General features: G+C 69.3%; 49 protein-coding genes (2 of these 49 only partly in view). 20 read left to right on the top strand and 29 right to left on the bottom strand.

Annotation, left to right across the window (positions count from 1 at the left end; translation table 11 throughout):
* On the bottom strand, nucleotides 1-517 hold the start of the coding sequence (locus WA670_RS24995) for an acyl-CoA dehydrogenase family protein (RefSeq protein WP_336159040.1). The gene continues 638 nt to the left of window position 1, outside the view; the window shows 517 of its 1155 coding nt (coding positions 1-517); it begins with the start codon at nucleotides 515-517; its stop codon lies off the left edge, out of view.
* A 20-nt stretch (nucleotides 518-537) separates the two neighbouring features.
* Nucleotides 538-1389 (bottom strand): 3-hydroxybutyryl-CoA dehydrogenase, encoded by an 852-nt coding sequence (locus tag WA670_RS25000; RefSeq protein ID WP_205669953.1) that lies wholly within the window; start codon nucleotides 1387-1389, stop codon nucleotides 538-540.
* Between the two features lie 140 nt (nucleotides 1390-1529).
* Here WA670_RS25000 and WA670_RS25005 point away from each other — a divergent pair, with 140 nt between their 5' ends.
* A complete protein-coding gene (locus WA670_RS25005) occupies nucleotides 1530-2198 on the top strand; it encodes a TetR/AcrR family transcriptional regulator (RefSeq protein ID WP_037818612.1) in 669 nt (222 codons plus the stop codon).
* Nucleotides 2199-2302: 104 nt separating this feature from the next.
* Here the strand turns inward: WA670_RS25005 and WA670_RS25010 are convergent, their stop codons facing one another.
* From WA670_RS25010 to WA670_RS25025, 4 genes are all read right to left on the bottom strand, one after another.
* Nucleotides 2303-2857: a YbaB/EbfC family nucleoid-associated protein gene (locus tag WA670_RS25010; protein ID WP_336159041.1), complete on the bottom strand. Its 555-nt coding sequence runs from the start codon at nucleotides 2855-2857 to the stop codon at nucleotides 2303-2305.
* 1 nt (nucleotide 2858) lies between these two features.
* Entirely contained in the window at nucleotides 2859-3905 is a 1047-nt protein-coding gene (locus WA670_RS25015) for a hypothetical protein (protein WP_134663455.1), read from the bottom strand.
* 1 nt (nucleotide 3906) lies between these two features.
* Nucleotides 3907-4284, bottom strand: a complete 378-nt coding sequence (locus tag WA670_RS25020) for a hypothetical protein (RefSeq protein ID WP_037818608.1) — start codon at nucleotides 4282-4284, stop codon at nucleotides 3907-3909.
* A gap of 120 nt (nucleotides 4285-4404) precedes the next feature.
* Nucleotides 4405-5241 (bottom strand): DUF1295 domain-containing protein, encoded by an 837-nt coding sequence (locus WA670_RS25025; RefSeq protein WP_336159042.1) that lies wholly within the window; start codon nucleotides 5239-5241, stop codon nucleotides 4405-4407.
* A 51-nt stretch (nucleotides 5242-5292) separates the two neighbouring features.
* On the opposite strand from WA670_RS25025, the gene WA670_RS25030 reads away from it, so the two are divergent.
* Entirely contained in the window at nucleotides 5293-5799 is a 507-nt protein-coding gene (locus WA670_RS25030) for an EXPERA domain-containing protein (protein ID WP_134663457.1), read from the top strand.
* On the opposite strand, the gene WA670_RS25035 is transcribed toward WA670_RS25030, so the two are convergent.
* The 3 genes from WA670_RS25035 to WA670_RS25045 are packed head-to-tail and all read right to left on the bottom strand — an operon-like array spanning nucleotide 5783 to nucleotide 8295.
* Complete coding sequence (locus WA670_RS25035; RefSeq protein WP_336159043.1) at nucleotides 5783-7309, bottom strand: MFS transporter; 1527 nt, start codon at nucleotides 7307-7309, stop codon at nucleotides 5783-5785. The genes WA670_RS25030 and WA670_RS25035 overlap by 17 nt on opposite strands.
* Nucleotides 7310-7367: 58 nt before the next feature.
* Nucleotides 7368-7736, bottom strand: coding sequence for a VOC family protein (locus WA670_RS25040; RefSeq protein WP_037818603.1), 369 nt, complete (start codon nucleotides 7734-7736; stop codon nucleotides 7368-7370).
* A gap of 19 nt (nucleotides 7737-7755) precedes the next feature.
* Complete coding sequence (locus WA670_RS25045) at nucleotides 7756-8295, bottom strand: dihydrofolate reductase family protein (RefSeq protein WP_336159044.1); 540 nt, start codon at nucleotides 8293-8295, stop codon at nucleotides 7756-7758.
* A 99-nt stretch (nucleotides 8296-8394) separates the two neighbouring features.
* Here WA670_RS25045 and WA670_RS25050 point away from each other — a divergent pair, with 99 nt between their 5' ends.
* Both WA670_RS25050 and WA670_RS25055 read left to right on the top strand, forming a co-directional pair.
* Nucleotides 8395-8766: a YciI family protein gene (locus WA670_RS25050; protein WP_037818702.1), complete on the top strand. Its 372-nt coding sequence runs from the start codon at nucleotides 8395-8397 to the stop codon at nucleotides 8764-8766.
* Nucleotides 8763-9971, top strand: coding sequence for an RNA polymerase sigma factor (locus WA670_RS25055; RefSeq protein ID WP_336159084.1), 1209 nt, complete (start codon nucleotides 8763-8765; stop codon nucleotides 9969-9971). The genes WA670_RS25050 and WA670_RS25055 overlap by 4 nt, the downstream gene beginning before the upstream one ends.
* On the opposite strand, the gene WA670_RS25060 is transcribed toward WA670_RS25055, so the two are convergent.
* Nucleotides 9968-10519 carry a D-alanyl-D-alanine carboxypeptidase gene (locus tag WA670_RS25060; protein WP_336159045.1) on the bottom strand — a complete coding sequence of 184 codons (552 nt, stop codon included), beginning with the start codon at nucleotides 10517-10519 and terminating at the stop codon, nucleotides 9968-9970. The two genes, WA670_RS25055 and WA670_RS25060, sit on opposite strands and share 4 nt — an antisense overlap.
* Nucleotides 10520-10718: 199 nt before the next feature.
* Here WA670_RS25060 and WA670_RS25065 point away from each other — a divergent pair, with 199 nt between their 5' ends.
* The 3 genes from WA670_RS25065 to WA670_RS25075 are packed head-to-tail and all read left to right on the top strand — an operon-like array spanning nucleotide 10719 to nucleotide 13275.
* On the top strand, nucleotides 10719-11411 hold the full coding sequence (locus tag WA670_RS25065) for a response regulator transcription factor (protein ID WP_051172386.1): 693 nt from the start codon (nucleotides 10719-10721) through the stop codon (nucleotides 11409-11411).
* Nucleotides 11408-12817, top strand: a complete 1410-nt coding sequence (locus tag WA670_RS25070; protein ID WP_134663463.1) for a sensor histidine kinase — start codon at nucleotides 11408-11410, stop codon at nucleotides 12815-12817. Before WA670_RS25065 ends, WA670_RS25070 begins: the two co-directional genes overlap by 4 nt.
* Nucleotides 12814-13275, top strand: a complete 462-nt coding sequence (locus tag WA670_RS25075; RefSeq protein WP_037818598.1) for a hypothetical protein — start codon at nucleotides 12814-12816, stop codon at nucleotides 13273-13275. Before WA670_RS25070 ends, WA670_RS25075 begins: the two co-directional genes overlap by 4 nt.
* 9 nt (nucleotides 13276-13284) lie before the next feature.
* Here the strand turns inward: WA670_RS25075 and WA670_RS25080 are convergent, their stop codons facing one another.
* From WA670_RS25080 to WA670_RS25100, 5 genes are read right to left on the bottom strand one after another with little or no spacing between them, the layout of a single operon-like run.
* Nucleotides 13285-14700 carry a purine-cytosine permease family protein gene (locus WA670_RS25080; RefSeq protein WP_037818596.1) on the bottom strand — a complete coding sequence of 472 codons (1416 nt, stop codon included), beginning with the start codon at nucleotides 14698-14700 and terminating at the stop codon, nucleotides 13285-13287.
* 32 nt (nucleotides 14701-14732) lie between these two features.
* Nucleotides 14733-16388, bottom strand: a complete 1656-nt coding sequence (locus WA670_RS25085) for a thiamine pyrophosphate-binding protein (RefSeq protein WP_037818594.1) — start codon at nucleotides 16386-16388, stop codon at nucleotides 14733-14735.
* Nucleotides 16385-17425 (bottom strand): inosamine-phosphate amidinotransferase, encoded by a 1041-nt coding sequence (locus tag WA670_RS25090; RefSeq protein WP_037818593.1) that lies wholly within the window; start codon nucleotides 17423-17425, stop codon nucleotides 16385-16387. The genes WA670_RS25085 and WA670_RS25090 overlap by 4 nt, the downstream gene beginning before the upstream one ends.
* Nucleotides 17426-17479: 54 nt before the next feature.
* Nucleotides 17480-18307 carry a hypothetical protein gene (locus tag WA670_RS25095; RefSeq protein WP_037818592.1) on the bottom strand — a complete coding sequence of 276 codons (828 nt, stop codon included), beginning with the start codon at nucleotides 18305-18307 and terminating at the stop codon, nucleotides 17480-17482.
* Nucleotides 18308-18351: 44 nt separating this feature from the next.
* Nucleotides 18352-19503, bottom strand: coding sequence for an aminotransferase class I/II-fold pyridoxal phosphate-dependent enzyme (locus tag WA670_RS25100; RefSeq protein WP_167754364.1), 1152 nt, complete (start codon nucleotides 19501-19503; stop codon nucleotides 18352-18354).
* A gap of 333 nt (nucleotides 19504-19836) precedes the next feature.
* Between WA670_RS25100 and WA670_RS25105 the strand changes: the two genes are divergently transcribed.
* Nucleotides 19837-21546, top strand: coding sequence for a carbamoyltransferase family protein (locus WA670_RS25105; protein WP_134733361.1), 1710 nt, complete (start codon nucleotides 19837-19839; stop codon nucleotides 21544-21546).
* Nucleotides 21547-21586: 40 nt separating this feature from the next.
* On the opposite strand, the gene WA670_RS25110 is transcribed toward WA670_RS25105, so the two are convergent.
* The 7 genes from WA670_RS25110 to WA670_RS25140 all read right to left on the bottom strand — a co-directional run bounded on the left by WA670_RS25110 (nucleotide 21587) and on the right by WA670_RS25140 (nucleotide 28586).
* The gene (locus WA670_RS25110) at nucleotides 21587-22942 is read right to left on the bottom strand and encodes a phosphotransferase (protein WP_336159046.1); all 1356 of its coding nucleotides are present in this window, start codon (nucleotides 22940-22942) and stop codon (nucleotides 21587-21589) included.
* The gene (locus WA670_RS25115; protein ID WP_336159047.1) at nucleotides 22939-23970 is read right to left on the bottom strand and encodes an alcohol dehydrogenase catalytic domain-containing protein; all 1032 of its coding nucleotides are present in this window, start codon (nucleotides 23968-23970) and stop codon (nucleotides 22939-22941) included. Before WA670_RS25115 ends, WA670_RS25110 begins: the two co-directional genes overlap by 4 nt.
* Before the next feature lie 11 nt (nucleotides 23971-23981).
* Nucleotides 23982-24431: an NUDIX domain-containing protein gene (locus tag WA670_RS25120; protein WP_051729588.1), complete on the bottom strand. Its 450-nt coding sequence runs from the start codon at nucleotides 24429-24431 to the stop codon at nucleotides 23982-23984.
* Entirely contained in the window at nucleotides 24428-25963 is a 1536-nt protein-coding gene (locus WA670_RS25125; protein WP_336159048.1) for an AMP-binding protein, read from the bottom strand. Before WA670_RS25125 ends, WA670_RS25120 begins: the two co-directional genes overlap by 4 nt.
* Entirely contained in the window at nucleotides 25960-26229 is a 270-nt protein-coding gene (locus WA670_RS25130; protein ID WP_037818694.1) for an acyl carrier protein, read from the bottom strand. The genes WA670_RS25125 and WA670_RS25130 overlap by 4 nt, the downstream gene beginning before the upstream one ends.
* The gene (locus WA670_RS25135) at nucleotides 26219-27394 is read right to left on the bottom strand and encodes a nucleotidyltransferase family protein (protein WP_158714565.1); all 1176 of its coding nucleotides are present in this window, start codon (nucleotides 27392-27394) and stop codon (nucleotides 26219-26221) included. The genes WA670_RS25130 and WA670_RS25135 overlap by 11 nt, the downstream gene beginning before the upstream one ends.
* Before the next feature lie 61 nt (nucleotides 27395-27455).
* Nucleotides 27456-28586: an acyl-CoA dehydrogenase family protein gene (locus WA670_RS25140; RefSeq protein ID WP_336159049.1), complete on the bottom strand. Its 1131-nt coding sequence runs from the start codon at nucleotides 28584-28586 to the stop codon at nucleotides 27456-27458.
* A gap of 573 nt (nucleotides 28587-29159) precedes the next feature.
* On the opposite strand from WA670_RS25140, the gene WA670_RS25145 reads away from it, so the two are divergent.
* Genes WA670_RS25145 through WA670_RS25160 form a run of 4 tightly spaced genes read left to right on the top strand, consistent with a single transcriptional unit; the run spans nucleotide 29160 to nucleotide 40304 of the window.
* Nucleotides 29160-37766: an amino acid adenylation domain-containing protein gene (locus WA670_RS25145; protein ID WP_336159050.1), complete on the top strand. Its 8607-nt coding sequence runs from the start codon at nucleotides 29160-29162 to the stop codon at nucleotides 37764-37766.
* A gap of 8 nt (nucleotides 37767-37774) precedes the next feature.
* On the top strand, nucleotides 37775-38734 hold the full coding sequence (locus WA670_RS25150) for an ABC transporter ATP-binding protein (RefSeq protein ID WP_336159051.1): 960 nt from the start codon (nucleotides 37775-37777) through the stop codon (nucleotides 38732-38734).
* Nucleotides 38731-39501: an ABC transporter permease gene (locus WA670_RS25155; protein ID WP_037818579.1), complete on the top strand. Its 771-nt coding sequence runs from the start codon at nucleotides 38731-38733 to the stop codon at nucleotides 39499-39501. The genes WA670_RS25150 and WA670_RS25155 overlap by 4 nt, the downstream gene beginning before the upstream one ends.
* Nucleotides 39498-40304 carry an ABC transporter permease gene (locus tag WA670_RS25160; RefSeq protein ID WP_158714564.1) on the top strand — a complete coding sequence of 269 codons (807 nt, stop codon included), beginning with the start codon at nucleotides 39498-39500 and terminating at the stop codon, nucleotides 40302-40304. The genes WA670_RS25155 and WA670_RS25160 overlap by 4 nt, the downstream gene beginning before the upstream one ends.
* 5 nt (nucleotides 40305-40309) lie before the next feature.
* On the opposite strand, the gene WA670_RS25165 is transcribed toward WA670_RS25160, so the two are convergent.
* Entirely contained in the window at nucleotides 40310-41479 is a 1170-nt protein-coding gene (locus WA670_RS25165; RefSeq protein ID WP_037818577.1) for an MFS transporter, read from the bottom strand.
* Nucleotides 41480-41580: 101 nt separating this feature from the next.
* On the opposite strand from WA670_RS25165, the gene WA670_RS25170 reads away from it, so the two are divergent.
* On the top strand, nucleotides 41581-42177 hold the full coding sequence (locus tag WA670_RS25170) for a TetR/AcrR family transcriptional regulator (protein ID WP_037818576.1): 597 nt from the start codon (nucleotides 41581-41583) through the stop codon (nucleotides 42175-42177).
* A 486-nt stretch (nucleotides 42178-42663) separates the two neighbouring features.
* Here the strand turns inward: WA670_RS25170 and WA670_RS25175 are convergent, their stop codons facing one another.
* The 4 genes from WA670_RS25175 to WA670_RS25190 form a co-directional block, all read right to left on the bottom strand.
* On the bottom strand, nucleotides 42664-43746 hold the full coding sequence (locus WA670_RS25175) for a Gfo/Idh/MocA family protein (RefSeq protein WP_238607232.1): 1083 nt from the start codon (nucleotides 43744-43746) through the stop codon (nucleotides 42664-42666).
* The gene (locus WA670_RS25180) at nucleotides 43743-44498 is read right to left on the bottom strand and encodes a sugar phosphate isomerase/epimerase family protein (protein WP_336159052.1); all 756 of its coding nucleotides are present in this window, start codon (nucleotides 44496-44498) and stop codon (nucleotides 43743-43745) included. Before WA670_RS25180 ends, WA670_RS25175 begins: the two co-directional genes overlap by 4 nt.
* A 93-nt stretch (nucleotides 44499-44591) precedes the next feature.
* Nucleotides 44592-45131 carry a GNAT family N-acetyltransferase gene (locus WA670_RS25185; RefSeq protein ID WP_134732935.1) on the bottom strand — a complete coding sequence of 180 codons (540 nt, stop codon included), beginning with the start codon at nucleotides 45129-45131 and terminating at the stop codon, nucleotides 44592-44594.
* A gap of 19 nt (nucleotides 45132-45150) precedes the next feature.
* Nucleotides 45151-45882 (bottom strand): FadR/GntR family transcriptional regulator, encoded by a 732-nt coding sequence (locus WA670_RS25190; protein WP_037818796.1) that lies wholly within the window; start codon nucleotides 45880-45882, stop codon nucleotides 45151-45153.
* A gap of 214 nt (nucleotides 45883-46096) precedes the next feature.
* Between WA670_RS25190 and WA670_RS25195 the strand changes: the two genes are divergently transcribed.
* Genes WA670_RS25195 through WA670_RS25225 form a run of 7 tightly spaced genes read left to right on the top strand, consistent with a single transcriptional unit; the run spans nucleotide 46097 to nucleotide 56361 of the window.
* On the top strand, nucleotides 46097-47704 hold the full coding sequence (locus tag WA670_RS25195; protein WP_037818795.1) for an ABC transporter substrate-binding protein: 1608 nt from the start codon (nucleotides 46097-46099) through the stop codon (nucleotides 47702-47704).
* A 16-nt stretch (nucleotides 47705-47720) separates the two neighbouring features.
* Nucleotides 47721-48680 carry an ABC transporter permease gene (locus tag WA670_RS25200; protein ID WP_037713542.1) on the top strand — a complete coding sequence of 320 codons (960 nt, stop codon included), beginning with the start codon at nucleotides 47721-47723 and terminating at the stop codon, nucleotides 48678-48680.
* On the top strand, nucleotides 48680-50641 hold the full coding sequence (locus tag WA670_RS25205) for a dipeptide/oligopeptide/nickel ABC transporter permease/ATP-binding protein (protein ID WP_336159085.1): 1962 nt from the start codon (nucleotides 48680-48682) through the stop codon (nucleotides 50639-50641). The genes WA670_RS25200 and WA670_RS25205 overlap by 1 nt, the downstream gene beginning before the upstream one ends.
* On the top strand, nucleotides 50638-51603 hold the full coding sequence (locus tag WA670_RS25210) for an ABC transporter ATP-binding protein (protein ID WP_336159053.1): 966 nt from the start codon (nucleotides 50638-50640) through the stop codon (nucleotides 51601-51603). Before WA670_RS25205 ends, WA670_RS25210 begins: the two co-directional genes overlap by 4 nt.
* Nucleotides 51600-52529 (top strand): dihydrodipicolinate synthase family protein, encoded by a 930-nt coding sequence (locus WA670_RS25215; RefSeq protein WP_043833635.1) that lies wholly within the window; start codon nucleotides 51600-51602, stop codon nucleotides 52527-52529. Before WA670_RS25210 ends, WA670_RS25215 begins: the two co-directional genes overlap by 4 nt.
* Entirely contained in the window at nucleotides 52529-54535 is a 2007-nt protein-coding gene (locus WA670_RS25220; RefSeq protein ID WP_336159054.1) for a beta-galactosidase, read from the top strand. The genes WA670_RS25215 and WA670_RS25220 overlap by 1 nt, the downstream gene beginning before the upstream one ends.
* Nucleotides 54532-56361 (top strand): sialidase family protein, encoded by a 1830-nt coding sequence (locus tag WA670_RS25225; RefSeq protein WP_336159056.1) that lies wholly within the window; start codon nucleotides 54532-54534, stop codon nucleotides 56359-56361. Before WA670_RS25220 ends, WA670_RS25225 begins: the two co-directional genes overlap by 4 nt.
* A gap of 35 nt (nucleotides 56362-56396) precedes the next feature.
* Here the strand turns inward: WA670_RS25225 and WA670_RS25230 are convergent, their stop codons facing one another.
* Both WA670_RS25230 and WA670_RS25235 read right to left on the bottom strand, forming a co-directional pair.
* Nucleotides 56397-57131: a sulfite exporter TauE/SafE family protein gene (locus tag WA670_RS25230; protein ID WP_037818787.1), complete on the bottom strand. Its 735-nt coding sequence runs from the start codon at nucleotides 57129-57131 to the stop codon at nucleotides 56397-56399.
* 415 nt (nucleotides 57132-57546) lie between these two features.
* Nucleotides 57547-57671, bottom strand: partial view of a GntR family transcriptional regulator gene (locus WA670_RS25235; RefSeq protein ID WP_336159057.1) — the end only. 601 nt of this gene lie beyond the right edge of the window; the window shows 125 of its 726 coding nt (coding positions 602-726); its start codon lies off the right edge, out of view; the stop codon is at nucleotides 57547-57549.

The following is a 57671-nucleotide window of genomic DNA, read 5'->3' on the forward strand; positions in this document are numbered from 1 at the left end:
CCGCCAGGACCGTGTAGTACTCGGAGAAGCCCGCGTTGGTGATCCACGACTTCTGTCCATTGAGGATCCAGTCGTCGCCGGAAGGGGTGGCGCGGCAACGCATCGAGGCGGTGTCCGAGCCCGCGTCGCGTTCGGACAGTCCATACGAGAATCCCGCTTCGCCCGAAGCCAGCGGGGGCAGGTACTTCGCCTTGACGTCCTCGTTCGCGGCCAGAATCAGCGGAAGGCTGCCGAGTTTGTTCACCGCGGGGATGAGCGAGGACGAAGCGCACACGCGCGCCACTTCCTCGATCACGATGCAGGTGGCCAGCGCGTCGGCACCGGCGCCGCCGTACTGCTCCGGCACGTGCGGGGCGTGGAAGTCCGACGCGACCAGTGCGTCGTAGGACGCCTTGGGGAATTCTTCGCGCTCGTCGGCCTCCGCGGCGTGCGGGGCGATCTGCTCTTCGGCGACCGCGCGCACGGCTTCGCGGATCGCTTCGTGGTCTTCGTTGATTTTGAACAGGTCGAAGCTCATCGGGTTCTCCTCGCCGGAACTCAGTAGGTGTAGAAGCCGCGGCCGGTCTTGCGGCCAAGCAGGCCGGCGTCGACCATGCGGGCCAGCAGCGGCGGCGGCGCGTACAGCGGCTCCTTGAACTCCTCGTACAGCGATTCCGCGACCGCCTTCGTGGTGTCCAGTCCGATCAGGTCGGCCAGCGCGAGCGGGCCCTGCGGGTGCGCGGCGCCGCGCACGAGGCCCTCGTCGATGGCTTCCTTCGTCGCGAAGCCGGACTCCAGCATGCGCACCGCGGCGAGGATGAACGGGATCAGCAGCGCGTTCACCACGAATCCGGCGCGGTCCTGGCACAGGATGGCGTGCTTGCCGAGGGTCTCCTCGGCGAACTTCCGCGCGCGGTCGGTGGTCTCGTCGCCGGTGAGCAGGCTCGGCACCAGTTCGACCAGCGGCAGCACCGGGACCGGGTTGAAGAAGTGGATGCCGAGCACCTGCGCCGGGCGCTCCGTCGCGGTGCCGAGCTTCATGATCGGGATCGACGACGTGTTGGAGGCCAGCACCGCGTCCGGCGCGGCGACGATCTTGTCCAGCTTCGCGAACAGCTCCGCCTTGACCGCCTCGTTCTCGACGATCGCCTCGACGACGAGCGTGCGGTCGGCCAGGTCGTCGAGGTCCTCGGTGATCCGGATCCGGTCCAGCACCTCGGCCGCGGACGCGATCTTCCCCTTGCGCTCGGCCCGCCCCAGCGACGCCTCCAGCCGCGCCCGGCCCGCGTCGGCGGCCGCCCGGCTCGATTCGACCGCCACGACGTCCAGCCCGGCCCGGGCGCACACCTCGGCGATCCCCGCCCCCATCTGGCCGCAGCCGACCACGCCGACGAGCTCCACGTGCCTCACCCATCCCTCCGGTACTTGGTTTCATGATAACGGTACTCAGTACCGGCGAGTAGGCGAGAGCGGGGTGGCCCACCTCACCCTGCTCCCGCGCGGCCGCGTCCGATTAGGCTGGCCGCAGCGTGCGTGCGAAAGGTGGCCCGATGCCCGAGAAACCGGCCAAGCAACGGCTGACCGAGGCCGCGTTCGCGCTGTTCGAGGAACGCGGCTACGACCAGACGACGGTGGACGACATCACCGACCGCGCGGGCGTGGGGCGCAGCACGTTCTTCCGTGCGTTCCGGTCCAAAGAGGACGTGATCTTCCCCGACCACGAGGTGCTGCTGAGCGCGATCGAGGCCCGGCTGGCCGGATCCGACCCGCGCACGGCGATCGTCGCGGTCACCGAAGCCGCGCGACTGGTGCTGCGGCATTACGTCGCGGAAGGCGACCTCGCCCTGGCGCGCTACCGGCTCACCCGCAGCGTGCCCGCACTACGCGCGCGGGAAATCGCGGGCACGCGGCAGTATCAACGGCTGTTCCAGGAATTCGTCCACCGCTGGATGGGCGGCGGCGAGGAAACCGCGCTGCGCGCCGAACTCATGGCGGCCGCGGTGGTGACGGCGCACAACCACGTCCTCCGGCGATGGCTCCGCGGACAGGCTGCGGATCCGGAAGCGGCCTTCGACGCCGCGATGGCGGACACGGTCGCGCTGTTCGGCAACACTGGTGAGACGGAGACGACGGTGGTCGCTTTCCGGACGGGCAAAGACCTTTCCGCGGTGCTGCCGGGGTTGCGCAAGCTGCTCGGTGACGAGGGCACGCTCGGCTGAACGGCTACCGCGTCTGGTCGCTCACAAGCAGCCACAGACGCCGAGACGGAGACGACGGCAGTCGCTTTCCGGACCGGCGAAGAACTTTCCGCCGGACTGCGCGACTACCAGGCCTCGTCGAACCGCACGCCAGCTTCGTACCAATCCTCGTCGCTCACCGGGCGCTCCGGTTCCGCGGAACGTTCGGGGTCGGAGGTGCGGTTGCGGAGGTAGTCGCCCTCGCCCTGCACAGCCGAAGCGGCCGCCGGGTTCCGGGAGACCGCGGGCTTCTCCGGCGCGGCAACGGGTTTCGGCTCGCCAGGCGCGGGAGACGGCCTCGGCTCCGCTGGCGGAGCGGGTCGCCGGGGAGCCGGAGTCGCGGGCGCGGCTTCGGCCGTGAACCCGGCCCGCCACTTCAGGCGGTCCATCACGTATCCGCGAGTGCCGAGCGGAGCCAGCAGCGCCGCCGTGCGGTTCGCCGATTCCCGTTGCGCTTCGGCGTACGTGCGCAGCACCAGCGCGGCCAGCTCGTCCGGCGGCAGATTCCGTACTGTGCCGGACAGTTTCAGTCCCGTGAGGACACCGTCGGTGTTGACCGTGGCGGTGACCGCGTTGCCGGGCGAGGACGCCTCGACCGACAACGCGGACAGAGCCTGGATCAGTTCTTCCGGACTGGGCACGTCAGTCCATCGTGGACGGCGACAGCGGCTGCGACACCGAACCGTCCGGCGCGATGTCGACGTTCCGGTCCCGGACCCGCTTTTCGGTGCCCTTCGGGGTGTTCGAGGTCTCGAAGTTGGCCGGGTCGAACGAATCGCCGGGGCTGACGTCGGGCGGGTTCGGCACCGGCGGCAGGTTGACCGACTTCTCGTGGATCTTGTCGGCCAGCCTTCCCGCCGATTCCTGCATGTGCGAACGGATCTTGTCCACGCCGCTGAGGAAGCTCTGGAAGATGTCGTCCGCGTTGTCGCCCTCGACCTTCGCCGAGGCCTGCGCCGTCACCTCGGTGAGCCCGGCGCCCGCACCCGCGACCGCGGCCTGTGCGCCGACCGCGCTCATCGACAGCCCGCCCGCCGCGGCCACGGCTCCGCCCGGGGTGGCGACCACGGCGAGCATCCCGACCAGAGCACCGGTGAACGCCACCGCCGCCACCTTGGACCAGGAGATTTCGCCTTCCTTGGCCTTCTCCTTCTGGTACTTCTCGGCGGTTTCCCGGAACGTCAGCGCGAGCGAACTGAGGTCGTCTCGCGCGGCCCACACGCCGTCGCGGGCGGCGACGATGTCGCTCTCCACGACCGTGATCTCCGCGGCGAGCGCTTCGTAGGCCTCCGACAGCCGGTCGAGGTACGTCTTGACGTCCTCGGCCGCGTTGCCGCGCCACGAGCCCAGCAGTTCCTTCGCCCGGCGCAGTTCGGTGATCGACCCGCGGCTGAGGTTCTTCCACACCGGCTCGTACGAGTTGATCATCGACTGCAGGCCGCCGCCGGTGTCCTTGAGGTCGGCCTCGGAGAACTCCCGGAAGACCTCGGTGACCTTGTCCTGGTACGACTCGTACAGCTCTTTGATCGCGGAGAACTTGAAGAACTCCGCGTAGCGCAGGAATTCCAGCCCGTCGAGCGCGTCGTTGGCGCCCTTGTGCAGATCCTCGCTGATGCCTTCGAGCAGTTCCGCGCGCGGACGCCCGTCCGAGCCGCCGCTGAGCCCGAAGTAGTCTTCCTGCTCGCTCACGTCAGCGCACCTCTCCGCCCGCGCGCCGCACCGCGGACTGCGCCTCGGCGTCCGACGCCTCGTACAGCTCCGCCACGCGCTTGAGCGCTTCGCTCGCCTGATGCGTCGTGTAGGCCAGCTTCGCGAGCGCTTCCTCGACCTTCGCGCGGTGGTTCTCGTACGCCGCCGCGATCTTGGGCATGCCGAGCGATCCGCCGAACGCGGTGGTCGGGCCGCCGCCGAACAGGTCGATCGAGCCAATGATGGCGGCCGGGCCGACCGCGTCGGGCAGGTCCAGCCTGCGCACTCCGCCGCGCGCGGTCTCCGCCGCGTCCCCGGCGTTCGCGACGAACCCGCTCGCCTTGCGCAGGTCGTCGAGGTCGGTTTCGAAACCGATCATGAAACTACCCCCAGTCGTGTGAACCGTGACCCTACCGGGCGAACGGTATCCCTTCCGACTCATCGGACACCGAGGAGGTTCACGGCATTCCCGTGAGGGCGGTCACACCGCGGGCCGGACTCAGTCCGAAGTGGACCCGACGGCGCTTCCGCGGCGGTCGGCCCGGCGCGGGAACCACGGCACGATCGGCGAGACTCGCCGCTGGTAGTCCGCGTACTCGGGGTAGCGGCCGAGGGTGATGCTCTCGGTGAAGATCGTCGAACCGATGAACAACGCCGTGAGCAGGACCGCGCCGGCGATCGTCCAGGTGACCGCGCCGGCCGCGGAGACGCCGATCAGGAACACCAGCCACCACTGCGCTTGCTCGAAGAAGAAGTTGGGGTGGCGGGAAAACCGGAAGAGCCCGGTCTGCGCGAACCGCGGTTCGGGAGTGCGCCCGGCGGCGGTCTCGCGCTTCTTCCACTGGTGGAAGTTCCATTGCTGCTGGTCCGCGATCGTCTCGCCGGCCAGGCACGCGAGGAACGCGACGGCCAGCACGATGTCGGCGGCGCCCAGCGGAGTCTGATGGTCGAGCGCGATCCACGCGGGAAGAGTGATGAGCAGCAGGATCACGTTCTGGTAGAGCGTGATGAAGAAGAGGTTGAACAGCTGGAACTGCCACCGAGCCATCCGGCCGCGCAGCACCGCCCAGCGGTAGTCCTCGCCGCCGGGCGCGTAGCCGCCCTTGCGGCCGTAGTTGAACGTGAGCCGCGCGCCCCAGAGGAACACGAGCGCGAACAGCAGGTTCAGGCGCGCGTCCGCGAACCCCGCGTGCCCGGCGAAGATGCCGACGTAGGCCACCGGGACGACCGACCAGATCCGGTCCACCCAGGAGTACTCCCTGGTGAGCACCGACAGCAGCCAGCAGCCGGCGCACACTCCCGCGAACACCCAGAGGCACACCTGGAACGCGTTCATGACCGCGACTGTACTGCCGAAATCGCCGCTGCGACGCCCTACAATCCGCCGATGGGCACCACGACGGCGAACCTGCCCCTGCGCGAGCGCAAGATCGACATTTTCTTCGCCGTGATCTTCTCGGCGTTCACGGTGACGTCGCTGATCAGCGACCTGCTGCCGACGGTCGGCGTCGACTTCTCGCGGCCGACCGGCAACTTCTTCGTCGACTCCAACTACTGGTACGCCCACGACGCCGACCCGCTCTTCATGCACCCGCCGGACTGGATGCGGATCGTCACCGGCCTGTCGGCGTTCGTCTACCTCCCGTTCTACGTCGTGCTCGTCTGGTGCCTCGTCGCGGGCCGCAACGGGATCCAGCTGTTCGCGGTGGTCTACGCGACGATGATCGTCACACTCACCGGGATCGTCGTGTTCGGCGTCGAGTTCTTCGGCGACCCGGCGACGCGCACCGGCAACCCGGCCAAGTTCCTCGCGTTCAACCTCCCCTACGTGCTGGTTCCGTTGCTGCTGCTGGTGCGGATGCGCCGTCCGCTGCCGTTCACGCGGCGGTTCTGACCGCTGCGGCCTTCCGCAGCACCCGTTGTCGACGGCTCGTATAGGCCGCGACCGAACCGCACAGCAACGCCAGGAGCGCGACTGAAACCAGTACCTCCGACACCGACCTCACCAGCAGCGAAAGCACCAACGGGCCAGCCAACCCGCCGAGCCGGTTGAAGAACGACACCGACCCTGCGACCCGCCCGCGCAAGCCGTCATCGGCCACATCGGCGGCGACTGGCAGGAACACCGCCGCCATCGTGTTGACGCCTAGCAAGGCAACGGTCAGCACCGCTGCCGACAGCCACGGCGCAGCTACCGCCCATCCCGACACCGCGAGCGCCAACAGCAATATCGCGACGCAGACGGCCAGCCGCACCGTGACGCCGGTGGGGCCGAAGCGTCGGTAGCCGAGGAGCAGCAGTCCCGCGCACAGCACCATCGCCACCGCGGACCCGGTCAGCAGGGCGTTCGCCGTGGTCAGCGAGAGGCCGCCGACGCGGGACAGGGTCGGCACCCAGGTGGTCAGGCCGAATGTGGTCAAGCCGATCGAGAAGGCGAACACCCATTGCAGCCGGGTCGTGAGCGTGTTCCGCGCCAGCCAGTTGTCCTCCGCCGCGGCGGGCGCGCGGGTGCTCCGCTGATCCGGGATGACGGCTGCCGCGGCGGCCAGCAGCAGCCCGGTCGGCGCGCCGATGAGCCACAGCACCCGCCAGCCGAAGACGGGCTCCAGCCACAACGCGGAACCGGACGCGACCAGGTAGCCGATCGCGGTCGCGAGGATCGACAGGCCGGTGACCGCCGCTCCCCTGCCCGGCCCCGGGAAGAGGTCGCTGAGCACCGTGATCAGCATCGGAGCCAGTCCGCCGACGGCGATGCCCATCAGGAAGCACATCACCACGTTGCCGCCGAAATCCGGCATGGTGCCGCACATGCTCGTGGCGGTGAACCCGAGCGTGGCGAGCAGATAACAGGCCCGGCGGCCGATGCGCTCGGCCAGCCTGCTGCACAGCAACGCGCCCAGCGCGGTGCCGGACAGCCCGCTCACCGCCAGCAGCGACGCGGTCGAGGCGTCGATGCCGTATTCCGTGCGCAGGCCGGGGATGACGAACCCCAGCGTCGACGTCTTGCTGATGTCGATCGTGAGCGCTGCGGTGGCGACCACCGCGATCGTCCGCCTTCCCCGGACCGTGTGCGGAGGCAGGACAGCCGGGACCGCTGGGACCGCTGGGACCGCTGGGACCGCTGGGACCGCACCCTGCCGCGTCCGGCCGAGGACGAGCGCGGCTCCCAGCGCGAGGAGCAAGGCCGCGCCGGCGACGAACATTTCCGGCATGTCGGCCAGCGCCATGCCGTGCAGCCGCCGGCCGGCTGTCGAACCCGGTGAACCCATCGAGTCCATCGACTCCATTCCGGGCATCGTGAAAGCCCGGAAAAAGCCCGTTGCCGAAGCGACCACGACCACCGCCGCCGCCAGCGCGAGCACTCCCCGCCAGCTCGTGCGAGCCGGCCCCGAAACTGTCGTCATGCCTCCAACTTCTCATCCGGGCGCGCGTTCCGGCATCTTCAGTTTTGCGGTCCTGTCCTCAGTTTTCCTGAAGCACCGAAAGAATATTCCGCGCCGGATCGCGGAACCACGCGATCAGTGGCCCGCCGAGCCGGAAAATGCCTTTTTCGTCGACGCCGTCGAACGGTTCGAAGGAAACCCCGGCCGCACCGAGGTCCGCGACCGCCTGGTCGATGTCGTCCACCGGGAAGTTGAGAATCGTGTACTCGGCCGGAACGTGCTTGTCGCCCTTCGGGTAGACGAGGACTTCGCGCCCTTCGGCGAGACGCAGCCGCAGCATCCCCCAGTTTTCGGTGACCTCGATGCCGAGCGTCTCGGCGTAGAACTTCCGCGCGGCCGGGATGTCGTCGACGGAGAAACCGCTGAATGCCTTGCTGGTGTCGAACATTTTTCCTCCTGGATAATTGTCAGTGCCGAGGGCGGTAAGTCACGCAGAGGACGCCATTGCCGAACGTCCGGGAAGCGACGAGTTCGAGGTCAGCCCGGGAAGAAGCCGTCGAGAACAGCCGCTCGCCCGAACCGAGCACGATCGGGTGGATCAGCAGATTCAGCTCGTCGAGCAAGCCCGTCAGCAGCAGCGACCGCACCAGCCGCGGGCTGCCGGGAATGTGGATGTTCTTGCCCGGCTTGCTCTTCAGCGCGGTCAGCTCGGCTGTCACATCAGGGCCGAGCAACGTCGAACCGCTCCACGCCACTTCCGTGAGCGTGCTCGATACGACGTACTTCGGGGTGTTGTTCAGGAACGCGGCCATCGGCGACGAGTCGCCCAGCGCGGGCCACATCCGGGCGAAGTCCGCGTAGGTGTTCCGGCCGAGCAGCACGGCGTCCGATTCGGCGATGCCGGCGCGGATCACCTCGTCCGCCTCGTGGTTCAGCATCATCCACTCCGGCGGCGACTCGGTCACCCCGTCCAGCGACACCGACAGTCCGGCCACGATCTTCCGCACGGCTATGCTCCTTCTTCAGCTGACCTGGACACGGGGGACGTCGGAGCCGGAATCCGCGAGGCGACAACCGGCGGCGAAAAGTTTTCGGAGGGGGCCGTTGTGCGGTACCTGATCATGATCCACAGCAACCCGCGGTTCCGGGCGCTTTGGGAGGAGTTCTCGGACGAGCAGAAGGCCGCGTTCGGCCGGAGCCACCTCGCGCTCGACCGGGCGCTCGAGGAGTCCGGCGAGCTGGTGCTCAGCGACGGGCTGGCCGATCCCGCCGAAGCCAAGTGCGTCACCGTGCAGGACGGCAAGGCGGTGGCGAGCGACGGGCCGTTCGCCGAGGTCAAGGAGCATCTGGTCGGCTTCTACCTGGTCGAATGCGAGAGCATGGAGCGGGCGCTGGAGCACGCCGCGCGGGTGCCGGACGCGCTGTACGGCAAGGTCGAGGTACGGCCGATCCGCAACGTGAAAGAGCTGGATCTCTGACTCCCCCGGCCGGTTTCGAACAGCTCCTGCGCGACCTCGCGCCGCAGGTGCTCACCGCCGTCTGCCGCCGGTTCGGCGATTTCACGCTTTGCGAGGACGCGGTGCAGGAGGCGCTGCTGTCCGCCGCGGTGAAATGGCCGGAGCAGGGCCTGCCGGACAACCCCAAGAGCTGGCTGATCACCGCGGCCGCGCGCCGGCGCATCGACATCGAGCGCAGCGAGTCCGCCCGACGGCAGCGCGAGCAGACGGTCGCCGCGCTGGCGGTGCCGCAACCGGAACTGGCCCCGGCCGACGACGACACGCTGACCCTGCTGATGCTGTGCTGTCACCCCGAACTCGCCAAGCCGTCGCAGCTCGCGTTGACGCTGCGCGCGGTCGGCGGCCTCACCACCGCGGAGATCGGCCGGGCGCTGCTGGTTCCGGAGAAAACCGTGAGCCAGCGGATCAACCGGGCGAAGAAACGGCTCAGCGGGGCCCGGTTCCGGATGCCGCCGCCGGGCGAACGGGCCGAGCGGATGGCCGCGGTGCTGCAGGTGCTGTACCTGATCTTCACCGAAGGGCACACCGCCAGTTCCGGGACCGCTGTCAACCGGGTCGAGCTGACCGCGGAGGCGATCCGGCTGACCCGGCAGCTGCACGCGCAGGTGCCCGACGACGGCGAGGTCGCCGGGCTGCTCGCGCTCATGCTGCTCACCGACGCCCGGCGCCCCGCGCGGACCCGGCCGGACGGCGCCGCCGTGCCGCTGGCCGAGCAGGACCGCACCCGCTGGGACGCCGCCGCGATCGCCGAAGGGCTCGACCTGATCGGGAAAACCCTGGTCACCGCCCAGCTCGGGCCGTATCAGCTCGAGGCCGCGATCGCCGCCGTACACGCCGAGGCGGCCCGCGCCGAGGACACCGACTGGCCGCAGATCCTCGCCCTCTACGACCTGCTGCTCGCCCTCGCGCCGAGTCCGGTCGCGGCGCTGAACCGGATCGTCCCGGTCGCGATGGTCCACGGCGCCCGCGAAGGGTTGCGGCAGCTGGACGAGATCGCCGGACTGGACGAACACCACCGCGTCGACGTCGTGCGCGCGCACCTGCTCGACCTGGCGGGCGAACCCGAGCAAGCTCGGGGATATTACCGTTCAGCGGCACGGAAAACGCTCAGCGTTCCCGAGCGGAGGTACCTCGAATCCCGTGCCGCGCCCGGGAAATCGCCCTAGCTGGCCGCCCGAGCCATCGACGGCGGACGCAGCGCGCCCGGGTCCGGCAGCCGCATCGGCACGGTGTCCGCGTGGTACTCGAAGTGCCACCATTCGTTGTCGTAGCGGCGATACAGCCGGTACTCCGCCCCATGCCGCTCCAGCCACGCCGCTCCTTCGGTCGGGCGTACGTCGAGCGCTGTGCCGCGGACGTGTGCCGACTCGTGCGGTGGCAGCACTCGACGCCGGGCCGCGGTGACGGAGCCGGTGCGGTGTACCTCTTCGGCGAACAGCCGGTGCTGGTGGGCGGCGTCGCGGTGGCCCGAGGTGAGGCCGATGAGCTGGTGGTCCCGCCAGAACGCCTCGGCGCGCGCCGCGGTGAACGCCGCGCGGGCCGGTTCGCTCAAGCCTGCCAGGTCCTCGGCCGGGTAGCGCATCGCGAGCGCCCACTGGCAGGCCAGGTAGCGGCCGCGGCCGGGCGAACGCAGGAACGCGGCCGGGAGCAGCGTCAGCGCCAGGAGGCGGGTGACGGCCGCGAAGACCCGGGGCCGGCGAAGCGACTCGATCATGAGGTCCACTTTCGGGCCCCAGTGTGCGCGCACTGCGCTCGGAGTTTGACAGCTCTGTAACAGTTCGCCGCGGCGGCGCTGTTACCGAACGATGACACGGCACGCACCACGCGGGGATCCGGGCCGGGCAGGCTGGGCTCCGGCCGTCCGCTGTGGACTGTCCGGGCGGCCGGACGGGCGGACTGCGATAGTGGGAGACATGCCGAGGGTGCTGCTGATCGAAGACGACCAGGCCGTGCGCGACGGCCTGCGGCTGGCCCTGACCTACCAGGGCCACACGGTCGACGCGGTGGAGACCGGCGAGGAAGGCCTCGCCCGGCTCGCCGGGGACCCGGCCGACGTCGTGGTCCTCGACCTCATGCTGCCCGGGATGGACGGCTTCGAGGTCTGCCGCCGCATCCGCGCCGCCGGCGACCTGCCGATCATCATGCTCACCGCCCGCAACGACGACATCGACGTGGTGGCCGGGCTCGAAGCCGGAGCCGACGACTACGTCGTCAAACCCGCGCAGGCCCGGGTGCTGGAGGCGCGCATCCGCGCGGTGCTGCGCCGGACCGGCGGCGAACCGCGCAGTGCGGACGCGAAACCGGGTCCGGAACGGCACGGCGACCTGACGATCGACCGTGAAGGCCTCGTGGTCAGCAAGCACGGCACGGTGATCGGGCTCGCGCCGACCGAACTGAGGCTGCTGCTGGAACTGTCGTCGGCGCCCGGGCGCGTGCTGAGCCGTCAGCAGCTGCTCGAATCCGTGTGGGACCAGGGCTATCTCGGCGATTCGCGGCTCGTCGACGCGTGCGTGCAGCGGCTGCGCGCGAAGATCGAGGACGACCCGGCGAAACCGGTGTACGTCCAGACCCTGCGCGGTTTCGGCTATCGCTTCGGGCCGCTGTGACCGGCTGGCGGCTGCGCGGGCTGCGCACCCGGCTGCTGGTGGCGTTCGCGCTGCTGAGCGTGTTCACCGCGATGGCCGTCGCCGGGATCGGCTACGTGCAGGCGAGGAACGGGATCCTGCAGCGCACCCAGGACAACGCCGCCACCGAGATGACGAACCAGCTCAAGCAGCTGTACCCGCTCCCCCGGCAGCCGGTGGACACGAGCGCGCTGCAATCGGTCGCCGACCGGCTGAACGGCCGGAAAACGGCCGCGCTGGTGACGAGCGGCGGCCACAGCGCGGGCGACATGCCCGCCTCGGTGATCACGCCGGAACTGCGGGCGGTCGTGCGGTCCGGGCGGGTCGCGTGGCAGCGCGTGGACGTCGGCGGCGTGACACAGCTGCTGCTGGGCTCGCCGTTGCTGATCTCGACCGGCGACCGGCGGAATCCGACGATCCCGTCCGGCATCGAGATCTACGAACTGCGCAATCTCGACGCGGAAATCGACGCGGTGAACCGCCTGGCCAGGGACGCGTGGCTCGCCGGCGGGGCCGCGCTGGTGGTGGCGTTGATCCTCGCCGTGCTGGCCGCAGGCAGCGTGTTGCGGCCGGTCGGCGAGCTGCAACGCGCGGCGCGCAGGCTCGGCGCGGGCGACCTCGACGCCCGCATCGCTGTCCGCGGCAGTGATGAACTGGCGAGCGTCGCCGAGACGTTCAACGCGACCGCCGACTCGCTGCAACGCCACGTCGGCGAACTGCGCCGGATGGAAGCCGACGCACGACGGTTCGTCGCCGACGTGTCCCACGAACTGCGCACGCCACTCGCCGCGATGACCGCGGTCACCGACATGCTCGACGCCGAAGCGAAGCGGCTGCCGGACGCTGCGGGCGAGGCCGTGCGGCTGGTCAGCCAAGAAACCCACAACCTGACGCGGCTGGTGAACGACCTGATCGAGGTCACCCGGTTCGACTCCGGCACCGCTTCGCTCGAGGTGGACGACGTCGACGTGGCCGAGGCGGTTCGCGCAACGCTGCGCGCGCGGGGCTTCGCCGTCGAGACCGACCTGCCGGAAGGGATCCGGGCGCGGGTCGACCCGCGTCGGCTCGACGTGATCGTGGCCAACCTCGTCGGGAACGCCTTGCGGCACGGCGCGGAGCCGGTGACCGTGCGATTGCGGGGCGACCAGGCGGGGGTCACGCTCACCGTCGAGGATTCCGGCTCCGGCTTGGACGAGGAGGTGCTTCCGCACGTGTTTTCCCGTTTCTACAAGGCGGATACCGCTCGCAGCCGGTCGGAAGGGAGCGGGCTCGGACTCGCGATCGCCTGGGAGAACGCGCGGCTGCACCAAGGGGAACTGACCGCGGGCAACCGGCCCGAAGGCGGCGCGGTGTTCACCTTGCGGCTGCCTCGGGAGGTACGGCGATGAAGCGGTGGCTGGCGTTGCTCGCGGTCTTGGTGCTGGCGAGCGGCTGCGGGGTGCGGCCCAGCGGGGTGATCCCCGGCGAGAACGCGCCCAGCGGTCCGCCGAACGGGAACAACGGGCACACGGCGACGGTGTATTTCGTGCTGAACGGCAAGGTCGTGCCGGTGGTGCGCACCGGTATCGGCGACGTGGCCGCGGACCGGGTCCGCGCGCTGGAGCGAGGGCCGGACGAGGACGAACGGGCCAGCGGTTACACGACGGAGCTTCCGCCGTCGTTTGAACCGATCGCCATCGGGGTCTCGGACGCGGAGATCGGCGTGAACGTCCGGGAACTGTCGCCGAACGCGGTCGCGCAGATCGTGTGCACGGTGGTCGCGGCAGGCGGAGGCGGAGCGTCGGGGACTGTCCGGCTTTCCGGTGGCGGGCAGACGCTCCAGCCTGCGGGCTGCGGTCCCGGATAGGCAGGCCGGTCAGTACCGGTCGCGACCAGGTTCGCGGTACAGCACCGCGTAGAGCGCGCCGCCCACGATCGGGCCGACGACCGCGGAGAGGTCGACGCCGCCGAGAGCGACCGAAACCGGTCCCTGCCACAGTGTCGTGCTGGCGCACAGCAGCGCTGCCCCGGTGCCGGCCGCGAAAGCCCAGCACCCTTGCCAGTTCACGCCGTTGCGGAACCAGAACGGGCTGGTGCTGCGGATGTCGGCCAGGCCGGGGCCGTCGTACCGGTTGCGGCGGCGCACGAGATCGACGGCGTAGATCGCCATGACCGGGCCGAGATAGGTCACCGCGAGCGTCAGGATGTTGTTCAGCGCGGTGAGGAAGCTGGGCGCCATCAGCATGTACGCGGTCAGCAGAAGGCCCACCGCCGCGTCCAGCAGCACGGTCCGGGCCCGGGGCGCGCGGAGCCCGACCGCCTGGAGCATCAGGCCGGACGAGTAGAAGGTCGACACGTTGTTGGTGAGAGTGCCGAGCAGCACGGCCACCAGGAAAACCGGGTAGAACCACCTCGGCAGGATGGCCGCCATCGAGGTCTGCGGATCGGCCATGTCGACCACGGTTCCGGCCAGTACGCCGATGCTGCCCAAGACCAGCGCGGGCAGCGCGCCGCCGAAGCCGGTCCACCACGCGGCTTTCGCCGGGCTTTCGGACCGCGGCAGGTAGCGCGCGTAGTCGGCGCCGGTCAGCCAGGACACCGGTCCCGACGCGATCACGGTGAAGCCGGCGAGCAGAGCCGCCGCCGTGCCGTGTTCCGGCGGCGCCGGGAGATGGGAGAAGTCCGCCCGGCTCACCACGATGGCCGCCAGGATCGCGAGGCACACCGCGAGCAGCACTCCGAAGTACTTGCTCAGGTGCAGGATCGTCGCGTGGCCGTACACGCTCACCGCGAACGTGGCCACACCGACCACCGCGAGCACGAGGAGCTGCAGCCAGATCGATCCGGTGTCCGCGCCGAAGACGCCGAGCAGCGCGAGGCCGGCCATCGCGGTGATCGACAGGTTGATCGCGCCGAACCCCACGGCGGTCAGCCAGCCGAGGCCGCTGCCGACGACCCGGTTGCCGCGCACGCCGAACATCGCGCGCATGACCACCGAACTCGGTGCCCCGGACGGCACGCCGCTCGCGGCGAGCAGGCCGACCAGCACCCAGAACAGGTTGCCCGCCACCAGCACCAGCACCGCCTGCCCGATGCTGAGCCCGAGCACCGTCAGCGTGCCGCCGAGCAGGATGTAGAGGTAGGCGAGGTTCGACGACAGCCAGACCGGGAACAACTGGCGGGCCCGCCCCCGGCGTTCCCGGTCCGGCACCGGCTCGATGCCCCTGGTCTCGATCCGGCCGACCTCGTTGACCGGATCGACGCGATCGCTCTGCCTCGTCGGATTCTTCATCCCGCCCCCTTTCCTCGCATGGCCGGCCGCGGTCACGACACCCCGACGCGCAGCTCCACCACATACGGTTCGCCCGAGCGCCATGCCATCGCCGCGGCGTCGGCGGCTTCGCCCGGGCTCTCGGCCACGACGCCCTTGACCCCCATCGCGCCCGCGAGCGCGACGAAGTCGATCCGCGGCTCCACGAGGTCCATGCCGACCAGCCGGCCCTGTCCGGCCAGCGCGGGCACCCGTCCGCGGAGGTTGTCCTTCAACATCAGGTACTGGCAGTTGTTGACCACCACGAAAAGCACCGGCAGCCGTTCGTGCGCGGCGGTCCACAGCGCCTGCGGGCTGTACATCGCCGATCCGTCGCCGACGAAGCACACCACCGGGTCGAGCCCGCGTCCGATGCAGACGCCCGCCGCGGCGGGCATGCCCCAGCCCAGTCCCCCGCCGCGGGCGGCGAAGTACCGCCCTGGCTTGCCCGCCCGGTGGAACCGGCGCACGTAGACGTCGCTGCTCATCGACTCGTCCACGACGACCACGTCGTCCGGCAACGCCCGGAGGACCGCGTGCACCGCTGCCACCGGCGCCATCGGCGCTTCGGCGTAGCGCGCCCGGGCCCCGTCCTCGGCAGCCCGTTCGGCCTCGGCCCGCACCTCGCCTGCCCGGGCGAGCTCCTTGGCTGCGCGCTCGCCGTCGGCCAGCAGCGCGACCTTCGCTGTCAGCTCTTCGAGGGTGCACCGCAGATCGCCGCTGACGCCGAGCCGCACCGGCACCGATCTGGCCAGCTGATGCGGATCGGGAGCCACCTGCAGCAGCTCCGTCCCCGGCGCCACGAAGTCGCCGCCGCTGTATCCGTAGGCCATGAAAACCCTGCCGCCCAGCAGCAGCACCCTCTTGAACCCGGCCAAGGCGTCCCGGACCTCCGCCGTGGACAGTCCGAGCTGGCCCGCCCACAACGGATGAGTGGTCGGGAAAACGGTGGTGGCGTGCAACGACGATCCGAACACCCGTGCTCCGGCCGCTTCCGCGAACCCGGTCAGCGCGTCGACCGCACCGCTCGCGGCCACCTCGTCCCCGGCCACCACCGCGACCTGGTCCGGCGGCACGTCGCACAACAGCCGCGCCAGTTCGGCCGCGCGGGGTGCGCAACCGCCGCGCTCCACCGGCGATCGCGGCGGCACCGCCCGCGCGCCGCGAGGGTCCTCCGCTTCCAGGACGTCGACCGGCAGCGACACGAACACCGGGCCGGTCGGCTCCGACGCCGCGTCGCGGAACGCCCGGCGCAGCACCACCCCGAGGTCCTCGACCCGGCGGACCTCGTGCGTCCACTTCGCCACCGGCGCGGCCAGCCCGGCGAGATCGCCGGACAGCAACGGATCCTGCACGAGATGCCGCTGGTCCGCCTGTCCCGCGGTGATCACCAGCGGGGTGCGCTGCACCACCGCGTTGGTCAGGTTTCCCACGGCGTTCCCGAGCCCGGCCATGGCGTGCAGGTTCGCCATGGCCGGCCTGCCGGTGGCCTGTGCGCAGCCGTCCGCCATCGCGACCACAGAGCTTTCCTGGAGACCGAGCACGTACCGCGGATCGCGTGCCGCCGACAACGCGGTCATCAGCGGAAGCTCGGTGGTGCCGGGATTGCCGAACACGTGCCGCACGCCCTCGGTGCGCAGCACCTCCAGCACGACGTCGCTGCCCCTCACCGATAGGTTTCCAAAGTCCCGGTCCGGCGGACGTCGAGGGTCGCGCAGTGGAAGCCGCCGCCGAACGTGCGCGCCTGGCTCAGTTTCAGCGGCAGCACGTCGACCTTGTGCGCTTCCAGTTCCTTGATCAGCGCGGTCTGCCGCTTGTCGACGGCGACCAGCTCCGGGCTGATGCTGAGCAGGTTCATGCCGATCCACACCGAGTTGATCGGGAACGAGCCGGACCAGCCGATGTCCACCATCTCCGGGCACCAGATCTTGTCCCAGGACCGGAAGATCTCCGGCAGGTTCCCGTCGTTCACCCGTTCCGGATGCAGCAGCACCAGGCCCGGCCGCAGCGGCACCACCGTGGTGTCGATGTGCGCGGAGGGATAGAGGTCGCGGCAGGCGTGCACGGTGTACTCCGGGCCGACCGCCTGCTGCAGCCAGCGGGCTCCCATTTCATTGCCGCCGTCGGACACCTGGTAGATCAGATCGGTGCCGAGGCGGATGACGTTGGCCGCGTCGAAACACGGTTCGAGGTCGGCGAGCCGTTGCCCCTCCGGCAGCTCGGGCCGGTACATCTCGTCGGCGAGCGCCGGGCGCGGCGCCGAGATCCAGCGCGCACCGGAGTTGAAGTACTCCAGCAGCAACGGCTTGTACAACGACTGCTTGAGCGCCCTCCCGCGCACCACCATCGGCGCTTCGATCAGCAGATCGCCCACCACCAGCACGGTGTCGCGCGGGGCGTGGTCGAGGTATCCCTCCGTCTCCCACAAGCCGGTCCGCAGGACCGCGTCCGGATCGGCGGGCGCCGGTCTGCGGACGGTGACGCCGAGTCCGGTCAGCGCGGCGCAGAACTCCTCGAGCTCCTCCTCCGCCTGTTCGATCGCCGCCAGCGGGTACTTGCCGGATTCGAGTCTCTCGGCGCCGCCCGCGTCGTGGTAGTCCATCGTCAGGATGCTGCGTTCGGCGCGCGGGATCCGGGCGCCGAGCGCGGAGCCGACCACGACCTCCTCCAGCTGGTCCCATTCGTTGTGCGCACTGACCAAACTCATTCGCGAACCTCCGTGGAGCAGTCGGGAAACAACAATGGCGAGCGGGCGAACGCGTCAGCCGAGCAGCGCGGCCAGCCGGGGGTGAGCGGCGAGTTCGGCACGCAGCCGCGCGAAGTTGGCCTCGGCGGGACCGTCCTGCATCTCGAACACGTGCCACCCCCACTTCGCGGCGAACTCGCGGAAGAAGCCGTCGCAGGCGGACTGCAGTTCCAGATAGCCCGCGCGGCCGCGGCCCTCGCCCGCCGCGCCAAGGTCTTCCAGCGGGCCGAGGGACCCCTTCTGCGCCATCCGCCAGCGATAGGACCGTTCGACCGGACCGGAAATCACCAGCCCGACGTCCGGGGCACAGCGCTGGAACAACTCCGTCAGCATCTCCTGCGCCCGTTCGATCTCCTCGATCATCATCGGGCCGGTCGCCAGCTTGCGGGCGACGTAGAGTTCCTTGTAGGCCATCTTCAGGCTGAAGCTCTCGTCGATCACGTGCGTGCCGCGGGCGGTGTACGGCAGCACGGCTTCGTGGTACAGCAGCACCTGGCCGACCCATTCCAGCCACGCGGCGGCCAGCGGCCCGGCGGGCACGTTGCGGGTGAACGCGGTCGATCCGTAGCGTTCCTCCCACCCTTCCTCCTCGAACGCGGCGAACGCGGGCGGCGGCGGCGGAGCGTCCACGCCCAGGTGCAGCAGGCGGAACGATTCGACCCACAGCTGCCGCAGCGCCTGCCGGGTGTTCTCGCGCTCGTTCGCCGAGATTTCCTTGCGCCAGCTGAGCATCTTGACGTCGTGCCCGCCGTCGGCCAGCGCCTTCGACAGCATCTTGGCCATCGCGGTCTTGCCGGTGCCGTCGATGCCGAGCAGTGCGACGTGCAGTCCGGAGCCGGTCATGCGATTCCCCTTCGTTCCCGTGGTGCGGGCCGGAGCCCGGTTTTTCAGCGCGGCACGCCCGCCAGCCGCTGAACCGCCTCGCGCAGCGTCGGCACCGGCTTGCAGAAGGCGAACCGGAGCAGCCGGCCCGCCGAGCGGCGGTCGGGGAAGAAGTCGCTCATCGGCAGCGCGGCGACTCCCGTCGTGGCCACGAGGTCCTTCGCGAACGCCTCGATGTCCTCGCCCGCGCCCCACGGACCGGCGTCCGCGGTGACGAAGAACCCGCCGGACGGCAGTTGCGGCCGCAAGCCGGCCTCGGTCAGGCCGCGCCACAAGATGTTGCGGCGCACCCGGTACTCCGCGCGCAGCGTGTCGAAATAGCCGCTGTCGTCGGCCCAGCGCAACGCCGAAGCGGTGATCGCCTGCAGCGGGGCGGGCACGGAGAAAGCCAGGTGCCGGTGGTGGTATTGGGCCTTGACGCTCAGTTCGCGCGGCGCGTACATCCAGCCGATCCGCCAGCCGCCCAGCGACAGCATCTTCGACGCCGACGAGCAGACGATCGTCCGCTCCCGCATGCCTTCCTGTGCAGCGATGCAGACGTGCGGCCCGTCGTAGGTGTGCTCCTCGTACACCTCGTCGCTGACCACGAGCAGATCGTGCTCGACGGCGAACTCCGCCAGGTCCGCCGCGGACCGCGCGGACAGCGTGAATCCGGTCGGGTTGTTCGGGGTGTTCAGCAGCAGCGTGCGGGTCGCCGGCGTGACCGCGCGGCGCAGCGCGTCGAAGTCCGGTTCGAGCGGCCCCGAACCGCGCGAACCGGCGAGCGGAACCGGGACCAGCCGCGCCCCGGCGAGCCGGGCCAACCCGGGGTAGTTGTCGTAAAACGGTTCCAGCGCAAGGATTTCCGAGTCCGGAGGCGTCACCGCGAGCAAAGCTGCGGCGACCGCTTCGGTGCACCCGACAGTGACCGTGATCTCCCCGTCCGGGTCGTAGCTCAGGCCGCGCGCCTCGGCGCGGGCGGCCAGCTCGGACCTGAGTTCGGCCGTGCCGTACAGCGGCGCGTACTGGCGGCTGCGCTGGCTTCGCAGCGCCGCCTCGGTGATGTCCAGCCGCGGAGTCGGTGCGCCGTCGGGAAAACCCTGGGCGAGATTGATCGCGCCGACCTGCTCGGCGAGGGTGAAGATCTCGAAATAGATGTCGCTTTCTTCTTCGGGCACAGCAATGCCCAGTCTCGCTTCGTGCACGAGTCCCCCTAGGACGCCGGATCTCGACCGCCGTTTTTCCGAACGTACCACCGGCCGCCGCGGGAAGGGAACCCCGAAAGTAGTTGCGTCCGGGAAATGACCACCGTACACTTGGCATGATCACATTGTCGCGCGCTCGTTAAAGGCGCGTCGAGGACCTTGCCGCCCGTTCGGTTCGGCTGCTCGCGTCCATTCTCGAAAGTAATCGACCAGGAGGCATCACCGCCCGGAAGGGACGGCTAAACCTCACTGGCGAACATTCGTGCCTGCCCAGACAAAGGCACGGTAAAAACGAGGGAGAAATGCATGAAGCGCGATCCTGTCGTATTGGGCATCAACGGCGTCTACCACGAGTCGGCGGCGTGCCTCGTCCGCGGCTCGACCGTGCTGGCACTGGCCGAGGAGGAGCGCTTCAACCGCCGCAAGCACGCCAAACCGGCCGACATCGACACCGTGGACGAGATCCCGGCCGCCGCGATCAAGGACTGCCTCGAGCGCTCCGGGATCACCGCGGACGAGATCGACTTCGTCGCTTTCTCATTCGATCCGAAGCTGCGCAAGCCGCCGATGAACGAACGGCTCACCGCCGGTTCCTGGGGCCACGCCGACGGCGAAAGAGTCCTCCTGGAAAAGCTCGAAAATGTGCCGGAACTGGTCAGCAAGGCGCTCGGCGTCGATATCCAGGACCGCTGGGTGTGGGTCGGGCACGAAACGGCGCACGCGGCCAGCACGTACTTCGCTTCGCCGTTCGACGAGGCCGCGGTCTTGAGCATCGACGGAATCGGCGAGCATTCGACGGCATTGCTCGCGCACGGCCGCGGCAGCACGCTGGAAGCCGTCGAAACGATCGAATACCCCGATTCGCTCGGATTCGTCTGGGAGAAATTCGCCAAGTTCACCGGGCTGGACGATTACTCGGCCCCGAAACTGATGGCGCTCGCGGCGTTCGCGCCGCCGGAGAGGTACCGGGCGGAATTCGCCCGCATCGTCCGGCGGGGCGCGAAGCCGTTCGACGTGGACGCGGACCTGTTCCGGTTCCGGGTCGAGGACTACGGACCGCTGGAGGAACTGTTCGGCCCGCGCCGCGCGCCGAACACTCCGTTCGACTACCGGTACGCCCAGGTGGCGTCGAGCCTGCAGGAGATGACCACCGAGATCCTGCAGTCGCTCGCCGCCACGCTGAAGGAGCGGACCGGATCGCGCAACCTGTGCCTGGCCGGCGGTGTCGCGCTCAACTGCGTCGCGATGGGCAGGCTGCTCAACCGCGGCCCGTTCGACGGCGTTTTCGTCCAGCCGCTGGCCCACGACGGCGGGACCGCGCTCGGCGCCGCGCTCTGGGTCGCCCACACTCGCGGCGAGGTCGCATCGCGGTTCGTGCTGAACGACCCGTACATCGGGTCCGAGGCGTTCGGCAACGCCGAGATCGAAGCGGCGCTCGAGGGAGTCCCGGTCACAGCGGCCAAACTGGAGTCCGCGGCGGAAACGGCCGCCGGACTGGTCGCCGACGGTCTCGTCGTGGGCTGGTTCCAGGGCGCGGCCGAGATCGGCCCGCGGGCGCTCGGCAACCGCTCGATCATCGGCGACCCGCGCAGCCTGGCGATCAAGGATCTGATCAACGTGCGGGTGAAGCACCGGGAGTACTTCCGGCCGTTCGCCCCGAGCGTGCTGGGCGAGCACGCGGCGGAATGGTTCGAATTCGAGCGCACTTCGCTGTCGACCAACTTCATGTCGTTCGCCGTTCCGGTCCGCCCCGAAAAGCGGGCGGCCGTCCCCGCGATCGTGCACGTCGACGGGACCGCGCGGATGCAGACGGTGTGGCCGGAGGTCAATCCCCGCTACCACGAGATGATCACCGCCTTCCACCGGCAGACCGGGGTGCCGCTGGTGCTGAACACCTCGTTCAACACCTACGACGAGCCGATCGTGCGCTCCCCCGGCGACGCGCTGCGCACCTTCCTGCGCACCGGAATGGATGCCCTCGTCCTCGGCGACTACCTGATCGAACGCCGGCAGTGACCGGAGCGTGAGCGCGGCCGCGGGGGTGCGGGGCAGGTCCTCACACACCCGCGGTCAGCTCCGCACGCCGCGGCTCCAACGAGCCCAACCGGTCCAGCGCCCGGTCCAGTCTGCGCAGCCACCACCGGGCGGTCGCCGGGGCCGGGCGCGCGAACCCGGCCACCTGGTTGCGCGATTCCGTGAGCAGGAAAGAGATCTCGCCCATCACCGCGTGGTACACGACAGCGAGGTCCGCGGCCCGGCTCGTCCTGGCGGTGCCGCTGATCCGGGTCCAGGCCGCTTCGAGGTCGTCGCGTTCCTGGTCCTCGCCCCACGCCGTGTTGGACAGAAACCACACGAACTCCAGCTCCGGCGGTCCGTAGCAGGCCAGCCCCCAGTCCAGCGCGGTGACCCCGGCCGGGGACAGCGCAAGGTTCTGCGGCCGGAAATCGCCGTGCAGCACCGTGAACGGGGCACTGTCGGCAAGCGCGGCGAGCAGTCCCGACGGGTCGTCAGCCAATCGGAAGACCTCGTGCACGAGATCGGCCGGGCCGTGTTCGGCGAAGCACTCCCAGTTCGTCGTGAGCATCTTCGGCAGCGTGTCCGAACCGCGCGCCTCGACGAACGGCCGCACCGGCGAGAACAGCCGCAGCCGGTCCGACACCGAGCACAGCGCCGCGGAGGGCGGGCGACCGCGCAACGCCTCGTGCATCTCGTGCACGGCGGCGAGCATGCGCTCCCACGAACGCGGGTCCGCCGAATCGAGCAGCGCGCGACGGTCGGCCGTCAGGTCTCGCATGAGCAGGACCCATCCGTCGTCGACCGCCTCGGCGCCGATCACCGCTGAGCCGATCGCGGCGGGCAGCGCGTCGTAGACCCCCTCGACGTACAGCAGGCCTTCCCGGCCCGGATCCGCGGTGGCCCGGGCCATCCAGTCGTCGGCGGGCCGGATGTGCTTGATCACGACCGGTTCGCCGGTCTCGAGTTCGGCCCGGAACAGATTCGCCCCGGACAGTCCGTCGTGGACCAGCTCGCGGACCGTGCCCGGCGCCACCCCGGCCGGACAGCCCTCCGGCAGCACCGGATCCTCTTTCGGTTTCGCCGGATACACCACGTGCCGGCGCACCAGGCCGCCGGCCAGCTCGAACCGGTGCACCCGCCGGACCGGCCCGGACGCGGCCGCCCGCTGCAGGTCGAGTTCGACCGCGCCGGGCAGGTCGGTCCGCTGGCTCCGCACCACCTCGCCCCGGCCGACCGCGCCGGGCCAGGCGCGGGCGATCGCCTGCGCCCCTTCGGCGGTCTCCCGTCGGCCGGTCACGTACGACTCCAGCACGGCGTCGGGGGCGTACTGTTCGGCGATGTCCGCGAAGCGCGCCCCGGCGACGGCGGCCGCCAAGGTGTGCGAGGACGCGCTCACGGTGTCATCAACGCTTTCATCACTTGGCGCTGATGCATTTGCTCGTAAGCGATCGGTGCCTCGTCCAGGGTGACGGCCGAATCGAACAGCACGGAGGGATCGAGCTTCCCCGCGGTGATTTCGTCGAGGAGAGCCGGAATGTAGACCCGCGCCGGCGCGACGCCGCCGCGGATGAGGAGGTTGCGATCGAACGTGTCCAGCAACGAGATCCCGGCGCCCTCGGCGGGCAGGCCGACGTAAACGAGCCGTCCGCCGTCCTGCACGCACGCGAGAGCCGCGTCGACGGATCGCTGTGTCCCGACGCATTCCACCACTGTCGTCGCGAGATCGCCGAAAGCGTCGCGGACCGATTGCGCGTCCTCTTCCGGAGAACCGGCGCCCAGCACCGTCTCCGCGCCGAGCTTCGCGGCCAGCGCGAGCCGGTGCTCGTGATGGCCCAGCACCAGGATCCGTTCGACACCGCGCAGCTTCGCGGCCATCACCGCGCTGGCCGCCACCGGCCCGTCCCCGACGATCGCGACCGCGGCGCCCGGACCGCAGTCCGCCATCGCGTGCCAGCCCGTCGGCAGGACGTCCGCCAGCGGCAGGCAGGCCCGCAGCGTGGCGGCGTCCGCCGCGCCGGGCAGCCGCACCAGCGTCGCGTCCGCGAACGGCACGCGGATCGCTTCCGCCTGCGCGCCGCCCGGATCCGCGGCTCCGCCCCACATCCCGCCGCTGGAACACGACGTCGGGTATCCCCGCCGGCACGCGTCGCAGGTGCCGTCGGAGAAGGTGAACGGGGCCACGACCGCGTCGCCCGGCCGCACGCTCGTCACGTCCGCGCCCACGGCCTCGACCACGCCGACGAACTCGTGCCCCATCCGCGAGCCCGGTTCCAGCGGCTCGACGCCCCGGTAGTACCAAAGGTCGGAGCCGCACACCGCGGCCGCCCCGATCGCGACGATCGCGTCGGAGGCGTCCCGCAGCCGCGGATCCGCTACCTGCTCGACGCTCACTTCGCCGGCAGTGCTGAACAAGACCGCGCGCACTTGGCTTCCCCTCAGTAGTGTTCCGCGACGCGGGCCTGGACGAGGCGGGTGTCGCCCCGCAGCCCGTCCAGCCACGACCGGAAGATCTCGGACTTCATCTGCTCCGGGTACTGCTCGGCCAGCATCTCCTCGGGCGTGACCCAGGCGAAGGCGGAGTGCTCGTCGCTCAGCCGGACGTCGCCCGCCGGTTCCCAGCCGACGAACGTCTTCACGTGGAAGACCCGGCCGTCGTCCCACGCGTGCGACCATTCGCGCAGGTACTCGATCTCGCCGAATTCCAGCCCGGTCTCCTCGACTCCTTCGCGCACCGCCGCCGCCTCGGGCGTCTCGCCCGGTTCGATCCGGCCGCCGGGATAGTCGAGGACTCCTTTGAACAACGGGTCGTCGTCCTCTTCCCGGCGCAGCGCGAGCAGTTTCCCGCCCCGCACGGCGATCAAATACACCCCGAACTGGTCTGTCATGGCCCCTCTTCTGTTTCCGCGGCGAACCGGCGCGCTGCCGCGCGCCGGTCGATCTTGCCGTTTCCGTTCAACGGCAGCTCGTCGACGTACACGATCCGCTGCGGGATCATGTACTCGGGCAACCGGTCGCGCAATTCGCGCACCACCGCGTCCGGAGCGCCCGGCGGCCCCGGAAGAACGCAGGCGAGGCACAGGTCGCCGTGGTCGTCCGGAACCGCGAGCACCGCTGCCTGCGCGATCTTGAGCTGGTCCCGGACGGCCCACTCGACCTCTTCGAGCTCGACCCGGTGACCGCGCACCTTCACCTGGTTGTCCAGCCGTCCCAGGTAGAGCCAGCCCTCCTCGTGCGCCTGGACCCGGTCGCCGGTGCGGTACCAATGCCGTTCGCCGAGCGGCTCCGAGCCGGCGTAGCGCCTCGCCACGCCGTTCTCGTCCAGTTCGACGAACCGGCCCTCGTTGTCGGCGGGATCGAGGTAGCCGTCGAACCGCTGCGGTCCGCGCACGCACAGCTCGCCGGTGTCGGCCTGCGTCCCGTTCTCGTCCACGACGATGTGCTGGAGGTGCGGGTACGGCGTGCCGATCGGCACCGAAGGGTGCCCGCGCAACCGTTCTTCGACGTTGCGCGGCAACCGGTACTGCGCGCACGAAATGGTGAGTTCGGTCGGTCCGTACAGATTCTCCAGCGTGCTTCGCGGCGCCGCGCGCTGCCAGGCCGCGGCTTGCTCGACCGTCAACGGCTCGCCGCAGAACAGGCTCCACTTCAGCGCAGGCATGGCATCGGGGACGAGAGAGCCGCGTCGCATCGCGTACGACACCACCGACGGCACGGAGAACCAGTGCGTCAGTTCGTTTCGCCGGGCAAAGCCCACCACGGAAAGGAGATCCCGAGAGGACGGGGCGACGAGCGTGGCGCCCGAAGTCCATGCCGCATACAGGTCGAAGACCGACAAATCGAAGGTCAGCTCGAAATTCTGCGACAGCCGCGCGCCCGGTCCGATCTCGTAGCGCTCCACCACGTGGTCCAAGTAGGAGGCGACGTTCTCATGCCGGATCGGCACTCCCTTGGGCGTGCCGGTCGAGCCGGAGGTGAACAGGACGTACGCGAGTTCCTGGGCCGAGGCGGGAGCCGGGCCGAGCGTCCGTCCGCTCCCGATCATCTCCTTCACGTCGACGGCGGACACCGTCACGGTCGGTACGCCCAGGTCTGCCGCGACGTCGTCGGACAGCACCGCGTCGAGTCCTGCGGCGGCGACGCTGGCCGCATTGCGGGCCGACGGCGCTTTCGGGCTCAGCGGCACACAGGTCGCGCCAAGTCGTTGCACCGCAAGGTATCCGGCATACGCGGTCAGGGAACGACCGCTCAGCAGACCCACCCGTCGCGGCGTCCGGCCGAGGTCCGCGGCGATCCGCGACGCGAGGCCCTCGCACAGCGAGCCGAGTTCCCGGTACGTCAGGGAAGTGCCGTCCAGCTCCAGTGCCGTTCGCTCCGGGAAGCGCGCCACCGCCCCGGCGAACCGCTGGTGCAGGGTCACTTCGTCCCCGCGCGTCTGCCGGGCGCGTCCACCATGTGCTCGCGCACCAGTTCCCACAGCCGCCCCGGCGTCGCGAACGCCTCGAAGGTCAGCGCCTCGTCCGGGAACTCGGTACCGTAAGCCGATTCCAGCCCGACGATGAGGTCCATGATCTTCATCGAGTCCAGGCCGAAGTCGCGCAACGACAGGTCCGGCCGCAGCCGCGGCTCGGAGGCGAGCATCGGCAGCTTCGTCCGGACCGCCTGTTCGAACCGTTCATCCCACACGATCCCCATCCCCTTTCGCACCAGCCTTGAAGATCCGTGCCTGCGCCGCGAACGGCGGTTCGGCCGCCTGCCGGAAAACCAGCGGCTCCCGCGCCGCCAGCCGCGCCCGCATGTCGCCGTCCCAGGCGAGGCTGGTGCCGTCCTTCGCGCCAGCGCTGCGCAGCCACTCCGGCTCCTGGAACCGGCCGAGTCCCAGCTCCGCCACGATTTCGCCGCCGAACAGCTCGTCGACGTGATGGCACACCCACGCGACGGCCGGTCCGAGGTCGTGCCTGCCGATCGTCTCGGTCAACTCGGCGGCGACCGGCCGGCCGTAGCGCTCCCAGAACTTCCGGATGTCGGCGAACTGGATGAGCCGGAGCCCGCCCGCCTCCGCCGTCCGCTGGAACCACGACTCCCGGAACAAGTGCAGCACCAGGAACAGAAAGCCGTACACCGGGTCGAGAACCGGCAGCTCCGTGCCGTCGCCGAGGCGCGCGGTCGCCCGGCCTTTCAGCACCTCGCTCATCGGCACCTGCCAGGCGCTGCCGTACCAGGTGAGGTTGAACGCGACGTCGACCCGGTTGAACGGCACGCCGGAGCCGGCGGTGAGCCGGTGGAAATGCGGCAGGTGATCGGGGTAGAGCTGGTAGATCAGCTTGTACTCCCGGGGCAGGTCGACGAGCTGTTCGGTCTTGGCGTCGTACTCCTGGCCTTCGCTGTAGCCGAGGTCCCGCAGCGCCGCGGCGAGTTCGCGGCGCTGGTCCGGGCCGACCATGAGGTCCACGTCGGCGAAGAACCGCACGCCCCGGTCGTCGTAAAGCGTGGACTGCAGCACGATGCCTTTGTTGAACACGATGTCGAGCCCGCGTTCCCCGGCCGTGCCGGCGATCTCGCCCGCCGCCTCGGCCAGCAGCCGTGCTCGGTGCCTGGTCCAGTCGAGGGTGTTGTTCAGCAGATGCTGCACCCCGGCCGGGACGTCGTAGATCGCGCCCGCCCGGCGCACGAAGTCGGCGAGCACCGCGACCATCCGGTGGCGTGCGGCGAAGCTGAGCAGCAGATCGATGTCCACGCCCTCGGCGAAGAGCTCTTCGGCCGTTCGCCAGGTCTCGTCGCCGGGGTCGGCGATCGAGATCAGCTCGAGCAACTGCCAGTACGGTTCCTTTTGTGCCACTGAGGTTTTCACGAAATCGCACCATTTCGGGAGGCCATGCGCCACGCGAGGCCGCACGGCGCGAGGGGAATGCTCAGATCAAGGCGACCGAGCGGTCCATCAGGGACAGCCCGCCGACGCCGACCCACAGGCCGTCGTTCGCGTGGTTGAGGCTGGCGGCGCGCAGATCCCGGAACACGCGCTCCAGCGCCACCGGGCTGTTCTTCAGATAGCCGACCCGGAGGCCGCCCAGCTGGATCATGCCGTCGACCGCGCGGAAGGAGAGTTCGGACGCGGCGAGTTTGAGCGAGTTGAGCTGCAGCTGCGTGCACGGATCGGACAGCGACCGGCCGTCCGCCCTCGCCGATTCCACCCGTTCCCGGACCCGCGTCAGGTACGCGCTGGTCAGTTCGAGGTCGAGCCGGATCCGACCGAGCCGCTCCAGGACGAGGTCCGAGGGCCCGCCGTCGTCGAACTTGCCCGACTTGCGCAGCCACCGGACGAGATCGGCCAGCGCCCCGCGCGCGGCGCCGAGCCAACACGCGGCCCAGCCCAGATGCGACATCGGGATCATGCTGTCCCTTGCCACGCCGCCGAGTTCGCCGTCGCGCAGCACGTTGTGCGCGGGCGCCGCGCCCTCCAGCACCATGCCGATGCTCTCGGTCGCCCGCATCCCGAGGGTGTTCCACTCGCCGACCACGTCGGTGCGCTTGAGGCTCGCCCGATCCGCGTAGACCCAGGCGACGTCGTGGCGCGACGAGTCCGGACCGCGTCGCATCGTGACGAGGTAGCCGTCGGCGTGCGCGCCGCCGGTCACGACCGGAGCGGTCCGCTCGATCACCACGCGGTCGCCGTCCGGCCGCAAGGGAGCGTCCGCCTCGAACAAACTCGCGCCGCGTCCGCGTTCGCTGGTCACCGACGCGATGTAGACCTCGCCGCGCGCGACGCGCGGCAGCAGGTCCGCGCACAGTTCGGGAGTGCCGAACCGGGCGATCGCGTCGACCTGGAAGAAATGCATGGCCCAGATCTGCGCGGTCGACAGGCAGGCGCCCGCCAGCTGCTGGGCGACGTCGGCGAAGACCGCGGGCGAAGCACCGCCGCCGCCGTGCGCGACGGGCGCGGGCAGGCCCAGGAATCCCTGTTCCCGCAACGCGTTCAGCGATTCCACGGGGAACCTGGCGTCCGCGTCGACCTCGGCCGCGTGCTCGCGGAGCACCGGCAGCACCCGGTCTATCCGATCCTGAAGTTCCTTACCTTGAGACAGAGACATCGACGTCCTCGCAAAAAGGCGGTGAACGGCCCCGGCCCGACGAGTCCGGGGAATGGCCGGCAGGCCGGCACCCTTCGGAGAGCGCGACCGGCCCCGCGCACAGCGAGGCTCATCCGGTCGCGGGCAGCGCGGGCGGACTCAGCCGCCGGCGGCCGCCGTCACGGCGACTCCGGGCAAAAAATGACTGTGGCGCGCAAGATCGTGCCTCCCCCTGGCATGTGGTCCCACGTTCAGACTCCGTTAACCTAAGCCTAGGCCGCGGAGAGTGTCAACGGCCGAAAGCAGGGCTGCCGACAACGCCGTTGACAGCGGACGGCCCCTCGGTATACTGACAAATATTTCGCGGAATTAGTCCATTGGATTGAATTCCCCGAGTGCGCGATCACCTCATTTCTTCCGGCGGCCGCCGGCGACTTCTCAGCAGGGGGACAGGATGAGCATCGGCCAGTCAGGCACAGCACCGCCCGTTTAGCGTTTCGTTCACAGCCTCGCCTTATTCGGACACACGAACTTGCGGGTGAAAACAGAATGCGCGAAATAGCCGTTTCGTCGGGCCAGCAGCAGCTGTGGATCGCCGACAAAATCAACGCGGTCGCCACCGCGTACAATTTACCGCTGCTTGTCCGATTCCCCGGCGGAGCCGACGAGCGGGCGCTGCGGAACGCACTGCGCCGGCTCGCCGGACGCCATCCCCAGTTGCGCACCCGCTACGCCGAGACCGAAGCCGGGCTCTCCGCGACCTGCGCGGACGAACCGGAGATCCCGCTCGGCCACCGCCGGTGCGACGACGGCCGGAACTGGGAAGACCTGGTGCTCGAGGCGACAAAAGAGCCGTTCGACCTGGGGATCGGTCCGCCCGCGCGCGCACTGCTGCTGCACCGCGGCGGCGACGCCGACCTGCTGTGCCTGGTCTGCCACCACATCGCCGTCGACGGCTGGTCCTACCGGCTCCTGCTGCGCGACTTCCTCGCGTTCTACGACCACGAGCTCACCGGCGAGGACACCGGGCTCGAACCGCTCGAGACGGGTTACGAGGATTTCGCGGCCGGGGAAAAACGCCGTTCCGAAACCGGCGAGCTCGCCGACGACCTCGCCTATTGGCGAGAGAAAATGGCAGGATTCGAACGCCTCCGGCTGCCTGCGGATTCGTCCCGGCGAAGTGCATCGGCGAGCCCCGGGGCGCAGGTCGAGATCGAGCTTTCCGAAGAAACGACATCGGCCCTCAAGAAACTCAGCCTCCGGACCCGTAGCGCGTTTCCCAATGTCATCGCAGCCCTCTTCCAGACGCTGATCTCGATACAAAGCGGCCAGCAGGACGTCACCACTGGAATCGTTCTCAACGGACGCACCGATCCGCGCTTTCGCGACGTCGTCGGGTTCTTCGTCAACACCGTCCCATTGCGAAGCAGAATTTACACTGGGCTAACATTCCGTGAACTGGCGCGCGCGGTGCATGCCGATGTCCGGGACGCCGTCGACCGCCAGCGGGTGCCGCTCGGCGACCTGGCCGCGGCGGCTGAGGCAGACCGGTCCGCCGCGGGCAACCCGCTGTTCGACGTGGTGTTCCTGCATCACGGCGAGTTCGAATCGGCCGAGGACGCGAAATCGTCCACGGGGGCCGAACGGCAGCACTGGACGAACCCGGTGACCCGGTTCGATCTGGAGTTCCGGTCGATGGTCGTCGACGGACAGCTGAAGGTCGTGCTGACCTACCGGTCCGATCTGTTCGAACGCGACACCGTCGAACGCATGGCCGCGCGGTTCGCGCTGCTCGCCGTGAAGGCGACCGCTGAGCCCGACGCGACGATCGGGCGATTGGGCGCGGCGACGGACGAGGAGCTGGCGGTCCTGGCGTCCTGGAACGACACCGCGGCGCCGGTGCCGGAAACGGATCTGTGGCAGTTGCTGCAGGCACAGGCCGAGCGTTCCCCGGACGCGGAAGCAGTGGCGTTCGGCGACGAGCGCGTCTCGTACGCAGACCTGCTCCAGCGCGCCGCCGCGCTCGCGACCCGGCTGGCCGAGCACGGCGCCGGACCCGGCCGGATCGTCGCGGTCGCGCTTCCCCGTTCGGTCGAACTGGTCGTGGCCCTGCTCGCCGCCCTGCGCACCGGAGCCGCCTATCTGCCGCTGGACGTCGACCTTCCCGACGACCGGCTCCGCTGGATGATCGACGAGGCCGAACCCGCCGCGCTCGTGGCCGAACCCGGGTTCGGCGACCGCCTTCCCGGCACCGCGCCGATCGTCTCCGCTTCCGGCACGGCACCGGTCAGACCGGCGGTCCGGGTCCCGGGAACCGCGCCGGCCTACGTGATCTACACGTCCGGCTCGACCGGCCGGCCCAAGGGCGTCGTAGTGCACCACGAGGCGATCGTCAACCGGCTCCGGTGGATGCAGCACAAGTTCGAGCTGACCCCCGAGGACCGGGTCGTCCAGAAAACCCCCGCGTCCTTCGACGTGTCCGTGTGGGAATTCTTCTGGCCGCTCATCCAGGGCGCGACCCTGGTCGTGGCGAAACCCGGCGGCCACCGCGATCCCGTCTACCTGGCCGAGCTGATCCGCACCGAACGCATCAGCATCGCCCACTTCGTCCCGTCCATGCTCCGCGCGTTCCTCGCCGAACCCCGCTCAGCCGAATGCACCAGCCTGCGCGCGGTCGTCTGCAGCGGCGAAGCACTGCCGCCAGACCTGCAAAACACCTACTACGAAACCCTGCAAGCTCCCCTGTTCAATCTCTACGGCCCCACCGAAGCCGCCGTCGACGTCACCAGCTGGGACTGCCGCCCCGGGCACCCCGCCGTTCCCATCGGACGACCGGTCTGGAACACCCGCGCCTACATCCTCGACAACGACCACAACCCGCGCCCCATCGGCACGCCCGGAGAGCTGTATCTCGCGGGAACCCAAATCGCACTCGGCTACCTCAACCGCCCCGACCTCACCGCCGAGCGATTCCTCCCCGACCCCTGGGGACCGCCCGGCTCACGCATGTACCGAACCGGCGACATCGCGCGCTGGGACGCCACCGGCAACCTCCATTACCTCGGCCGCGCCGACAACCAGGTCAAAATCCGCGGCCAGAGAATCGAACTCGACGAAATCACCGCGCTCCTCAACGAACATCCCGGTGTCGCCCACGCAGCCACCACGATCCGCGAAACGACCCCCGGGAACCCGCAAATCGTCAGCTACGTCGTCCCCGCCGAACCCTATCTGCAGCGTCTCGCCGAACTCGACGCCGATCTCCCCCGCCACCGCCTGCCCAACGGCGCTGTCGTGACCGGCCGCACCCAAGCCGAAATCGACTTCCTCTACGAAGAAATCTTCGAAAACAACGAATACCTCCGACACGGAATCCACCTGAGACCTGGCGACACCGTCATCGACATCGGTGCCCACATCGGCATGTTCGCCCTATTCGCCCACAGCCAGGCCGACGACATCACGATCTACGCCTTCGAACCAGTCCCGCAGCTCCACCAAGAACTCGCCGTCAACACCACGCTGCACAACATCAACGCCCGCCTTTTCAACCACGCCCTAGGAGACCAGGACACCACCACCACCTTCACCTACTACCCGCAACTGTCGATTCTCTCCGGACTGCACGCCGACGAAACCCAAGACCGGGCCTCAGTCCACGCCTACGCCCACCGGTACGGCGACGCCGACCCGCTGGTCGACGACCTGATCACCGAACGTCTCCACGACCGCCACGAAATCACCACCCGAATCCGGCCCCTCTCCGACATCATCGACGAACACCACATCGCCGTCATCGGCCTCCTCAAAATCGACGCCGAAAAATCCGAACTCGAAATCCTCCACGGCATCCGACCCGAACACTGGAAAACAATCCGGCAAACCGTCATCGAAGTCCACGACATAAACAACCGCGCCCACACCATCACGGCTCAGCTTCGCGAACTCGGCTTCACCGTCACCACCGAAACCGCCGCCACCCTCACCGGCTCCTCCCTCGTCAACATCTACGCTGCCCGCGAACCCGCACCCACCGCGCCACGGCCCGTCGCCTTCACCACCGCCGACGACCTCGCCGCCGCGCTCCGCGACCACCTCGCCGCCCACCTTCCGCGCTACATGCTCCCCGCCCACTACGTCGCCATTCCCCGAATCCCTCTCTCCCCCAACGGAAAACTCCACCACGCCGCGCTCCCCGCACCCCCGGACGCGACCGTCACCCGCGACAACCGGCCGCTCACCCCTCAAGAACACATCCTCGCCGACCTTTTCGCCGCCGTCCTCGAGCGGCCCGCGATCGGCCTCCACGACAACTTCTTCCAGCACGGCGGCCACTCCCTCCTCGCCGCCCGCCTCGCCACCGCCATCCACACGACGCTCGACCGACCTACCACCATCGCCGACATCTTCGAGTACCCGACGGTGAGCACGCTCGCGGCCGCGCTCGACCAAGAACGGCGCCCGGCAGAGCTGCCGCCGGTCACCGCGCGGCCACGGCCGGAATCCGTGCCGTTGTCCTTCGCACAGCAGCGGTTGTGGTTCCTGAACCAGACGCAGCAGGGCGACCCGACCTATCACTTGCCGACCGTCCTGCGGCTGCGCGGCGAAGTGAACCGGCAAGCGCTGTCGGCCGCCCTCGACGACGTGAGCCGGCGGCACGAGGTGCTGCGCACCGCCTTCCCGGTCGTCGACGGCCAGCCCCGGCAGGAGGTCCGCCACGACGGGCGGATCGAACTGGCGGAAGTCAGCGCCGAGCTTTCCGCGCTGCAGGACATGATCGACGCGGCGGCCGGCCGGCCGTTCGACCTGTCCCGCGAACTGCCCCTCCGGGCGACGCTGTTCCGGCTCGGCCCGGCCGACCACGTGCTGCTCCTGCTCGTCCACCACATCGCGAGTGACGGCTGGTCGATGGCTCCGCTCAGCCGCGATCTCTCGACCGCGTACCGCGCCCGCCTCGCCGGAAACGATCCACAGTGGACACCACTGCCGGTCCAGTACGCGGACTACGCGGTCTGGCAACGAGATCTCGGCGAAGACTCGTACGCGCGGCAGCTGGAGTACTGGCGGACCGCGCTCGCCGGACTGCCCGAGGACCTGCCGCTGCCGTTCGACCGGCCCCGTCCGCGCACTCCGACCAACCGCGGGGCGTCAGTCGACCTCGCGCTGAGCGCGGCGACTCACGAACGAGTGCGCGAGCTCGCCACGCAAACCGGCACCAGCACCTACATGGTCCTGCAGGCGGCGCTGGCCGTCTTGCTGTCCAGGCTCGGGGCAGGCCCCGACGTCCCGATCGGCGGCATCACCGCAGGCCGGACCGACGTCGCGCTGGCGGACCTGGTCGGCTTCTTCGTCAACACGCAGGTGCTGAGAATCGACCTCTCGGGCGCGCCGACGTTCCGCGAGGTGCTGGCCCGGGTGCGCTCGGTCGACCTCGCCGCGTTCGACCACCAGGACGTTCCCTTCGACACCGTCGTGGAACTCCTCAATCCGCCTCGGCTGCTCTCCCGGCACCCGCTTTTCCAGGTCATGCTGACCACCCGCACCCAGGCCGAATACGAGTTCGTCCTGCCAGGGCTGTCGGTCGAGCCGCTGCGCGCGGACGTCCGCACCGCCAAGTTCGACCTGACTTTCGGCTTCATCGAACAGTTCGCCGACGCGGGCGGCAGCGCGGGCATCGAAGGCAAGATCGAGTACGCCACCGACCTGTTCGACGCCGGCACTGTCCAGCGGATGGCCCGGCAACTGTCCTCGCTGCTGGACCGGGCCGTCGCCGAGCCTGACACGGCGGTCGGGCAGTTGAGCGTGGTGACGGACGAGGAACTGGCGGTCCTGGCGTCCTGGAACGACACCGCGGTCCCGGTGCCGGAAACCGGGTTGTGGGAGTTGCTGCAGGCACAGGCCGAGCGTTCCCCGGACGCGGAAGCGATCGTGTTCGGCGAGGAACGCGTCTTGTACGCAGACCTGCACCAGCGCGCCGCCGCGCTGGCGACCCGGCTGGCCGAGCACGGCGCCGGTCCTGGGCGTGTTGTCGGCATCGCATTGCCGCGCTCAGTCGACCTCGTCGTGGCCCTGCTCGCCGCGCTGCGCACCGGAGCCGCCTACCTCCCGCTGGACGTCGACCTTCCCGACGACCGGCTCCGCTGGATGATCGACGAGGCCGACCCCGCCGCCCTGGTGGCCGACCCAGCGTTCCGGCACCGTTTCCCCGGGACCGCACCGATCGTGGCCGCCCCCGGTGACGGTGCCGTTGTCGCGCCAGCACGCCCGGTTCGGGGCGACGCACCCGCTTACGTGATCTACACGTCCGGCTCGACCGGTCGGCCTAAAGGCGTCGTAGTGCATCACGAGGCGATCGTCAACCGGCTCCAGTGGATGCAGCGCAAATTCCGCCTCACTCCCGACGACCGCGTCGTTCAGAAAACCCCCGCGTCCTTCGACGTCTCGGTCTGGGAATTCTTCTGGCCGCTCACCCAGGGCGCGACCCTGGTCGTGGCGAAACCCGGCGGCCACCGCGATCCCGCGTATCTCGCCGAACTGATCCGCACGGAAGAAATCAGCATCGCGCATTTCGTCCCGTCCATGCTTCGCGCTTTCGTAACCGAACCTCGCGCAGCCGATTGCACGTCCCTCCGCGCGGTCGTCTGCAGCGGTGAAGCGCTGCCGCCGGACCTGCAAAACACCTACTACGAAACGCTACAGGCACCGCTGTTCAACCTCTACGGGCCTACCGAGGCCGCCGTCGACGTCACCAGCTGGGACTGCCGCCCCGGACATCCGACGGTCCCGATTGGCAAGCCCGTCTGGAACACCCGCGCTTACGTGCTAGACGAACACCGCGACCCGCGCCCCATCGGCGTACCCGGCGAGCTGTATCTCGCGGGAACCCAAATCGCACTCGGCTACCTCAACCGCCCCGACCTCACCGCCGAGCGATTCCTTGCCGACCCATGGGGGTCGCCAGGCGATCGGATGTACCGGACCGGCGACATCGCGCGCTGGGACGCCACCGGCAACCTGCACTATCTCGGCCGCGCCGACAACCAGGTCAAAATCCGCGGCCAAAGAATCGAACTCGACGAAATCACCGCACTCCTCAACGAACACCCCGGTGTCGCCGACGCCGCCACCGCCTTGCGCGAAACCACCCCTGGCAACCCGCAAATCGTCAGCTACGTCGTCCCCGCCGAACCCTATCTGCGACGCCTCGCCGAACTCGACGCCGACCTCCCCCGCCATCAACTGCCCAACGGCGCCGTCATGACCGGCCGCACCCAAGCCGAAATCGACTTCCTCTACGAAGAAATCTTCGACAACAACGAATACCTCCGACACGGAATCCACCTCAACCCCGGCGACACCGTCATCGACATCGGCGCCCACATCGGCATGTTCGCCCTATTCGCCCACAGCCAAGCCGACGACATCACCATCTACGCCTTCGAACCCATCCCCCAGCTCCACCAAGAACTCACCGTCAACACCACACTGCACAACATCAACGCACATCTCTTCAACCACGCCCTAGGCAGCGATAACACCACCGCGACCTTCACCTACTACCCGCAGTTGTCCATCCTTTCCGGCAGGCACGCCGACGAAGACCAGGACCGCGCCTCAGTCAATGCCTACGCCCACCGCGACCCCGACGCCGGCCCGCTCGTCGACGACCTCATCACCGAACGCCTCCACGACCGCCACGAAATCACCACCCGAATCCGCCCCCTCTCCGACATCATCGACGAACACCACATCGCCGTCATCGGCCTCCTCAAAATCGACGCCGAAAAATCCGAACTCGAAATCCTCCACGGCATCCGACCCGAACACTGGAAAACAATCCGGCAAACCGTCATCGAAGTCCACGACATAAACAACCGCGCCCACACCATCACCGCGATGCTCGAAGACCGCGGCTTCAGCGTCACCCGCGAAACTCCGGAAACCCTCACCGGTTCCACACTCGTCAACCTCTACGCCACCCGCGAACCCTCGGCCTCCGCCCAGATTCCCCGCGCACCACAGCACCCGACTCCCGCGGGCCTCGCCGCCGCGCTCCGCGACCACCTCGCCGCCCGGCTTCCGCACTACATGCTCCCCGCCCATCACGTCGTGATCCCTCGGATCCCCCTATCCCCCAACGGAAAACTCGACCGCTCCGCGCTCCCGGCACCGCACGTCGCCGCTGCCCGGGACCCCCGGCCCGCGACGCCCCAGGAACAGGCCCTCGCCAGACTCTTCGCCGCCGTCCTCGAGCGGCCCGCGATCGGCCTCCACGACAACTTCTTCCAGCACGGCGGCCACTCCCTCCTCGCCGCCCGCCTCGCCACCGCCATCCACACCGCCTTCGACCGCCCCGTCACCATCGCCGACGTCTTCCAGGCGCCGACGGTCGAGCAAATGAGCGAACTGCTGGAGAGAAACCAGCTCGACGATCCGTTCCGGGTGCTGCTCCCGCTCGCTCCCGGAAGGTCCGGAACCCCGCTTTTCCTGCTGCACCCCGGAATCGGCATCGGATGGGCGTACGCGGGGTTCGCCGGCCATTTACCGGACCTCCCGCTGTACGCCGTGCAGGCCCGTTCTCTCTCCGAAGCCTCCTACACTCCGGGCAGCTTGCGAGAGATGGCGCGGGACTGCCTGGCGCAGATCCGGCGAGTACAGCCCGAGGGCCCGTACCGCTTGCTGGGCTGGTCCTTCGGCGGGAACCTCGCGCACGAGACAGCCGTCCTCCTCCAGGAGTCCGGTGCGAAGGTCGAACTGCTGGCGATCGCCGACGGCTACCCGTACGCGGGAGAACCCGGCAGCGACGGATGGAGCGCGCGGGCCAGCGAGGAATGGGTCGAACGGCTGCGGCTGGGAGACGGCGCCCTGCAGTCGATGAGCAGGGAACAGCTGAACCGCGTCTCGGAGGTGCTGATGACGAACATGCGCCTCGCCGAAGCCCACGAGCCTGCCCGGTTCCGCGGCGACGTCGTGTTCTTCCGCGCACAGGGCCACCGGGACGTGCCCGCCCGGAAGCCGGGGGCGTGGCAGCCGTTCGTCGCCGGAGAGCTGGCGGTGCACGACGTTCCCGCCGGCCACCATCACCTGCTCGACCCCGAACCGCTCGCCCGGATCGCCGCGGTGCTGCGGGACCAGCTGACTTCGCGACAGGAATGAGCATCCCCATGGGACACGGTGAAACGAAGGCAGTCGAGATCCACGGGCTCTGCCGCGTCTACCAGCGCAAAAAGGAGGTTCGGCACGCGCTCAGCGACGTCGATCTCGAAGTGGCCGAGGGACAGGTGCACGGACTGCTCGGCCCGAACGGAGCGGGCAAGACCACCCTGTGCAAGATCCTCTGTACAGTCCTGCTGCCGACCTCGGGCAGCGCGAAGATCCACGGGCACGACGTGGTCGCGGACGCCGACGCGGTGCGGCGCGCCATCGGCATCGTCTTCGGCGGCGAACGGGGTCTGTACCTCCGGCTGACTGCCCGGCAGAACCTCCTCTACTGGGCCGCGCTGTACCGGCAGCCGCGCAAGACGGCCAAGAAACAGGTCGTCGCGCTGCTGGACCGGCTCGGTCTCGCCGATCGCGCCGACGACCCGGTCGAGACCATGTCCCGGGGCATGAAGCAGCGGCTGCACCTCGCCCGCGGACTGATCGGCGACCCCAGGGTGCTGATCTTCGACGAGCCGACCGTCGGCATGGACCCGGTCGCGGCGCGGGACTTCCGCCGGCTCGTCGCCGAACTCCGGGACGACGGCCGTTCGATCCTGGTCACGACGCACGACATGGCCGAGGCCGAGGCGCTCTGCGACCGCGTGTCCCTGATCGACGGCGGCCGGATGCTCGCGACCGAGGAACCGAAGACCCTCGGCCAGTGGATTTCCCGTTACGAGCGGGTCGTCGCCGGGCAACTGCCCGCCGAGGCCAGGCGCCGGATCGAAGCGCTGCCGGGAGTCGCCTCGGTCGCCGAACGGCCCGACGGCTCCGCGGTGATCGAGACGGCCGCGGAGGGCGCCTCGGCCGAGGTGCTGCGCGCACTGCTCGACGCGGGAGTCACCCAGGTTTCGGCTGCGCGGCCCAGCCTCGAAGAGGTCTATCTGCGCGTGATCGGGGATCGAGGGCTCAGCGTCCGATGATCTCCCTCTTCCTGTCCTCCGCGCGATTCCAGCTCTCAGTCCTGCGCCGCACGCCGGACTACCTGCTGTCGCTGGTGACGATCCCCCTGCTGGCGATCGCGATGCTGGCGATCATGCGCCAGGCGGGCCGGGCGGACCTGGCCCCGTACGCCATCATCGGCTCGGCCATGATGACGGTCTGGGCCACCGCGCTGTTCGTGTCCGGCGAACTGATCGACATCGAACGATGGGGCGGCACCCTCGAAGGGGTGCTGGCCGCGCCCGCACCGTACCCGGTGCTGCTGCTCGGCCGGATCGCCGCGATCACCGTGGTCAGCTTCGGCGGGCTGGCCGAGAGCTCCGTCGTCGGATGGGCGGTCTTCGGTTCGGTCGTCACCGTCGCCCATCCCGTTCTCTTCGTGCTCACCCTGGTCTGCACCGCGGCGGCGATGGTGGGCACCGCGTCGATCATGGCGGCGCTGTTCGCGCTCGCCCGCTCGGCCCGGATCTTCCAGAACTCGATGTCGTATCCGTTCTACATCCTGGGCGGGACGATCGTGCCGATCTCGTTCCTGCCGGACTGGGCCCAGCCGGTCGCCAGGGTGTTCTTCCTTTCCTGGTCCTCGGACCTGCTTCGCGACTGCCTGCGCCCCGAGGCCCCGCACCAGCCGGTGCTGCGGCTGGCGATCGTGCTCGGGCTGGGCGGGGCCGGGCTGGTCGCCGGGACAGCGCTGATGAAGGCGATCCTGAACAGACTGCGACGCAACGGGACGGTGGGGTACGCGTGAGGGGCTCGGTGCTGGAGAACGGCAGGATTCTGCGCTGCGCGGCGGTCAGCGCGCTGACCGACATGCGCTCCACCTACACGTGGAAATCGTGGACGTTCGCGTGGCTCGCCCGGATCCTGTGCCAGGTCACGCTGTTCGCGCTGATCGGGCGCTTGCTCGGGTCCCAGTCCAGCCTCGAGTACCTGGTCGTGGGCAACTCGGTGTACATCACCGCCGACGTGGTGCTGCTGGTGGTCGCGAGCACCTCGTGGGAACGGCTGACCGGCACTTTCCCGCTGCTGGCCAGCAGCCCGTCGGACCCGTTCGTCGTGCTGGTCGGCCGCAGCGTGCAATGGATGCTGGACGGCATCGCGTGCAGTTCGGTCTGCCTGCTGTTGCTGGCCCCGGTGCTCGGCGTGCAGCTGCCAGTGGGCGCCGCCCTGCTCTCGGTGCCGATCATCGTCGTGGTGAGCATCAGCGCCTACGCGTTCGGCCTGACGATCGGGATGCTCGCGCTCCGGTTCATGCCGGCGCGCAACCTGATCGGACGGCTGGCCAGCATCATGCTCATGATCGTCACCGGCGTCCAGGTGCCGGTGGCCTTCTGGCCCGGCTGGGTGCGGGCGGTCAGCCAGGTCGTCCCGCTCACGCACGGCCTGCAGGCGGTGCGCGACGTGCTGCACGGGGCGGGCGCCGGACAGGTCCTGCCGAATGTCGCGCTGGAACTGGCTGTGTTCGCGGGCTGGCTGCTGATCGCGTTCCTGGTCTGCCGCCGGATCTTCACGACGGGCCGCCGCGACGGCACCATCGAGTTCGGCGGCTGACCGGCTCAGCCGCGGGGCTTCATCGCGGACGCGAACACCACCGCCACCACGCACAATGCCAGCGGAAGCAGGAACGCGACGTTCAGCGGCACCCAGTGCGCCAGTCCGCCGATGATCGCCGGGCCGGCCAGCAGCCCGACGTAGCCGACGCCGACCACCCGCGCCATCAGCGCCCCGGACGCGCGTTTGTCCAGGTTGCCCGCCGCGGTGAACAGCTGCGGGACGCCCCCGGACAGCCCGAGCCCGAACAACGCCCAGCCGCACAACGACAGCGGCACCCACGGCGCGAGCGACGCGATCGCCAGTCCCAGCGCGGCGAGCCCGCTGCCGTAACGGACCACCGCGACCGGTCCGGCCAGCGCGGCGACCCGGTCGGTCGCGAACCGGCCGACGGTCATCGCCACCGCGAACGAGCCGTAAGCCAGGGCGGCGGTGCTTTCGGACGTCCCCAGCCCGTCGCGGAGATACAGCGCGGCCCAGTCGTTCGCGACGCCCTCGGACAGCATCAGCGCGAAAGCCAGCAGACCGAGCAGCCACACCACGCGCATCGGGGTGCGGGCCGGTTTGGCTTCCTCGGTGGTTTCTTCGGCGGTCTCCTCCGACGAGTCGAGCAAGTACCGGCGGACCACCAGCGAAACCACGATGCACAGGACTCCGGTACCGCCGAGCGACACGAGCGTCGGCACTCCCGCGCCCAGCACCGCCGCACCGACGACGGCCGCGATCGCACCGCCGATCGACCACATCGCGTGGAAGGCAGCCATGATCGGCCGCGGATAAGCGCGTTCGACGACCACCGCGTGCGCGTTCATCGCGACGTCCAATGAGCCGTTGAAGAACCCGAACGCCGCGAGCGCGAGCCCGAGCGTCCACCAGTTCGCCGCGAATCCCGGCAGCACCACCGCGACCCCGACGAGCACCCCCGCGACGGACACCACCCGCGGATGCCCGAACCGGTCCGCGAGCGGGCCGGTGACCTGCATCCCGATCAGCGCCGATCCGCCGAGCACGAGCAGGAGCGCCCCGAGCGCGGTGTGCGAAACGCCGGTCGCGCGCTCGATCACCGGGATGTGCACCACCCACATGCCGACCGCGAACCCGCACAAGGCGAACACGATCCAGGTGCCGACGCGCGCCGCGCGGGGCAGCACCGGGGGCGGGGAAAGCTCGGTCATCGGGCTCGGCTCCTCTTCGGGGGTCGGGTCCAGTCAGGAACACGGGTGCGGGACGCGCTGGGGCATGATGGGCGGGTGGAAGCCGAACCGATCGCCGCCCCGTGAGCGAGGGCTACCTGAAGGGCAGAATCCGCCGGGACGACATCGTGTCGGCGGCCGCCGCGGTGTACGGCGAGGCCGGCTACCACGGTGCGTCGCTGCGGGAAATAGCCAAACGAGCAGGCATCACCCACGCCGGCTTGCTGTACCACTTCCCGACGAAGGAAGCGCTGCTCGCGGCAGTCCTGGAACGCCGCGACGCCGAGGACGCCGTCCGGGAACAACTCTCCGCCCCGCCCGGCTTGGAAGTCCTGCGCCGCTTCATCGCGCTGGCCGAATACAACATCCGCCACCGGGGCATCGTCGAGGTGTACTCCCGCCTCGCCGCCGAAGCGGTGTCGGAAGACCACCCCGCACACGCCTACTTCGCCCGCCATTACCGCGAGGCCCGCGAGAGCATCGCCCAGTCGTTCCGCGCGCTCGCCGAAACAGGCGAGCTGCGCCCCGGCACGGACCCGGACTTGGCGGCACTCACCTTCATCGCACTGATGGACGGCCTCCAGGTCCAGTGGCTCACCACCCCCACGCAAGTAGATGCAGTCGGTTCCCTCCGCCTCTCTCTGCAAACTCTTCTGACCGTCCCCCTGTTCCCGAAATAGGCGAAACCCGGAAATCCACCCCTGGATGGCGGATCTCCGCCAGCGCCGTCCGTGAGGGCCACCCTCATTGACTCTGATTCCCCCAGGGTTCCCCTCACGACCCTCCACCGTCCGTGACGGGCCCCTTCACTGACTCAGATTCCCTCAAGGAGCCCTTCACAGACCGTCCCGCCACCAGACCGGGATGCCGCCCCAATGCGGCATTGGTTGCGTCCCATGCACCGAACGCCACATTGGGTGCATCCCACGCACCCAATGCCACATTGGGGCGCTAGCCCCCACCCCACCCACCCGCAGCCGATGCACCCAACGAGCGAGGCACCCAGCCCCTCCCCCGCACCCCGATACGAAGCCCATCTGCGGTCTGGGGGTGCTTGTCAAGGCATCTTTCCCGCCTTGACAAGCACCCCCAGACCGTCAGCACAATCAAGCTTCGGGGTGCCCCACGCAACCAAAGGCCGATGTCGCCGCCAGGCGACGAGCCGTTCACAACGTCCGCGAAAACGGATCCCACTCAACGGGCAACAGCTCCCCCGGCTCCACCCGACTGGAGACCTCAACCCCCACCCCAAGCTCCATGGACTCCTCAACAGCCACCATCACATCCAGCACGTGATAAGCCATCTCCCCGGAAGCCCTCTCCCCCACCCCAGCCCGAACCGACCGAGCCAAATCAAGCACCCCCGTACCCCGAGAACCCGAATGCCCCACCGCGACAAGTTCCTCAGACTCCCCACCCACATGCACCACAGCAGAACCGTCAAACCGATTAGGATCCGGCAAAACCGCAGTCCCCAACGAACCAGAAACCTCAACAACCCCAGTCCGCCGCAACGCAGAATCAAAAGACAACAAAACCTGCGCACACCCCCCGCGCGCAAACTCGATCAACGCACTAACCGTAGTAGGCACAGTAACCGCAAACTCAACCCCAGCCCGAGGCCCAGCCCCAATCACCCGAGTCTCCCGCCCCTTCCCCCCAACCCCGGTAACCTTCCGCACCGCCCCAAAAACCTGCACCAGCTGCGTCAAGTAATAAGGCCCGATATCCAGCAACGGCCCGCCCCCGGCCTGAAACAAAAACTCCGGCGCGGGATGCCAGCTCTCCGGCCCAGGCGTCTGAAACAACGCCAGCGCCGCAACAGGAACCCCGATCCGGCCGAGCGCACGAAGCGCGGTCTGGTGCCCAGCCCCCAGAAGGGTGTCCGGCGCCCCAGCCACCCGCACGCCCTTTTCCCGCGCCCGGTCGAGAAGTTTCCGCACCGTCGGCCGATCAACCCCGATCGGCTTCTCCGACCAAACGTGCTTCCCCGCCTCCACCGCCGCGAGACTCACCTCGACATGCACCGCGGGCACAGTCAGATTCACGACGATCTCGACATCCGGCAACGCGAGCAGATCCGCCATCGACCCGCTCCAAGGAACCCCGTATTTCGCCGCCTGCCCCCGAGCCCGGGATAAATCGAGATCAGCGACCCCCACCACCCGCAGATCCGGAAACGCTGTCAAATTCTCCAAATAGGTGTCACTGATAAACCCAGCCCCGACGACCCCGACCCCGACCGTCACTTCCCCACCCCGGCGAGATAAGCGAAACTCTCCGCGATACCGCCGAAAACATCCTCATGCCGATCGAACTCCACCACCCGCAACGCCTCCGGAGCCGCCGCGAGCACATCCTCCAGCGGCACCCGCCCCTGCCCCGCGGGCACCTGCCCGGAAGCATCGACCGCCAGCGACCCGTCCTTCACGTGAATCGCGCGCACCCGCTCCCCCAGCCGATGCAGCAACGCGGGCGCGTCCTCGCCGCCCGCCGTGGCCCAGTAGGCGTCGACCTCCAGCACGACCTCCGGGTCAAGCCGATCCGCGAAGACCTCCAACGCGCTGCGCCCGTCGATCCGCGATTCCAGCTCCCACCAATGATTGTGGTACCCGACCCGGACGCCGTATCCCGCCGCGACCTTCGCCGCGGCATTGAGCGCTTCCGCAGCGGCAACGATATCCGCTGAATTCTGCCACTGCGCCGCCGGAATCATCGGTTCGATGACGACTTCGATCCCCAATTCCCGAGCCGCCGCGAACACCGCGTCCAGATCCTTCCCGACCAACGCGGCGTGTGCGGTCGGCGCGCTCAACCCGTGCGCGGTCGGCGCGCTCAACCCGTGCGCGGCCAGCCCCGCACGAAGCGCCTCGACGTTCTCCACCACCCCGTACGGCTCCACGCTGCCGAACCCGATCGCAGCCAGCCGCCGCAACGTCTCGTCCGGATCGGCCGCGAACGCGTCGCGCACCGAGTAGAGCTGCACCGAAGGTCCACCCATGCCAACTCCCAGAGGTAGAGGGCTTTCGCCAATTCCTACCACCTGGTCAGAATTGACACCAGGACAAAACCGGACGGAAATCCCGCGCCAAGATCAGCCGAGTTCCTTGTGCCAGATCAGAAAATCGCACGGAGTGGCCAGCAGCGGAGCCAGCTCCGGATGCGGCCCGTCGATCGTCGACGTCTCCACCACCCGGTACCCCAGCCGGCCGTACCACTGCGCGAGGAACTCCTTGGACGGATGCGTCCACTCCCGCGGCACCAGCAGCTCGAGCTGCATCCGCGTGCACCCCTCGGCCCGGCAATGCCTCTCCGCGAACCGGACCAGCTCCCGCCCGATCCCAGCGCCGCGCACCTCCGGCGAGGCAGCGAGCAGACCGAACTCCCCGAGGTCCTCAGCCAGCCGCTGGATCCGGACCGAGCCCACCACGGCCCCGTCGATCCGGGCGACCGCGATTTCCCCCGAGCGAACCAGCCCGGCCATCTCCGCGGCATTGGTCCGATCGGCCGAACCGGCCCACAATCCCGCCTCGGCCTTCGCGTAGACGGTGTTCACCAGATCGGTCAGCAAGGCCACCAGCGCGGCGTCCTCGGCGGCGGACGGCGGCAGGAAGGCGATCTCCGGAGTCGTCACCTGTCCAGCCTAACCACACTCAGCTGGCGGCCGAACCGGAAACCGCGGGCCGCGCCTCCCCGAAGCCGCCGTAGCGACCGGCTTTCGCGCGCTTGCGCACCTCGTCGAAATGCCGGTGCACCGCGTGCGCGGCCGCCTCCGCGTCGCCGCTCACGAGCGCGTCCACGATCGCCTGGTGTCGTTTCGCGGTGGCCGGAGCGGACGAAACCGGCCCGCCCATTTCGCCTTCCGCGGCCCGGTAGACGTCCCAGAACAAGCCGGTCAGCTCGCGCGCCAGGTCGAACCCCGCCTCGGCGCAGATGAGGTCGTGGAATTCGCGGTCGGCCACCGCCGCGTCCGGCCCCTTGCGGCGCATCCGCGCCACGCACGCCTGCAGTTCCCCGATCAGCTCCGGCCGGTGGTCGCGCGCGACCCGGCTGGTCAGCTCCGTTTCGATCATCTCGCGGACCTCGAGCAGGTCGCGCAGCCGTCCGGCGTCGGTGCTGCCGCGGCTGCGCGTGCGGAAGAGCAGCCACGTCTGCAGCGCCTCCGACCCGGCCGCGCCGACGAACGTGCCGTACCCGTGCCGGACCTCGACGATGCCGAGCGCCTGCAGCGCCTTCACCGCCTCCCGGATCGAATTCCGGCTGACCCCGATGTCCTCGGCGAGGCTCAGTTCGGTCGGCATCGGCGCGCCGGTCGGCAGCTGCCGGTCGACGATCAGGTCGATGATCTGCTTGGTGATCTCTTCACTGCGTTGCGGGCGCGCCACACGTGTCTCCCGGATGTCTTTCTTGCACTGGCACGTCGCCATCGGAGGACATCCTACGTCATGATCGGCTCGCGCCGCTGCACCCGCGCGGGTGGGAACAAGCCTCTTGACCGGGGCGGGAACGGGACTTAGGGTTCCGGCAAGTCATAGGACGTCCCACGTCCTACTTCTCGATGCTTTCTGGGTGGAACACCGCATCAAGTCAGGAGACGCCATGTCCCGAACCGCCATGGGGACTCAGTTCAACCGGCGCGCACTGCTGCGCTACGCCGGCCTCGCCGGGGCCGCCGCAGCGGTTTCGTCGACGCTCGCCGCGTGCGGCGGCCCCGCGTCGACCAACAAAACCGGCAGTTCGTCCGGTTCCGTCACCGCGGTGATCGGGTACGGCAACAACCAGACCTGGGACCCGCTGCAGACCGCGTCGGCGTTCGCGATGGCGGCGATCCTGCACAGCTACGAATCGCTCGTCGAAGGCGATCCGGTCACCCGGGAGCCATTCCCCGGTTTGGCCAAGGCGCTGCCTGCCGACCTCAAGAGCACCACGCTGCGCTTCGAACTGCGCGACGGCGCGAAGTGGCACGACGGAAAGCCGGTGACCGCGGACGACGTGGTGTTCACCTACGCCCGTGTGCTCGACCCGAAAGAAAACGTGCTCATCCACAGCTTCTTCTCGCAGTGGCTGGAGTCGGTCACGAAGGTCGACGCGAAGACGGTGGAGTTCAAGCTGAAGTTCGCGTTCCCGTACGCGCTGCAGCGGATCCAGATCTGCAAGATCGTGCCCAAGCACGTGTTCGAGAACAACTGGAAGGCCGCCGCCGCGGGCAAGGTCGTCGGCTCCGGGCCGTACAAGATCACCGAGCAGGCTCCGCTGTCGCACACCTCGTTCGAGAAGTTCGCGGACTACAACGGCCCGCGCCCGGCCGCGTACGACAAGATGCTCTGGAAGTCCATTGTGGATTCCGCGCCGAGGGTCGCGGCGATCTCCGGGGCCAAGCCGGACGCGCAGATCGCGGAGAACATCCCGCCCGCCAACGCCGAGCAGCTCCGCAAGGCGGGCCGCACGGTCGAATTCGCCGACGGCGGCAACAACCTGTTCCTGCTTTTCAACACCAAGCACTCCCCGTTCGCCGACAAGCGGGTCCGCCAGGCGCTGCATTACGCGATCGACAAGAAGAAGATGATCGAGATCGGCTTGCGCGGCACCGGAACCGCGGGCACGTCGTTCATCAACCCCAAGCTGCCCGGTTCGCAGCCCGCGTCGCAGAGTTTCGAGTTCAACCCGGAAAAGGCGAAGCAGCTGCTCGCCGAAGCGGGCGTGAGCGGCTTGAAGATCTCGCTGTCCACAACGAACACTTCGCTGGTGCTCGACTGCGTCAAGGTGATCAAGGAGGGCTGGGACGCGATCGGCGTGCAGACCACTTTGGACTCCCAGGACACGAAGGCGCTGTTCTCCAAACTGGACAACGGCGACGACTTCCAGGTCGTGGCCACCACGAACAACCCGCTGCAGTTCGGCAACGACCCGGACCTGCTCATCCGCTATTACTACGACGCGCAATCGGTGCTCATGACGAAGTACGCGCGCTGGAACGGCGACGACACCAACGCGTTGCTCGCGTTGCAGGACAAGGCCGCCGCGGAAACCGACGAGACCAAGCGCGGCGGGCTGTACAAGCAGTTGCTCGACCAGATTTCCGAGCAGGCGGTGATCTACCCGATCGTCTTCACGCAGATGGGGACCGCGTGGGACCCGAAGGCGATCAGCGGCGTCCGCGCCCAGGGATACCCGGGCATCTACCTCAACCAGGCCAAACCGGTCTGACAAGGAGACCCGCGAAGTGACAGTCGTCGTGCGGATGCTGGCCGGCCGCATCCTCGCCCTGATCCCGCTGCTGCTCGGCGTGATCCTGTTCGTGTTCATCGTGATGCGGTTCTCGCCGGTCGACCCGGCGATGGCCGCGTTCAACGGCGCCAACGCCACCGCTGACCAGCTCCAGCAGTTCCGTGAGCAGAACGGCCTGCTCGACCCGTTGCCGCTGCAGTACGTGCACTTCGTGTGGCATCTGCTGCAGGGCGACTTCGGGACGAGCGTGATCACCAAGGAGCCGGTGGGCCAGACCATCGCCACCGCGCTCCCGCTCACCGTGCAGCTGACCCTGCTCGGCCTGGCGCTGGCGCTCGTCGTCTCGGTCGTGCTCGGCGTGACCTCGGCTCTGTTCCGCGGCCGCTGGCCGGACCACCTGATCCGGTTCGTGACGCTCGCCGGCGTCGCCGCCCCGGCGTTCTGGATCGCGCTGCTGCTGGTGCAGTGGCTGGCGGTCGGCAAGGGCCTGTTCCCCACCAGCGGCTACGTCAGCCCGGCGGATTCGTTCTCCGGCTGGCTGAACTCGCTGACGCTGCCCGCGATCGCGCTGGCCGCGCCGGTCGCCGCGCAGCTGACCCGGGTGATCCGGACGTCGATGGTCGAGGAACTCGACAAGGACTACGTGCGCACCGCACGCGGCGGCGGGCTGCCGCCGGTCGTCGTGGTCGGGCGGAACGTGCTGCGCAACGCCCTGGTCAACCCGCTGACCGTGCTCGGCCTGCGGGTCGGCTACCTGCTCGGCGGCGCGGTGGTGATCGAGACGATGTTCGCGCTGCCCGGCATGGGCCAGAACATGATCCAGGCCGTGCAAGACGGCGACACCGCCAAGGTGCAGGGCTTCGTGATCACCATCGCGGCCGGGTTCGTGCTCGTGAACCTGATCGTCGACGTGCTCTACCTCGTCGCCAACCCCCGTCTGCGGAGCCGCTCGTGATGCGCCCGGTCCTCCGCCCGAACCTGACCGCCCGGCTGTCCCGGCCCGGCGTCCGGTTCCGGCGGCTTCCCCTGTCCTCGTGGATCGCGCTGGGCGTGCTGATCGTGCTCGGGCTCGTCGCGGTCCTCGGCACCGTCGTGGCCACGCACAATCCGGACCTGCTCAGCACCGACACCGGCGGGCCCAGCGCGGCGCACTGGTTCGGCACCGACCAGTCCGGCCGCGACATCTTCTCCCGGCTCGTCGCGGGCACCCGCTGGTCGCTCGCGATCGGCCTCGGCGCGACGCTGCTGGCGCTGGTCGCGGGCGTCGTCGTCGGCTCGTTCGCGGCGACGTCCGGCCGCCGGGCCGACGGACTGGTCATGCGGGTCCTCGACGTCCTGATGGCCTTCCCCGGCATCGCGCTCGCCGCGGTGCTGGTGGCGGTGTTCGGGCGCGGCATCCTGGTGCTGATCCTCGCCATCGGCTTCCTCAACATGGCTCCGGTGGCGCGGGTGGTGCGGGCGAACGTGCTCGCGCAGTACGGCGAGGACTACGTCGCGGCGGAGCGGGTGATCGGCGCGAAACGGCTGTTCATCCTCGCCCGGCACGTCGCGGTCAACTGCGCGGCGCCGATCCTCGTGTACTGCACGGTGACCGTGGCGGACGCGATCGTGTTCGAGGCGTCGCTGTCGTTCATCGGCGCGGGGATCCAGCCGCCCGATCCGTCGTGGGGTTCGGTGCTGTCGGACGGCAAGGACCTCGTGCTGACCGGCGGCTGGTGGGCGACGCTGTTCCCCGGCCTGCTGATCCTGGCGACGGTGCTGGCGCTGAACATCCTCTCCGAGGGAATCTCCGACGCTTGGGCCGCGCCGTCGGCCCGCACCGCGAAAGCGGCCGAGGCGGCGCAGCAGATCGAACTGGCCCCCGAAACGGTTCCGGCAGTGCTGCCGCTGCGCGGTCTGCGCGAAGCCGGGCAACGGCTGGCGGCAAAGGCGAGGGATCTGTCCGGCCGGGAAACCGTGCTGGCGGTGGAGAATCTCGCGATCTCGTTCCCGGACCGGCACAACGGCGTCAACGTCGTCGACGGAGTGTCCTTTTCGGTCCGTTCCGGCGAGGTGCTGGGGCTGATCGGCGAATCGGGCTGCGGGAAATCGCTGACCGCGCTGTCGATCATGGGCCTGCAGCCGGACGCCGCGAGGCTCAGCGGCGAGATCCGGTTCGCGGGCGACGACCTGCTGACCATGAAGCCGAACGTCCGCCGCCGGCACCTCGGGCACGACCTGGCGATGGTGTACCAGGACGCGCTCAGCTCGCTGAACCCGGCGATGACGATCCGCGCGCAGCTCAAGCAGTTCACCCGGCGCGGCGGCACGCGCACGCCGGAAGAGCTGCTCGAACTGGTCAACCTCGATCCCGGCCGGACGCTGCGGGCGTATCCGCACGAGCTTTCCGGCGGGCAGCGGCAGCGCGTGCTCATCGCGATGGCGCTGTCCCGCAGCCCGAAGCTGATCGTGGCCGACGAGCCGACGACGGCGCTCGACGTGACCGTGCAGGCGCAGATCATGGCGCTTTTGCTGCGGTTGCAGGAGGAACTGGGCTTCGCGCTGGTGCTGGTATCACACGACCTCGCGCTGGTATCCGACATCGCCGACCGCGTTGTGGTGATGTACGGCGGGCAGGTCGCCGAGACCGGCGCGACCGCGGCTGTCGTCGGCGCGCCGCGGCACCACTACACGCGCGGCCTGCTCAGCGCGGTGCTGTCGCTGGAGGAGAACGAAGCGACGCTCACCCAGATCAAGGGCGTCGTGCCCGCACCGGCGGACTTCCCACCCGGTTGCCGGTTCGCGAGCCGCTGTCCCGCCGCTCGCGGGCACTGCTTCGAGGTCGCGCCTGAGCCTTCGGGCAACGGGCATCTCGTGGCTTGCCACTACCCCGCCGAAAGCCCCGTGGTGGCCATGGCAGAAGGAGCGCAAGCATGAGCCTCGTCGAAGTCGACGGCGTGCATGTGGTGCACAAGATCCGCGGGTCCGGATTGTTCGGGCACGACCGGGTCTACGCGCTCACCGACGCGACCCTCGCCATCGCGAAGGGCGAAACCGTCGGCGTGGTCGGGGAATCCGGCTGCGGAAAGTCCACTTTGGCCAGAGTGCTCGTCGGGCTTCAGAAGCCAACCTCCGGCACTGTGCGCTATGACGGGAAGCCGCTGTCCGCGTTGCGTCCGGCCGAACTGGGCCGCACGGTCGGCATGATCTTCCAGGACCCGTCGACCGCGCTGAACCGGCGGCTGCCCGTCTCGAAGATCCTCCGCGACCCGCTCGACGTGCACCAGATCGGCACGGCCGAGGAGCGCGTCGAACGGGTCCGGGAGCTGATGAACCTTGTCGGCTTGCCGTCCAGCGTGGCCGACGCGCTGCCGTCGCAACTGTCCGGCGGGCAGCGGCAGCGCGTGGCGATCGCCCGCGCACTCGCCCTGCGGCCGGCGTTGCTGGTGGCCGACGAGCCGACGTCCGCTTTGGACGTATCGGTGCGCGCGCAGATCCTCAACCTGTTGCTGGAACTACGCGAACAGCTCGAACTGGCGATGGTGTTCGTGTCGCACGACATCCAGACCGTGCGCCGGATGAGCGACCGCATCGTGACGATGTACCTCGGCCGGATCGTCGAACAGGCCCCGGCCGCGGAACTGCCGCACCACGCGCATCATCCGTACACGCGGGCGCTGTTCTCGGCGACGCCGAGCCTGTTGCACCCGGTGGAACCGATCGTCCTCAGTGGACCGGTGCCGTCGGCGACCGCGCCGCCGCCCGGCTGCCCGTTCCACACGCGCTGCCCGAAAGCCACCGATGAGTGCTCCCTCGCCTTGCCACCGCAGTCCGGGCCGGACGAGCACACGTACCGCTGCATCCATCCCGAGATCACGACCGGAGTGACCGCCTCATGACTGCGCCCAAGTTCGCCGGCATCATCCCGCCGCTGTGCACGCCGTTCCACGACGATTTCACCGTGGACACCGCGTCGCTGCGGCGGCACATCGAAGTCCAGCTCGACGCCGGCGTGCACGGGATCTTCGTGCTCGGATCGTCCAGCGAGGTCGCCTTCCTGCCCGACGACCAGCGCCGGATCACCGTCGAAACCGCGGTCGACCAGGTCGCCGGGCGGGTCCCGGTGCTCGCCGGCTGTATCGACATGACGACCCTGCGCGTCGCGGAGCACGTGAAGACCGCCGAAGCGGCCGGCGCGGACGCCATCGTGGTGACCGCGCCGTACTACACGCGCACGCACGTCGCGGAGATCGACCGGCACTTCCGGCTCCTGCACGAGCGGACGTCGCTGCCGATTTTCGCCTACGACATCCCGGTGGCCGTGCACACGAAGCTCGACCGCGACATGGTGCTGAACCTGGCCGCGGACGGCGTCCTGGCCGGGCTCAAGGATTCCAGCGGCGACGAAGCCGGGTTCCGGATGGTCCTGCAGCAGCGCCGCGAACGCGGGCTGGAGCAGTTCGCCGTGTTCACCGGATCCGAACTGCTCGTGGACTCCGCGCTCGCGCAGGGCGCGGACGGCGCGGTGCCGGGACTCGGGAACGTCGACCCGGTCGGCTATGTGCTGATCTACGACCACTTCCGCGGCGGCAATCCGCAGGCCGCGCGGCGCGAGCAGGAACGGCTGCTGACGCTGTTCAGCATCACCGACGTGGCGCCGCCGAACCGGATGGGCCGCGGCTCGGCCGCGCTCGGCGCGTTCAAGGCGTCGATGAAGATGCGCGGATTCATCGACAACGCGGTGATGGCACCGCCGCAACTCCCCCTCAACGACGACGAACTGCTGCAGATCAAGGGAAAACTAGCGGAAGCGGGTCTCCTCTGATGGATCGGCTGTACTACGGCGGGGATTACAACCCCGAGCATTGGTCGCCCGACGTGTGGGCGGAAGACCTGAAACTGATGGCCGAGGCATCGGTTTCGATGGTGACGGTCGGGATTTTCTCCTGGGCGCAGGTGGAACCGCGGCCGGGAGAATTCGATTTCGGCTGGTTCGACACGGTGATGGACAACCTCGCCGCCGGCGGCGTCCGCGCTTGTCTCGCCACTATGACGGCCTCACCGCCGCCGTGGCTTTCCCACCGGTATCCGGAAATCCTGCCGGTGCGCGCGGACGGCACCCGGCTGTCCGCCGGTGCGCGGCAGCAGTTCTGCCCGTCCAGCCCGGTGTTCCGCGAGCACGCCGCCCGGCTGGTCGAACAGGTCGCCACCCGGTACGCCGGGCATCCGGCGCTGGAAATGTGGCACATCGGCAACGAATTCGGCTGCCACATCCGCGCCTGCTATTGCGACGAGTCCGCAGTGGACTTCCGGCGCTGGCTCACCGAACGCTACGGCAGCATCGAGGCGTTGAACGACGCCTGGAGCACGACTTTCTGGTCGCAGCGGTACTCCGAGTTCGCCGAGATCCAGCCGCCGCGCGTCGCGCCGACCTTCCCGAACCCGGCGCACCAGCTGGACTACCACCGGTTCTCCTCCGACGCGTCGCTCGGCTGCTACCTCAACGAGCGCGAGGTGCTGGCCCGGATCACCCCGGACGTCCCGGTGACCACGAACTTCGTCGGCCTCGTGCAGAAGTCGCTCGACTGGAACAGGTGGGTGCCACACGAGGACATCGTGAGCCTCGACTCCTACCCCGACCCGTACGATCCGCGCGGGCACCTGGAAGCGGCCTTCGCCTACGACCTGGTCCGGTCCATCAAGGACGGTCAGCCGTGGCTGTTGCTGGAGCAAGCGCCGAGCGCGGTCAACTGGCGCACCCGCAACAGCCCGAAGCCGCCGGGGACGATGCGGCTGGGCAGCTGGCAGGCGGTCGCCCGCGGCGCGGACGCGGTGTTGTTCTTCCAGTGGCGGCAAACTCCGGGCGGGGCCGAGAAGTTCCACTCCGCGATGGTGCCGCACGGCGGTCCGGACACCCGGACGTTCCGCGAGGTGCGCGACCTTGGCCAGGAACTGGCGTCGCTGCCGCAGCTGGCGGACAGCCGGGTCAAGGCCGACGTCGCGGTCCTGCACGACTGGAACAGCTGGTGGGCGCTGGAGCTGAACTCGCATCCGTCGGACGACCTCAGCCAGCTCGACGCGCACCTCGCGCACTACGCGCCGCTCTTCGACGCGAACGTCACCTGCGACGTCGTGCACCCGTCGCGCGATCTGTCCGGGTACCGGCTCGTCGTGGTGCCCAATCTGTACCTGATGGACAGTGCGGTCGCGGCCAATCTCCGCTCCTATGTGGAGGGTGGCGGACATCTGGCGGTGTCGTTCTTCTCCGGCATCGCCGACGAGAACGACCGGGTGTACACCGGCGGCTATCCCGCGCCCCTGCGGGACATTCTCGGCCTGCGCGTCGACGAGTTCTGGCCGCTGCCCGAAGGCGGTTCCACCACGCTCGACCTCGACGGCACGCATGTCGGCGCCACGATCTGGTCCGAATGGATCGAAGCCGAAGGCGCGGACGTCGTCGCCACCTTCGCCGAAGGCCCGCTGGCTGGCCGTCCCGCGATCACGCGGAACGAGTTCGGATCCGGGGTCGCGTGGTACCTCGGCACCCGGCCGGACGCGGACGTCATGCGCACGCTCTTCGACCGGATCACCGCCGAGGCCGGAGTTTCGCCGGTGCTGCCCGGATTGCCGGACGGTGTCCAGGCGATCGTGCGGCACGGTGCCGACGACTATCTGTTCCTGCTCAACCACAACGATGCAGCTGTCACCGTCTCTCTGCCTTCCCCTGGTACCGATTTGCTCACCGATCCCGCTCAGCCATCGTCCGAAGTGGAACTGGCCGCACACGGCGTGGCCGTCCTTTCCGGACAGTTCGGAACGGAGACCAGATGAGAACCGCCCTTCGCGTGGTGCTGGCGTTCGTGCTGCTGGCTTTCCTCGCTCCCGCCGGTGCGGCCCAGGCCGCGCCGCAGTTCGATCAGCAAGCGCTCTTCAACCCGCATCAGGAAACCGGATACGCGTGTTTCCGCATCCCGGCGATCGTCCGCAGCACGCACGGCACACTGCTGGCCTTCGCCGAGGGCCGCAAGAACAACTGCGGTGACACCGGCGACATCGACCTGGTCCTGAAGCGCTCGACCGACGGCGGCACCACCTGGTCGCCACTGCAGGTGGTCAACCGCGGCGGCGGGGACACCCACGGCAACCCGGTGCCCATTGTGGACACCAAGACCGGCCGGATCGTCCTGATCACCACGTACAACAAGGGGCGTACCGACGACAAGGGCTGCGACGTGCCGTGCCCGCGCACGCCGCATTCGCAGTACAGCACCGACGACGGCCGCACCTGGTCCACGCCGGTCGACATCAGTGCGCAGGCGAAACTGCCCGCGTGGGATTCCTGGTACGCCTCGGGTCCGGTGCACGGCATCCAGCTCCAGCACGGCCAGCACGCGGGCCGGCTCGTCTTCGGAGTGAACGCCGAACGCAGTGACGGCACCAATTCCGTCGAAAACTACGCCGGGCTCATCTACAGCGACGACGGCGGTTCCTCCTGGCATGTCGGCGCTGTCGACAACTACCTGCATCCGGTGGGCGGCACCTTCACGCAGAAGCCGTCGGAAGTCAGCGTCGTGGAACTGCCGGACGGCACGATTTACGCCGGGGGCCGCGAGCAAAGCGGCACCGACATCGGCAACCGCGACTACGCGTTGAGCCGGGACGGCGGCGAGACGTTCTCCCAGCGCTTCACCACGATCCCCGACCTCGTGACGCCGATGGTGCAAGGTTCCCTGCTGCGCCTGGACCGTCCCGGCGGCAAGCGGATCCTGTTCGCCTCCCCCGCCGACACCGACCGGCGCCGCTGGATGACCATCCGTTCGTCCTATGACGACGGTCGCACGTGGGAGAACGCGGACCAGGGCACGCGGATCACGACGGACTGGTCGGGTTACTCCGACCTGGTCCAGCTCAGCGGGCCGCAGGACCGGAACGCGAAGATCGGCCTGATGTACGAGGGCGGCGCGGTGGACGCCCGCGACGAGATCCGCTTCGCCCGTTTCGACGAGAACTACCTCGGCTGGAAGCGTTCGCCGGGAGTGTCCACTCCGGACGTCGCAAGTAGACAGTCCGCGCGCATCCTCGGCGACGCCAGTCTGGTTCCCGGCAAGTTCGGCAAAGCGGTCCAGCTGAAGAACGGGTTCGTCCGCGTCCCGTACTCGCCGGCGCAACTGGTGGGCTCAGGCGAATTCACTTTCTCCACCTGGGTCAACTACGGCGCATCGAAGGACCCGCAGCCGCTGCTGTGGCTGGGCGGCATGGGCTCCACCGCGCCGCAGCTGTGGCTCCGCGCCGAACCCGCGTCGCATCGCCTGATCGCGATGATGACGACTGCGGCTGGCAGCAAGTCGGTCGCCACGCAGTCGGCGTACGACGATCAGAAGTGGCATCACGTGGCGCTTCAACGGTCCGGCGGCCAGCTCCGCATCCTGGTCGACGGTGCGGTGGCCGCGTCCGGTCCGGACTCGCCCGGGTCGGTCACCCAGACCGTCTCGTTCCAGCTGTGGCTGGGCGAACGTCTGGACGGCGCGCAGCACCTGTCCGGCGCGCTGGACGACAGCCGCCTGTTCCGGCGGGCACTGTCCACTGCGGACCTGGCCGCCGTCCGCGCCGGGAAACCGGTCCCGGGCGCGGTCATAGAACTGCCCTTCGACCGGTAACGCACTGGCTGAAGCCGGGTGACTGCCACCCGGCTTCAGCCGTGCAACGCGAGATACGGCGCGATCCCGACCAGCACCGCGATGAGGGCGGCTTTGAGCGTTTTGGTCGGCAACGCGTGCGCGATCCGCCAGCCGATCAAGACCCCCGCCAACTCAGGTATCCCGACAATCGCCGCCAGCCGCCAATCGACCGCGCCGTGCAGGACATACCCGAGCGTCCCGACGCTGGCGATCACCACCGACTGCACCTGCGCCGCGGCGAGCGCCCCGAGCACCGGCATCCCGGCGACGACCAGCAACGGCACCGCCAGCATCGGCCCGCCGACGCCGACCAGCCCCGCCACCACCGCGACGCCCGCCCCGATCGCCCCCGCGACCGGCAGCCCGACCGCCCGCTCCCGCCCCTTCAGCCCGACGAACACCGCCACGACCAGCGCGAACCCGCCGAGCACGATCCCGAACGCCTTGGTCGACACCCAGGAGTTCAGCAGCACCCCCAGCGGCGTCCCGACGAACGCGGCCGCGGCGAGAACTCCCGCCACCCGCCGGGTTTCGGGCTCCCGCAACTGTCCGGAATGGACAAACGCGGCACTGCCGAGGATCCCGGTGGCCACATGCGTGACGATCGCGGTGCCCGCCACCTGCGCCGGGGTGAGCGAGGTGAAGACGAACAACCCGACCGTCGCGAGCACCCCGCCCGGCCCGACGGCGGTGATGCCGATCCCGGCGAGCAATCCGGTGACAATGAGCGCGGCGATCACCTCGGGCACCTCCGGAAGTCGTTCTCTGTTCTGCGCTCGGCCGCAGGGTCGGCGTGTCCGCGCCCGGTCCGCCGCCGGGAATCGCGGCGCACTCCCGCCCGCCGGACGTCGCTCTCTCTTCCGCACTCCGCCGCGCGGTCACCTTGTCCGCGCCCGGTCCGCCACCGGGAACCGCAGCCCACTCCCGCCCGCCGGACGCCGTTCGCTCTCCTGCGCTCCGCCGCGGAGTCACCCCGTCCGCGCCCGCTCTGCCACCAGAAACCGCGGCGCGCTCCCGCCCACCGGACGTCGCTCGCTCTCCTGCGCTCCGCCGCACGGTCACCCTGTCCGCGCCCACTCCGCCACCAGAAACCGCAGCGCACTCGGGCGTCGTACGTGTTTGTGCCGGTAAGAACCGGCATCACCACGCACGAGGCTCGCCGGATCACTCCGCCCCGCGTTGCAAGGTCGCGCGCAGCGTGAGGCGGTCCGCGCGGATGTGCAGCCACTCCGCGTCGACCGGTCGTCCGTCCGGCAGCCGGGTCAACCGGTCCAGCGCGAACACCGCGG

The sequence above is a fragment of the Amycolatopsis sp. VC5-11 genome, assembly GCF_037034185.1.
GTDB lineage: Bacteria > Actinomycetota > Actinomycetes > Mycobacteriales > Pseudonocardiaceae > Amycolatopsis > Amycolatopsis nivea.

Coding starts and splice junctions, on each gene's coding strand:
- WA670_RS25005 (WP_037818612.1), top strand. CDS start 1,530: ATGCCCGAGAAACCGGCCAAGCAACGGCTGACCGAGGCCGCGTTCGCG.
- WA670_RS25020 (WP_037818608.1), bottom strand. CDS start 4,284: ATGATCGGTTTCGAAACCGACCTCGACGACCTGCGCAAGGCGAGCGGG.
- WA670_RS25025 (WP_336159042.1), bottom strand. CDS start 5,241: ATGAACGCGTTCCAGGTGTGCCTCTGGGTGTTCGCGGGAGTGTGCGCC.
- WA670_RS25030 (WP_134663457.1), top strand. CDS start 5,293: ATGGGCACCACGACGGCGAACCTGCCCCTGCGCGAGCGCAAGATCGAC.
- WA670_RS25035 (WP_336159043.1), bottom strand. CDS start 7,309: ATGACGACAGTTTCGGGGCCGGCTCGCACGAGCTGGCGGGGAGTGCTC.
- WA670_RS25040 (WP_037818603.1), bottom strand. CDS start 7,736: ATGTTCGACACCAGCAAGGCATTCAGCGGTTTCTCCGTCGACGACATC.
- WA670_RS25060 (WP_336159045.1), bottom strand. CDS start 10,519: ATGATCGAGTCGCTTCGCCGGCCCCGGGTCTTCGCGGCCGTCACCCGC.
- WA670_RS25065 (WP_051172386.1), top strand. CDS start 10,719: ATGCCGAGGGTGCTGCTGATCGAAGACGACCAGGCCGTGCGCGACGGC.
- WA670_RS25075 (WP_037818598.1), top strand. CDS start 12,814: ATGAAGCGGTGGCTGGCGTTGCTCGCGGTCTTGGTGCTGGCGAGCGGC.
- WA670_RS25080 (WP_037818596.1), bottom strand. CDS start 14,700: ATGAAGAATCCGACGAGGCAGAGCGATCGCGTCGATCCGGTCAACGAG.
- WA670_RS25090 (WP_037818593.1), bottom strand. CDS start 17,425: ATGAGTTTGGTCAGTGCGCACAACGAATGGGACCAGCTGGAGGAGGTC.
- WA670_RS25095 (WP_037818592.1), bottom strand. CDS start 18,307: ATGACCGGCTCCGGACTGCACGTCGCACTGCTCGGCATCGACGGCACC.
- WA670_RS25105 (WP_134733361.1), top strand. CDS start 19,837: ATGAAGCGCGATCCTGTCGTATTGGGCATCAACGGCGTCTACCACGAG.
- WA670_RS25120 (WP_051729588.1), bottom strand. CDS start 24,431: ATGACAGACCAGTTCGGGGTGTATTTGATCGCCGTGCGGGGCGGGAAA.
- WA670_RS25145 (WP_336159050.1), top strand. CDS start 29,160: ATGCGCGAAATAGCCGTTTCGTCGGGCCAGCAGCAGCTGTGGATCGCC.
- WA670_RS25150 (WP_336159051.1), top strand. CDS start 37,775: ATGGGACACGGTGAAACGAAGGCAGTCGAGATCCACGGGCTCTGCCGC.
- WA670_RS25155 (WP_037818579.1), top strand. CDS start 38,731: ATGATCTCCCTCTTCCTGTCCTCCGCGCGATTCCAGCTCTCAGTCCTG.
- WA670_RS25165 (WP_037818577.1), bottom strand. CDS start 41,479: ATGACCGAGCTTTCCCCGCCCCCGGTGCTGCCCCGCGCGGCGCGCGTC.
- WA670_RS25180 (WP_336159052.1), bottom strand. CDS start 44,498: ATGGGTGGACCTTCGGTGCAGCTCTACTCGGTGCGCGACGCGTTCGCG.
- WA670_RS25195 (WP_037818795.1), top strand. CDS start 46,097: ATGTCCCGAACCGCCATGGGGACTCAGTTCAACCGGCGCGCACTGCTG.
- WA670_RS25205 (WP_336159085.1), top strand. CDS start 48,680: ATGCGCCCGGTCCTCCGCCCGAACCTGACCGCCCGGCTGTCCCGGCCC.
- WA670_RS25210 (WP_336159053.1), top strand. CDS start 50,638: ATGAGCCTCGTCGAAGTCGACGGCGTGCATGTGGTGCACAAGATCCGC.
- WA670_RS25215 (WP_043833635.1), top strand. CDS start 51,600: ATGACTGCGCCCAAGTTCGCCGGCATCATCCCGCCGCTGTGCACGCCG.
- WA670_RS25220 (WP_336159054.1), top strand. CDS start 52,529: ATGGATCGGCTGTACTACGGCGGGGATTACAACCCCGAGCATTGGTCG.
- WA670_RS25225 (WP_336159056.1), top strand. CDS start 54,532: ATGAGAACCGCCCTTCGCGTGGTGCTGGCGTTCGTGCTGCTGGCTTTC.